At 65.2% G+C, this 40,502-nt stretch carries 40 protein-coding genes (1 of these 40 only partly in view); 27 read left to right on the top strand and 13 right to left on the bottom strand.

Translation table 11 applies throughout. The features are described 5' to 3' along the window. Nucleotides 1–147: 147 nt before the first annotated feature. Complete coding sequence (locus ACH49N_RS07490) at nucleotides 148–1,029, bottom strand: aldo/keto reductase (RefSeq protein ID WP_250772960.1); 882 nt, start codon at nucleotides 1,027–1,029, stop codon at nucleotides 148–150. A 66-nt stretch (nucleotides 1,030–1,095) separates the two neighbouring features. On the opposite strand from ACH49N_RS07490, the gene ACH49N_RS07485 reads away from it, so the two are divergent. After that, on the top strand, nucleotides 1,096–1,920 hold the full coding sequence (locus tag ACH49N_RS07485; protein WP_358271392.1) for an HAD-IIB family hydrolase: 825 nt from the start codon (nucleotides 1,096–1,098) through the stop codon (nucleotides 1,918–1,920). Between the two features lie 342 nt (nucleotides 1,921–2,262). Here the strand turns inward: ACH49N_RS07485 and ACH49N_RS07480 are convergent, their stop codons facing one another. Next, nucleotides 2,263–3,600: a DUF222 domain-containing protein gene (locus ACH49N_RS07480; RefSeq protein ID WP_358271390.1), complete on the bottom strand. Its 1,338-nt coding sequence runs from the start codon at nucleotides 3,598–3,600 to the stop codon at nucleotides 2,263–2,265. 87 nt (nucleotides 3,601–3,687) lie between these two features. Here ACH49N_RS07480 and ACH49N_RS07475 point away from each other — a divergent pair, with 87 nt between their 5' ends. Beyond that, nucleotides 3,688–4,266: a cold shock domain-containing protein gene (locus tag ACH49N_RS07475; RefSeq protein WP_358271388.1), complete on the top strand. Its 579-nt coding sequence runs from the start codon at nucleotides 3,688–3,690 to the stop codon at nucleotides 4,264–4,266. Between the two features lie 9 nt (nucleotides 4,267–4,275). Here the strand turns inward: ACH49N_RS07475 and ACH49N_RS07470 are convergent, their stop codons facing one another. From ACH49N_RS07470 to fadD3, 5 genes are read right to left on the bottom strand one after another with little or no spacing between them, the layout of a single operon-like run. After that, nucleotides 4,276–5,334 carry an acyl-CoA dehydrogenase family protein gene (locus ACH49N_RS07470; protein ID WP_358271386.1) on the bottom strand — a complete coding sequence of 353 codons (1,059 nt, stop codon included), beginning with the start codon at nucleotides 5,332–5,334 and terminating at the stop codon, nucleotides 4,276–4,278. After that, nucleotides 5,331–6,299, bottom strand: a complete 969-nt coding sequence (locus ACH49N_RS07465; protein ID WP_358271385.1) for an acyl-CoA dehydrogenase — start codon at nucleotides 6,297–6,299, stop codon at nucleotides 5,331–5,333. The genes ACH49N_RS07470 and ACH49N_RS07465 overlap by 4 nt, the downstream gene beginning before the upstream one ends. Next, complete coding sequence (locus ACH49N_RS07460) at nucleotides 6,296–7,456, bottom strand: acyl-CoA dehydrogenase family protein (protein ID WP_358271383.1); 1,161 nt, start codon at nucleotides 7,454–7,456, stop codon at nucleotides 6,296–6,298. Before ACH49N_RS07460 ends, ACH49N_RS07465 begins: the two co-directional genes overlap by 4 nt. Beyond that, on the bottom strand, nucleotides 7,456–8,328 hold the full coding sequence (locus ACH49N_RS07455) for an enoyl-CoA hydratase (RefSeq protein WP_159919123.1): 873 nt from the start codon (nucleotides 8,326–8,328) through the stop codon (nucleotides 7,456–7,458). Before ACH49N_RS07455 ends, ACH49N_RS07460 begins: the two co-directional genes overlap by 1 nt. Beyond that, the gene (gene fadD3, locus ACH49N_RS07450; protein WP_159919124.1) at nucleotides 8,325–9,875 is read right to left on the bottom strand and encodes a 3-[(3aS,4S,7aS)-7a-methyl-1,5-dioxo-octahydro-1H-inden-4-yl]propanoyl:CoA ligase; all 1,551 of its coding nucleotides are present in this window, start codon (nucleotides 9,873–9,875) and stop codon (nucleotides 8,325–8,327) included. The genes ACH49N_RS07455 and fadD3 overlap by 4 nt, the downstream gene beginning before the upstream one ends. Before the next feature lie 48 nt (nucleotides 9,876–9,923). Here fadD3 and ACH49N_RS07445 point away from each other — a divergent pair, with 48 nt between their 5' ends. From ACH49N_RS07445 to ACH49N_RS07375, 15 genes are all read left to right on the top strand, one after another. After that, nucleotides 9,924–11,144, top strand: coding sequence for an acyl-CoA dehydrogenase family protein (locus ACH49N_RS07445; protein ID WP_358271381.1), 1,221 nt, complete (start codon nucleotides 9,924–9,926; stop codon nucleotides 11,142–11,144). After that, nucleotides 11,141–11,941 (top strand): SDR family oxidoreductase, encoded by an 801-nt coding sequence (locus ACH49N_RS07440; RefSeq protein WP_358271379.1) that lies wholly within the window; start codon nucleotides 11,141–11,143, stop codon nucleotides 11,939–11,941. Before ACH49N_RS07445 ends, ACH49N_RS07440 begins: the two co-directional genes overlap by 4 nt. Before the next feature lie 99 nt (nucleotides 11,942–12,040). Next, nucleotides 12,041–12,655: a TetR/AcrR family transcriptional regulator gene (locus ACH49N_RS07435; protein ID WP_109326700.1), complete on the top strand. Its 615-nt coding sequence runs from the start codon at nucleotides 12,041–12,043 to the stop codon at nucleotides 12,653–12,655. A 13-nt stretch (nucleotides 12,656–12,668) separates the two neighbouring features. Then, on the top strand, nucleotides 12,669–13,817 hold the full coding sequence (locus ACH49N_RS07430) for an acetyl-CoA C-acetyltransferase (protein ID WP_358271377.1): 1,149 nt from the start codon (nucleotides 12,669–12,671) through the stop codon (nucleotides 13,815–13,817). A gap of 91 nt (nucleotides 13,818–13,908) precedes the next feature. Beyond that, entirely contained in the window at nucleotides 13,909–14,238 is a 330-nt protein-coding gene (hypA, locus tag ACH49N_RS07425; RefSeq protein WP_109326702.1) for a hydrogenase maturation nickel metallochaperone HypA, read from the top strand. A gap of 5 nt (nucleotides 14,239–14,243) precedes the next feature. After that, a complete protein-coding gene (gene hypB, locus ACH49N_RS07420) occupies nucleotides 14,244–15,017 on the top strand; it encodes a hydrogenase nickel incorporation protein HypB (RefSeq protein WP_358271374.1) in 774 nt (257 codons plus the stop codon). Nucleotides 15,018–15,167: 150 nt separating this feature from the next. Next, on the top strand, nucleotides 15,168–16,223 hold the full coding sequence (locus ACH49N_RS07415) for a hydrogenase expression protein HypE (protein WP_159919128.1): 1,056 nt from the start codon (nucleotides 15,168–15,170) through the stop codon (nucleotides 16,221–16,223). Nucleotides 16,224–16,252: 29 nt separating this feature from the next. Beyond that, nucleotides 16,253–18,046: a nickel-dependent hydrogenase large subunit gene (locus tag ACH49N_RS07410; protein WP_159919129.1), complete on the top strand. Its 1,794-nt coding sequence runs from the start codon at nucleotides 16,253–16,255 to the stop codon at nucleotides 18,044–18,046. A gap of 10 nt (nucleotides 18,047–18,056) precedes the next feature. Then, nucleotides 18,057–18,974, top strand: coding sequence for a NifU family protein (locus tag ACH49N_RS07405; RefSeq protein ID WP_250772983.1), 918 nt, complete (start codon nucleotides 18,057–18,059; stop codon nucleotides 18,972–18,974). Beyond that, a complete protein-coding gene (locus ACH49N_RS07400) occupies nucleotides 18,974–19,615 on the top strand; it encodes a DUF5947 family protein (protein ID WP_358271371.1) in 642 nt (213 codons plus the stop codon). Before ACH49N_RS07405 ends, ACH49N_RS07400 begins: the two co-directional genes overlap by 1 nt. Beyond that, nucleotides 19,612–20,259: a DUF6084 family protein gene (locus ACH49N_RS07395; RefSeq protein ID WP_358271369.1), complete on the top strand. Its 648-nt coding sequence runs from the start codon at nucleotides 19,612–19,614 to the stop codon at nucleotides 20,257–20,259. Before ACH49N_RS07400 ends, ACH49N_RS07395 begins: the two co-directional genes overlap by 4 nt. Continuing rightward, nucleotides 20,256–21,635, top strand: a complete 1,380-nt coding sequence (locus ACH49N_RS07390) for a hypothetical protein (protein WP_358271368.1) — start codon at nucleotides 20,256–20,258, stop codon at nucleotides 21,633–21,635. The genes ACH49N_RS07395 and ACH49N_RS07390 overlap by 4 nt, the downstream gene beginning before the upstream one ends. After that, nucleotides 21,632–21,751, top strand: coding sequence for a DUF6893 family small protein (locus tag ACH49N_RS07385; protein ID WP_374434400.1), 120 nt, complete (start codon nucleotides 21,632–21,634; stop codon nucleotides 21,749–21,751). Before ACH49N_RS07390 ends, ACH49N_RS07385 begins: the two co-directional genes overlap by 4 nt. 7 nt (nucleotides 21,752–21,758) lie before the next feature. Next, the gene (locus ACH49N_RS07380) at nucleotides 21,759–22,265 is read left to right on the top strand and encodes a hydrogenase maturation protease (protein WP_358271366.1); all 507 of its coding nucleotides are present in this window, start codon (nucleotides 21,759–21,761) and stop codon (nucleotides 22,263–22,265) included. Nucleotides 22,266–22,268: 3 nt separating this feature from the next. Beyond that, nucleotides 22,269–22,529 carry a HypC/HybG/HupF family hydrogenase formation chaperone gene (locus ACH49N_RS07375; protein WP_358271365.1) on the top strand — a complete coding sequence of 87 codons (261 nt, stop codon included), beginning with the start codon at nucleotides 22,269–22,271 and terminating at the stop codon, nucleotides 22,527–22,529. A gap of 19 nt (nucleotides 22,530–22,548) precedes the next feature. Here ACH49N_RS07375 and treS read toward each other — a convergent pair whose 3' ends face one another. The 5 genes from treS to ACH49N_RS07350 form a co-directional block, all read right to left on the bottom strand. Continuing rightward, complete coding sequence (gene treS / locus ACH49N_RS07370) at nucleotides 22,549–24,753, bottom strand: maltose alpha-D-glucosyltransferase (protein ID WP_358271363.1); 2,205 nt, start codon at nucleotides 24,751–24,753, stop codon at nucleotides 22,549–22,551. Nucleotides 24,754–24,867: 114 nt separating this feature from the next. Next, complete coding sequence (locus tag ACH49N_RS07365) at nucleotides 24,868–25,179, bottom strand: hypothetical protein (protein WP_159919137.1); 312 nt, start codon at nucleotides 25,177–25,179, stop codon at nucleotides 24,868–24,870. 182 nt (nucleotides 25,180–25,361) lie between these two features. Then, nucleotides 25,362–25,991 carry a uracil phosphoribosyltransferase gene (gene upp / locus ACH49N_RS07360; RefSeq protein ID WP_250772998.1) on the bottom strand — a complete coding sequence of 210 codons (630 nt, stop codon included), beginning with the start codon at nucleotides 25,989–25,991 and terminating at the stop codon, nucleotides 25,362–25,364. 20 nt (nucleotides 25,992–26,011) lie between these two features. Further along, entirely contained in the window at nucleotides 26,012–27,277 is a 1,266-nt protein-coding gene (locus ACH49N_RS07355; protein ID WP_358271361.1) for a URC4/urg3 family protein, read from the bottom strand. After that, entirely contained in the window at nucleotides 27,274–28,560 is a 1,287-nt protein-coding gene (locus ACH49N_RS07350) for a GTP cyclohydrolase II (RefSeq protein WP_358271359.1), read from the bottom strand. The genes ACH49N_RS07355 and ACH49N_RS07350 overlap by 4 nt, the downstream gene beginning before the upstream one ends. Before the next feature lie 202 nt (nucleotides 28,561–28,762). Here ACH49N_RS07350 and ACH49N_RS07345 point away from each other — a divergent pair, with 202 nt between their 5' ends. From ACH49N_RS07345 to ACH49N_RS07330, 4 genes are all read left to right on the top strand, one after another. Further along, nucleotides 28,763–29,212 carry a helix-turn-helix transcriptional regulator gene (locus tag ACH49N_RS07345; RefSeq protein ID WP_358271441.1) on the top strand — a complete coding sequence of 150 codons (450 nt, stop codon included), beginning with the start codon at nucleotides 28,763–28,765 and terminating at the stop codon, nucleotides 29,210–29,212. Between the two features lie 79 nt (nucleotides 29,213–29,291). Continuing rightward, the gene (locus tag ACH49N_RS07340; RefSeq protein ID WP_358271357.1) at nucleotides 29,292–31,712 is read left to right on the top strand and encodes an excinuclease ABC subunit UvrA; all 2,421 of its coding nucleotides are present in this window, start codon (nucleotides 29,292–29,294) and stop codon (nucleotides 31,710–31,712) included. A 363-nt stretch (nucleotides 31,713–32,075) separates the two neighbouring features. Next, entirely contained in the window at nucleotides 32,076–32,774 is a 699-nt protein-coding gene (locus ACH49N_RS07335) for a M23 family metallopeptidase (RefSeq protein ID WP_317768561.1), read from the top strand. A gap of 43 nt (nucleotides 32,775–32,817) precedes the next feature. Next, the gene (locus ACH49N_RS07330) at nucleotides 32,818–33,420 is read left to right on the top strand and encodes a DUF2867 domain-containing protein (protein WP_358271355.1); all 603 of its coding nucleotides are present in this window, start codon (nucleotides 32,818–32,820) and stop codon (nucleotides 33,418–33,420) included. 190 nt (nucleotides 33,421–33,610) lie between these two features. Here ACH49N_RS07330 and ACH49N_RS07325 read toward each other — a convergent pair whose 3' ends face one another. Then, on the bottom strand, nucleotides 33,611–34,123 hold the full coding sequence (locus ACH49N_RS07325; RefSeq protein WP_358271354.1) for a hypothetical protein: 513 nt from the start codon (nucleotides 34,121–34,123) through the stop codon (nucleotides 33,611–33,613). Nucleotides 34,124–35,103: 980 nt separating this feature from the next. Here ACH49N_RS07325 and ACH49N_RS07320 point away from each other — a divergent pair. The 6 genes from ACH49N_RS07320 to ACH49N_RS07295 form a co-directional block, all read left to right on the top strand. Then, entirely contained in the window at nucleotides 35,104–36,738 is a 1,635-nt protein-coding gene (locus tag ACH49N_RS07320; protein ID WP_358271352.1) for a methane monooxygenase, read from the top strand. Nucleotides 36,739–36,822: 84 nt separating this feature from the next. Next, nucleotides 36,823–37,866 (top strand): FAD-binding oxidoreductase, encoded by a 1,044-nt coding sequence (locus tag ACH49N_RS07315; protein WP_159919146.1) that lies wholly within the window; start codon nucleotides 36,823–36,825, stop codon nucleotides 37,864–37,866. A 50-nt stretch (nucleotides 37,867–37,916) separates the two neighbouring features. Beyond that, nucleotides 37,917–39,023 carry an aromatic/alkene monooxygenase hydroxylase subunit beta gene (locus ACH49N_RS07310; protein WP_358271349.1) on the top strand — a complete coding sequence of 369 codons (1,107 nt, stop codon included), beginning with the start codon at nucleotides 37,917–37,919 and terminating at the stop codon, nucleotides 39,021–39,023. Then, nucleotides 39,020–39,361: a propane 2-monooxygenase effector subunit MimD gene (mimD, locus tag ACH49N_RS07305; protein WP_201453501.1), complete on the top strand. Its 342-nt coding sequence runs from the start codon at nucleotides 39,020–39,022 to the stop codon at nucleotides 39,359–39,361. The genes ACH49N_RS07310 and mimD overlap by 4 nt, the downstream gene beginning before the upstream one ends. A 78-nt stretch (nucleotides 39,362–39,439) precedes the next feature. Beyond that, complete coding sequence (locus ACH49N_RS07300; protein ID WP_358271347.1) at nucleotides 39,440–40,486, top strand: amidohydrolase family protein; 1,047 nt, start codon at nucleotides 39,440–39,442, stop codon at nucleotides 40,484–40,486. Continuing rightward, on the top strand, nucleotides 40,483–40,502 hold the beginning of the coding sequence (locus ACH49N_RS07295; protein WP_358271345.1) for an iron-sulfur cluster assembly protein. Its footprint extends 727 nt past the window's final position; only the first 20 of its 747 coding nucleotides appear in the window; it begins with the start codon at nucleotides 40,483–40,485; its stop codon lies beyond the right edge, outside the window. Before ACH49N_RS07300 ends, ACH49N_RS07295 begins: the two co-directional genes overlap by 4 nt.

Genomic DNA, 40,502 nt, shown 5'->3' with positions numbered 1-40,502 from the left:
TTCGCGCACGCCGTTCCCCACATATGTAGCCGACTGACCCTAGACAAGCCAGAACGCTACTGGGACAACGGCGTGCGCCCTCACCCGCACCGAACCCACCCACGATCACAGCAGTAGAGCCCAAAAAGGCGCACGAGCCCGGAGGGCCTACTCCGGGGCGCCGATGTTCAGCTCGTCCGGGTGGGCGCCGACGCGTGTGCCGTCGTCCATCGTCTCGATCTCGCTGAGGTCCTGCTCGGTGAGCTCGAAGTCGAAGACGTCGATGTTCTCGGCGATGCGTGCGTCGTGCACCGACTTCGGGATGACGATCAGCCCGTTCTGCAGATGCCAACGGATCAGGACCTGCGCCGCAGTCTTGCTGTGTCGGTCGCCGATGCGGGTGATGATCGGGTCGGTGAGGAGCGTGTTGGGCTTCGAGTCGCTGCCCCAACCGGAATTGCTGGTGCCGCCCAGCGGGCTCCACGACTCCACCGCGATGCCGTGTTCGGCGCCGTACTTGCGGATGTCCAGCTGCGCGAGATGGGGGTGCAGCTCCACCTGGTCGACGGCGGGTACGACACCACCCCGATCGACCAGCAGCTGCAGATGTCGTGGCTCGAAGTTGCACACCCCGATTGCCTTGGCCTTCCCCGATTCGGCGATCTTCTCCATCGCATCCCAGGTGCGCAGGATGCGGTCGTCGTCCTGGAGCGGCCAGTGGATGAGGTAGAGGTCGACGTAGTCGAGGCCGAGCCGGCCGAGGCTGGCGTCGAAAGCCTTCAGCGCCGGCTCGTAGCCCTGGTCGGAGTTCCACAGCTTGGTGGTGAGGAAAATATCTTCCCGGTCGACGCCCGAGCCGGAGATGCCGCGCCCGACCCCCTCCTCGTTGCCGTATGCGGCGGCAGTGTCGATGTGTCGGTAGCCCGCCTCGTCGATGGCGAACCGGACAGCGTGTTCGGTCTCGTCGTTGGTGGCCTGCCATACTCCCAGGCCGAGCTGCGGGATGGTGGTTCCGGAATTCAGCACGATGTGCGGTACTCGAGGACTCATGGTGTCCAGGCTATCGACTGTGATGGTGTCCGGCGCGCAACAAGCTCGGCCTGGCATCATGCGGGGGTGACGCAAATCCGGCTCCTCGCGACCGACCTCGACGGCACCCTGTTGCGCTCGGACCGGGTGATCTCGTCCCGCACCGCGCACGCGATGGCGAAGGCGCAGCAGTCCGGAATCGAGATCGTCTGGGCAACCGCCCGGGCCCGCCACTCGGTGCACGAATTGGCGCAGTCGTGCGGGTTTCGTGGCCGGGCGATCTGTGCCAACGGCGCCGTGGTCCTCGACCTCGCCGACGGCACCCCAGTCGTGACGGCCACGACGTCGATCGCGATGGCTTCCGCGTCGGCCGCAATGAGCAGGGTGCGGACGCTGCTCCCGGGTGTCGTGTTCGCGAACGTGGGACCCACCCGCTTCGTCGCCGAGCCGGCGTACGCCGCGCTGTGCGACTTCGCCGACCACCACCGGCACCCCCACGACATGTCGCTGTCCGAGCTGCTGCCCGACCTGGACGAGCCGATGGTGAAGATCGTCGCCCGACACCCGGAGGTGTCGAGTTCAGACCTGTACCGGACGGCGTTGTCCGCCGGCGTCGACGGTGTCGAGCTGACACATTCCGGCGCGCCGTACGTCGAAATGGCCGCATCGGGTGTGTCGAAGGCCAGTGCACTCGCCGAACTGTGCGCCGTCGACGGAATCGGAGCGTCCGAGGTGGCCGTCGTGGGTGATGCGATCAACGACCTGCCCATGCTGGCCTGGGCGGGGACGGCAATGTGCCCGTCGAACGCCATAGCCGAGGTCCAGGCGCTGGCTGACCGTGTGCTGCCGAGCAACGACGAGGACGCCGTCGCCACGTACCTGGAGGAGCTGGTAGGCGCTTCGCGCCCGTGAGTGGTTAACGAGTCCACCGTCTTCGATGGACGGACTGGCTATTTTTTCCTGGGGCTCTACGACGTCAACACCTTCTAGTTCGAAGCCGAGAAGAAGGACGATCTGCGCAAGGTCGGCTACTCGAGAGAGCTCGAGTCGACCCGTAGATCGTGGTTGGACTCCTGGTCGAAACCACACCGGATTCCACTTGGAGAATCGGCTGTATCGAAGGGGACCACAACGCGGTTCGCTGCCGTCTGGCCTGGGCGCTGGGTCGTTGGGCGCTTGGCATGACGGCATGCCGGCTCCACAACAGGCGTGGTCCTGTTGCGGAGTCGGCAGATGTGTGTCGCGCCTCGGGTGTCAGGCAGCTCGGGGTCGGGCCTGGTTGTGCGCGGGTATGGGTGTGCGTGCCCAGTCGACTTGCCGGGGCGGGATGAAGACGGGGTGCCGGTCTGCCCCCATTTCGATTTCCCAGTCGCTGTGGTGGAGCAGTCGGTGATGGAACCCGCAGAGCAGCACCAGGTTGTCCATGTCGGAGGGTCCACCTTTGGACCACGGAATGATGTGGTGGCCCTCGCACCATGAGGGTGGCGCACCGCATCCGGGAAATGCGCATCCCCGATCTCTCGCGACCAGCGCTTTTCGTTGTCGTTTGGTCACTGTCCGGGTGGTGGTGCCGAGGTCGAGTGGCGCACCGTGGTCGTCGAGCACGATCGGCGTGTAGATCGAGTCGCAGCTGAGGAGCCGAGCCGCTCGCAGGCTCAGCGGTCCCATCCATTCGGTCCACGCGACCCCCTCGACCGCGAACAGCGACGCGTCCCTCGCGCAGGCGCCGCGCCGATCTTCTGCACTGGCGTGGTTGGCGTGGTTGGCGGGGTCGGCGTGGTCAGCGAGGTCTTTGATGTTGATGTGGAGGGAGACGTGGGGTCGTTCTCCGCCTTCTTCGCCGGCGATTGCGGAGTTGAGGTACCGGCGCAGCAGTTCGGTGAACCCGTCGGCCCGTCGCTGTCCGGGGGTGCGGGTGTCTGTGGTTCCGTCCTGCGCGGGTCGCGGCTGGGAGAGGCCGGAGAGCCCGGAGAGCAGCATTTCACCGGTGACGGCATCGAGGTCGCCTTTGACGGCGACGCGTCCGTTGAGCGTTCTGGAGGCGTGGAATTCGTTGAGTTCGGTGTCTTCGGCGGGCGGCGGGTCGTCGGATTCGAAGGCGCGTTCGAGTCGGGCGATGACGGCCCGCACGGCGTCGGTGTTGGCGGTAGGACCGCTCGCCGCGTACAGCAACGCGTTTCGGCAGTCGTCCATCGCTTCGAGTGGCATGCCTTTGGGCGGCCGCTCGCAGAATTTCATGATCAGTGCGGTGTGCTCCGCCGAGATAGTGGTGTCGAAGTAGGCGTCCGCGATTTCCGGTTGGGAACGTAAACCTCGTCCCAGCATCACGATGCGTCCCGCCGCACCCACCTCGAGCAACGTCTTGGAGGCCAGCCACATCTTGGTGTTCGGAAATCCCAGCACATCGACCTTGCAGCGGTGGTCGACGGCACCGACGAGCCTGACCCGCAACGCTTCGAGTCGCTGAATCTCCTCCGACACAGCAACCACCGATGCGAGCAACTCGGCCTCGGCCAGACGCCACGCATCACCGACCGCGGTCGCCAGAATCTCGTCCGGCAACGCCCCCTGGATATCCTCCCCCATCCCCATGAATCGAATCCTACTTCGAACGCGTGTTCGAGTCAACGGCCTGTCAATCCCGCCCAACCGCATCATCGTGAAGCGGACAATGACGGCATGGCAACTACCGGGGTGGTCCGTAGCTGGGACATCGGGAGGATGCAGGGCATCATCGATTCCGACGAGACGCCGGGTGGATGCTGGACGTTGTTCCACAGCGTGGCGGTCGAGGGCTTCCCCGCCCTTCGCGAGGGCCAGCAGGTGGAGTTCGAGTGGGACGTCCTCGACAGCCCCATGCTGGGGTGCGATTTCTGCACGATTCGCGCGTGGCCCGTGGGCAGCGAACCGTACGTCGCGCCGCGATCGGACAGCCCGTTCTCGACCAGGGTGTGGATCACCTTTTCCGACGGCACGGGGAGGGAGATGACCGAAGCAGATTTCCCTCCCGTGCCACCACGCGTACATGCCGAGAGAACCACCGGTATTGTGCGCACCTGGAACGACGAAGAGGGCTGGGGTGTGATCGATTCCGACGCCACCCCCGGCGGCGCGTGGACGCATTTCAGCAACGTCGCCGGCCCAGGTTTCCGTTCGCTGACGCCAGGACAGCACGTCACCTTCGAGCCCGAGAGAGTGGTCAGCGGAACGCAGGACGGCTACCACCACCGCGCTCTGGACGTTCGGGAAGCAGAGTAGATCTGCTCGCTACTTCCCTCGTCGCCAAGCCTCCGAATTCAAAAGCGGCAGATAGTCCCGCGGCTGCCCGAAGAGCTGGGCGCTGCCGTGAGCGCGTTTGAAGTAGAGCTGGGTGTCGTGCTCCCAGGTGATCGCGATGCCCCCGTGGAGTTGGATGGCCTCGGCTGCCACCGACTGCAGCGCCTCGGAGCAGTACACCTTGGCGATGACGGCGTCCTCGTGCGTGCCCGACAGCGCCGCGGCGTACGACATCGAGCGCGCCGTCTCGACCAACGCGTACATGTCGGCCATGCGGTGCTTGAGCGCCTGGAACGACCCGATGGCCCGCCCGAACTGCTTGCGCGACTTCGCGTATTCGACCGTCTGTTCCAACACTGCGGACGCCGCGCCGACCTGTTCCGCGGACAGGGCGATCAGCGCGACGGTACGGATGCTGTCGACGAGGTCGGGTGACGACACCAGCCGGCGTGCGGCCACGTCGTCGAAGGTCACCTCAGCCAGCGTCCGCGTCGGATCCATCGTGGGTACCCGTCGTCTGGTCACGCCGTCCGCTGTCGCCGAAACTTCGAACAGGCCGTCGTCCGTGAGGACGAGTAGCACGTCGGCGACGTCGCCGCCGAGGACGTACTGCGCCGTACCCGAGAGGGTCTCGCCCGCCGCGGTGACCCCGAAACGGAACCAGCCTTCGGAACCGGCCCAGCACAATGCAGCCACCGAACCCGCGGCAATAGCCGGGAGTAGCCGGCCGCAGGCGTCGTCGTCGCCCGACAGCAGTAGGGTCTGCGCGGCGAGGACGGCACTGCCCAGCATCGGTGACGGTGTGAGCGTCCGCCCCAGTTCTTCCTGCACCACATGTACTTCGAGCAGGGAGGCGCCGACACCGTCGTACTTCTCCGGGATGGCCAGTGCCGCGACGCCGATCTGCTCGCACAGCCGTGTCCAGAGGGCCTCGTCGTAGCCGTGTTCGGTAGTGATAGCGCGGCGGACGGCACCGGAGTCGGAATGCTTGGACAGCAGGTTGCGTACGGACGCGCGGAGGTCGGCCTGCTCGTCGTTGTCGAAGCTCATGACGCACCCACGAGGGAATCGACCACGCGACCGCGGTGGAAAGATGTTGTGCCCCAAGCGGTGACGAGTGCCCGGACTTTGGTAAGCCACAGCGACAGATCGTGTTCCTGGGTATAGCCGATGGCGCCGTGCACCTGCAGCGCCACGCGCGCCGCCCGGTAGGCGGCGTCACCGCAGGCCACCTTGGCGGCGGAGACGTCGCGAGGGGCGTCCGGGGAGCCGTCCCGAACCGACAGCGCCGCGCCGTGCAGCAGCGGTCGGGACATCTCCAGCCCGACGGCCACTTCCGCGAGGTGATGTTTGATGGCCTGGAACTGCCCGATCACCTTGCCGAACTGCTTGCGCTGCTTGGCGTAATCGGTGGTCATCTCGAGCAGGGTGTGTCCGAGCCCCTGCAGCTGCGCCGCGGTTGCGAGCGCGCCCAGATCGAAGGCGGGCCCAAACTCGACCGCGCCCAGTCGTTGTCCGGCGGTCACGGGAAAGAGGCGGCGGGACTGGTCGACAGAGTCCTGCACTACCCCCGGATCACCGAGGTGAAGTGACGCGTCCTCGACGAGGAGCACGAAATCCGCGGTGTCCGCATCGACGGCGAACGGCACGTGTGGGGGAGCGGCCACGGTAGCCAGAGAGCCTTCGGCGAGGGCGGACAGGCGCCCCGGTGCGGCCTGTGCGAGTAATTGCGGTGCCACAGCGATGGTCTCGGCCACCGGGCCGGGCACGGCGTGGCGCCCCAGCTGCTCCACGGCGACGACGAGGTCGACGGCGTCTGCGCCCAGACCGTCGTGCTCCTCACCGATCAGCAACCCGTTGATCCCGGTCTCGGCCAGACGCTGCCACACCTTCCGGCCGGGTTCTGTGTCACCGCGGTTCCAGGACCGGATCACCGCCGGCATATCGGACTTCGACAGCAGCGCATCGATACTGGATGCGAAATCCTGCTGGGAGGAGTCGAGCGCGAATCTCATTTATCCGCCTTGGGTAGGCCGAGCAACCGCTCGGCGATGACGTTCTTCTGAATCTCGTTGGTGCCGGCGTAGATCGGGCCTGACAGGGAGAACAGGTAGCCGTCCATCCAGTTGTCGGCGAGCTCGGCCGAGGCCCCCTGCAGTTCGAGGGCGGTCTCGTGGGTGGCGATGTCCCACTCCGACCAGAACACCTTGTTGATCGACGACTCGGCGCCCAGCTGCCCGCCTTCGGCGAGACGAGTCACCGTGCCGAAGGTGTTGAGCTGATAGGCGCGGGCCCCGATCCAGGCGTCCGCGACGCGGTTACGCAACGCGGTGTCTTCGGTGCGGCCCGTCGACTCGAACAGCTCGATCAGCCGGTCGACGGTGGCAAGGAACCGGCCGGGGCTGCGCAGGGACAGACCGCGCTCGTTGGACGCGGTGCTCATCGCGACGCGCCAGCCCTCGTTGACACCGCCGATCACGCCCGACTCGCCCGGGTGGGCCGGGTCGTCGGGGACGAAAACGTCCTCGAGGAAGATCTCGGCGAAACCGGGTTCGCCGTCGAGCTGGTCGATCGGGCGCACGGTGACACCCGGGGAGCGGAGGTCGAACATGAAGTAGGTGATGCCCTTGTGCCGCTGCGCGTCGGGGTCGGACCGGAACAGACCGAACCCCCAGTCCGCAAAGGTGGCTCGGGAACTCCACGTCTTCTGTCCGTTCAGCACCCAGCCGCCATCGACGCGGCGAGCGGTGGAACGCAGTGAGGCGAGATCACTGCCCGACTCCGGTTCCGACCAGGCCTGGGCCCAGATGTCGTCGGCCCGGGCCATGCGGGGCATGATGCGTGCCAGCTGCTCCGCGTTGGCATGCTCGAACAGTGTGGGCGCCAACAGAAAGATGCCGTTCTGGCTGACCCGCCCGGGCGCGCCGGAGCGGTAGTACTCCTCCTCGAAGACCACCCACTCCAGCAGTGAGGCGTCGCGGCCGCCGAGCTCTTCCGGCCACGACACCACCGACAGGCGGGCGTCGGCGAGCGTGCGCTCCCACTGCCGGTGAGCCTCGAAACCCTCGGCCGTGTCCATCGACGGCAGGGGGCGCGTCGGCACGTTGTCCTTCAGGAACGCTCGTACCTCGTCGCGGAACGCGAGAGTGGTGTCGTCGTACTCCAGATCCACTACTTGGCCCCGTTCTCCGAGTTACGTGCGCTTTCCGCCATCGACTTGGCGTTCATGCCGCCGAGCGGATCCGTGTCGATCTCGGCATTGTGCGCGTGCGCGAAATGGTGCAATCCGAAGACGGAGTCCATACCGTTCCGCATGCCCATCTGGTCCTCGCACTGGTTGACGGCCTTCTTCGTGAGCGCGAGCCCGAAGCGCGGCATGGCAGCGATCCGTCCGGCGATCGCGAGGGTTTCCTTCTCGAGGTCCTCTCGCGGAACCACGCGGTTGATCATGCCGACCTCGTAGGCGCGTTGTGCGGGGAATCGATCACCGGTGTAGAGGATTTCCTTCGCGAACCGCGGATTCATCATCCACGGATGCGCGAAGTACTCGACACCGGGAATACCCATACGTACGACCGGATCGGAGAAGAACGCGTCTTCGGACGCCACGATCAAGTCACACACCCACGCCAGCATCAGACCGCCCGCGATGCAGGCTCCCTGCACCATCGCGATGGTGGGTTTCGGGATCTCGCGCCACCGGCGGCACATCCCGAGATACACCTCCATCTCCCGGGCGAACCGCTGGTCGCCACCAGGCTTGTCGACGTGGTCCCACCACATCACGGCCTTGTTGTCGTAGTGGACGTGATGGTCGCGACCCGGTGTGCCGATGTCGTGTCCGGCGCTGAAATGTTTTCCGTTGCCGGCGAGGACGATCACCTTCACCTCGTCGTCCTCGACTGCCCGCTCGAACGCGGCATCGAGCGCGTACGTCATCACCGAGTTCTGGGCGTTCCGGTAATCGGGACGGTTGAGCGTCACGAATGCCACACCGCCGCGCACGTCGTAGGTGACGACGTCACCCTCGTCGGGGACCGTCATGATGATTTCTCCTCACGCAAGATGTTCTTCATTACTTTCCCGGACGGGTTCCGGGGCAGAGAGTCGACGAATCGCACGGTGCGGGGGACCTTGAATCCCGCGAGGTGCTTCTTGCCGAAGGCGATCACGTCGTCCTCGGTCAGGGAGGTGCCCGGTTTCGCCACGACGTACGCCCGGCCGACCTCGCCCATGCGCTCGTCCGGTACACCGATGACGGCGGATTCGGCAACGCCGTCCAGGCGCGCAAGAACGTTCTCCACCTCGGCCGGGTACACGTTGAAGCCACCCGAGATGTACATGTCCTTCAGGCGGTCGGTGATGTCCAGGTACCCGCGGTCGTCGAGAACCCCGACGTCACCGGTGTGCAACCAGCCGTCCGGCTCGATGGTGCGGGCCGTTGCCTCCGGGTCGTCGAGATAGCCGAGCATGACGTTCTCCCCGCGCACCAGAATCTCGCCCCGCTCGCCGATCCGCACCTCCATACCGGGGATGGCCCGACCGGACGTGGTCGAGACGGTCACGGGATCGTCGTCGGTGCGGCACATGGTGATCACCACCGCCTCGGTCTGGCCGTACGCAGTGAGGACTGCTTCGAAGCTCAACTCGGACTGCATTCGTTCGACGAGCGCCACCGGGACCGCTGCCGCGCCCGTCACCGCGATGCGCAGACTCGACAGGTCGTAGCGGGAGCGGTCGGGGTGGTCGAGGATCGACTGGAAGATCGTGGGGGCACCGGGCAACACGGTGATGTGTTCGTCGTGCACGGTGGCCATCACCTTGGGCACGTCGAACACGGCCATCGGCACGACGGTCGCCCCGGTGAGGAGGCAGACGAGAATGCCCGCCTTGTATCCGAACGTGTGGAAGAACGGGTTGATGACGAGGTAGTTGTCGTCGGCAGTCACCTCGGCACAGTCGGCCCAGGCCCGCGCGATCCCCACCACCTGCCGGTGTGCGCTCAGCACACCTTTGCTCCGTCCCGTGGTCCCGGACGTGAACATCACATCCGCGATGTCCTCGGCGTCGACGGCCCGGGCCCGCCTGTCTGCCGCCGCCCGGGTGTCGTCCGTGGCGAGGGCGAGGAAGTCGTCGAAGTCGAGGACTCCGGGTCTTTCGACGTCGCCCCCGTCGACGGGGACGCGGACCACGGTCGGCAGGTCGAGGGTGCTCGACTCGTCTCGCAGGGTCGCATACCGGTCGGTGCCGAGGAACATGCCTGCGACCACCAGCGCGGCGGACTTCGTGCGCTCCACGATGTCGAGGGCCTCGGTCGCGGTGTAGCGGGTGTTGATCGGGACCAGCGTCGCCCCCGCGTAGTGCACCCCCAGTGCCGCGATCACCCAGTGAAACGTATTGGGAGACCAGATCGCGACGTGCTCACCTGGCTGTACGCCGCGGGCGCAGAGCGCTGCGGCGAAATCGCGGACACGGTCGTGGAGCTGTGTGAAGGTCAGACGGACGTCGCCGTCCGCCACGGCTTCGCGTTCGCCGAAGTCGTGTGCGGCCGCGATCACGGCGGCCGGAGTGGTTGTCGGTTGTGCGGTCACTTCGCTCCCTACCTACCTAGCAAGTGCTTGGTAGGTTATCTTACAGACGTGGACCAGAGCGAGAGCCCGGACGGGCTGATCACCGACGACGACTTTGCCCAGACCGTGAGAACCTGGCTGGCGGAGAACCTGACCGGCGACTTCGCACGCCTTGAAGGCAAGGGTGGACCCGGCAGTGAGCACGAGTTCTTCGAAGAACGACTCGCCTGGGACCGCCACCTCGCGGCCGCGGGGTGGACCTGCCTCGGCTGGCCTGCGGAGTACGGGGGCCGCGGCGCCACCCTGGCCCAGCAGGTGACGTTCCACCAGGAGTACGCGAAGTCGGGGGCACCGGCGAGGGTCAGTCATGTGGGCGAGGAACTGCTCGGGCCGACTCTGATCGCGTTCGGCACCGAGGAGCAGAAGCGTCGTTTCCTCCCCGGGATCAAGACGGTCACCGAACTGTGGGCGCAGGGATACTCCGAGCCGGGCGCCGGATCCGACCTCGCCAACGTCGCGACGACGGCCCGGCTCGAGGGCGGCAGGTGGGTGATCAACGGGCAGAAGGTGTGGACCTCGCTCGCTCACGTGGCGCAGTGGGCGTTCGTGCTGTGCCGCACCGAGCCGGGGTCGAAGCGCCACCACGGACTCAGCTTCCTCCTCGTCCCCCTCGATCAGCCAGGCGTCACCGTGCGCCCGATTCAGCAACTCACCGGCACGTCCGAGTTCAACGAGGTGTTCTTCGACGACGCCGTGACCGACGCGGATCTCGTGGTGGGCGAACCTGGTGACGGCTGGCGGGTCGCGATGGGCCTGCTCACCTTCGAACGCGGGGTCTCCACCCTCGGCCAGCAGATCGGCTTTGCCCGCGAACTGCAGGGAATCGTCGACCTCGCCCATGCCAACGGCGCGGCCTCCGATCCGAGTATCCGGGAGAAGATTGCGCGGGCGTGGGTCGGGCTCCGGGTCATGCGGGCGCACGCGATGCGTACCCTCGACGCGGTGGACGCCGGCACGTCCGGTCCCGAAGCCTCGGTCGCAAAGTTGTTGTGGGCCAATTGGCATCGCGACCTCGGCCAATTGGCAATGGACGTGCAGGGTGCGGCATCACTGCTGGCACCCGCGGGACCGTCGTCGGACATCACCGACCCCGAACATCTCGAACTGGACGAATGGCAGCGGCTGTTCCTGTTCACCCGCGCCGACACGATCTACGGCGGATCCAACGAGATCCAGCGCAACATCATCTCCGAGCGCGTGCTCGGACTTCCCCGAGAGGCACGACCGTGACTACTGCTCCACTTGCCACCGCGCCCGTCGAGACGCCGGGACACGACCTGCTGAAGGGCAAGAAGGTCGTCGTGACCGCCGCGGCCGGCACCGGCATCGGGTTCGCATCCGCCCGTCGCGCCCTCCTCGAAGGTGCCGACGTGCTGGTGTCCGACTGGCACGAACGCCGCCTGGGCGAGACGCAGGAGAAGCTTGCCGCCGAATTTCCCGAACGCACGGTGAAGGCGCTCGCCTGTGACGTGTCGAGCACGGAACAGGTGGACGCGCTGATCTCCGGGGCCGCCGACGCTCTGGGTCGGATCGATGTCCTCGTCAACAACGCCGGGCTCGGCGGTGAGACGCCTCTCGTCGACATGACGGACGGGGAGTGGGACCGCGTCCTCGACATCACCCTGAAGGGAACATTTCGGGCCACCCGCGCGGCGCTGCGCTACTTCAAGGGAGTCGAGCACAACGGAGTGCTCGTCAACAACGCCTCCGTCCTCGGTTGGCGGGCGCAGCACTCGCAGGCGCACTATGCGGCTGCGAAGGCAGGGGTCATGGCCCTGACCCGGTGCAGCGCCATCGAGGCCGCCGAGTACGGGGTGCGGATCAACGCTGTCGCGCCGTCCATCGCCCGTCATGCCTTCCTCGCCAAGGTCACCAGCGAGGAACTTCTCGACAGGCTGGCGTCGGGGGAGGCGTTCGGACGCGCCGCCGAGGTGTGGGAGATCGCCGCGACCATCGCGATGCTCGCCAGCGACTACACCACATATCTCACCGGTGAGGTCGTGTCGGTGTCGTCGCAGCGGGCGTAGGCGGCTCCGCCGCCCGTGCGCCTTTTTGGTAGCTGGAGCAACCAGAAGGGCGCACAGGGCCGGAGGCCCTAGCAAGCGCTTGGTTGATAGGATGGAATGATGACTGCACCCCGAATCGACGAGACGTCCAAGACCGGACGCCGGGCCGAGCTGCTCGAGATCGCGGCCCAGCTGTTCGCGGAGCGTGGTCTGCGGGCCACCACCGTCCGTGACATCGCCGACGCAGCCGGCATCTTGTCGGGCAGCCTCTACCACCACTTCGACTCCAAGGAGTCGATGGTCGACGAAATACTACGAGACTTCCTGGACGACCTGTTCGGCAAGTACCGCGAGATCGTGGCGTCCGGGCGCAATAGCCGCGCGACCCTCGAAGCCTTGGTCACCACCTCGTACGAGGCGATCGACACGTCGCATTCCGCGGTGGCAATCTACCAGGACGAGGTCAAGCACCTCGTCGCCAACGAACGCTTCGCCTACCTGGCGGAACTGAACACCGAATTCCGCGAGCTGTGGGTCGGTGTGCTCGAGGCCGGTGTGCGGGACGGCAGCTTCCGCCCCGACATCGACGTCGAACTCGCCTTCCGCTTCATGCGCGACACCGCCTGGGTTGCCGTGCGCTGGTACCGGCCCGGCGGCTCCCTGACCGTCGACACGGTCGCCAAGCAGTACCTCTCGATAGTCCTCGACGGACTCGCGAGCCCCAGAACCATCTGACTAGGAGTTCTCCATGACCGAGGCATACATCGTCGACGCCGTCCGGACCCCGATCGGCAAGAAGAAGGGTGGCCTGTCCGGCGTGCACCCCGCAGACCTGGGTGCGCACGTCATCAAGGCGATCGTCAACCGCACCGGCATCGACCCTGCCGGCGTCGACGACGTCGTCTTCGGGTGCGTCGACGCGATCGGCGGCCAGGCGGGCAACATCGCACGGACGGCGTGGCTGTCGGCCGGATATCCGGAGGAGGTTCCGGGTGTGACCGTCGACCGTCAGTGCGGGTCGAGTCAGCAGGCCGTGCACTTCGGCGCGCAGGCGATCCTCAGCGGCACCGCCGACCTCATTCTCGCCGGCGGCGTGCAGAACATGAGCCAGATCCCGATCGCGTCGGCGATGATGGTGGGGCAGCAGTACGGATTCGACACCCCGTTCGGGGGGTCGACGGGGTGGGTGGAGCGCTACGGCGACCAGGAGGTGTCGCAGTTCCGCGGCGCGGAGTTGATCGCGGACAAGTGGGACATCAGCCGGGAGGAACTCGAGCGCTGGGCGTTGCAGAGCCACGAGCGCGCGCGGACGGCGATCGCGGAGGGCCGCTTCGACCGCGAGATCGTCCCGTTCGGGGATGTGACGACGGACGAGGGTCCGCGTGAGACGAGCCTCGAGAAGATGGCGTCGTTGAAGACGCTCACGGAGGGTGGCCGGTTGACGGCCGCAGTCGCGAGCCAGATCTCCGACGGCGCGAGCGCGGTGCTTCTCGCGTCCGCTGAGGCTGTCGAGCGATACGGACTGACTCCGCGTGCCCGCATCCATCACCTCAGTGCCCGCGGCGCGGACCCGATCTTCATGTTGAGTGCACCGATTCCGGCTACGCGCTACGCGTTGGAGAAGACCGGCCTGAGCATCGACGACATCGACCTCGTCGAAATCAACGAGGCCTTCGCCCCGGTGGTGCTCGCATGGATCAAGGAGATCGCGGCCGATCCGGCGAAGGTCAACGTGAACGGCGGCGCGATCGCCCTGGGACATCCGCTGGGCGCGACCGGCACCAAACTGATGGCCACGCTGCTCAACGAACTCGAGCGCACCGGCGGCCGTTACGGTCTGCAGACCATCTGCGAGGGAGGCGGCACCGCCAACGCCACTATCATCGAACGACTGTGAGTACTTATTAACCTTCCATTGTTAAGAAGTACTCACGGGCGCGAAGCGCTACGCTCGAGGGAGAGGTGACGAGTCCGTAAGCGGGGTCGTGATGCACGAACTGGCAATCACCCAGAGCGTCGTCGATGCCGTCTGCGAGAAAGCCGCCGGACGGACCGTTCACAGTGTGCGGGTTCAGGTGGGCGCCCTGACCGCGGTGGTCGCTGATTCGATGCAGTTCTGTTTCGAGTTGGTCACGGAAGGGACTGTGGCGCATGGTGCCCGACTCGACATCGACCACTCCCCGGGCAGCGCGCAGTGCCGCGAGTGCGGCACCACGTTCTCGCTCACCGACCTGGTGTTGCTGTGTCCGTGTGGAAGCGCCGATGTCGAGGTCACCTCGGGCCGGGAATTGCGAATCCTCTCGATGGAAGTGAGCTGAGGCGTATGTGTGCCACCTGCGGATGCGGCGACGACACAGGTACCAGGGTCAGCCGCCCCCACACCCATCAGCACCCGCACGACCACGAGCACCCGCACGACCACGAGCACCCGCACGACCACGAGCACGAGCACGAGCACCAGACGGTCACCCTCGAGCAGAAGGTGCTGGCCAAGAACGACCTGACGGCCGAGCGCAACCGGGCCTGGCTGGCCGAACGGAGCGTCCTCGCGCTGAATATGATGAGTTCCCCCGGGTCCGGGAAGACCACCTTGCTCGAGCGGACCATCGCCGACATCGGCGGACACCGTCCGGTCTCGGTGATCGAGGGAGATCAGGAGACGATGCTCGACGCGAACCGGATCGAGGCGACGGGTTGCGCTGTCGTGCAGGTGAACACGGGGGCGGGGTGTCACCTGGACGCGGAGATGATGCGCGATGCGCTGACGGCGCTCGATCCCGGCCCGAACTCGTTGTTGTTCATCGAGAACGTGGGAAACCTGGTGTGCCCGGCGCTGTTCGACCTCGGGGAGCGGTCCCGGGTGGTGGTGATCTCCGTGACCGAGGGCACCGACAAGCCGCTGAAATATCCGCATATGTTCGCTGCGGCGAATCTGGTGGTGGTCAACAAGTCGGACCTGTTGCCGTACGTCGACTTCGACGTGGATCTCTGCACGAAGTACGCCCGGTCGGTGAACCCCCATCTCGAGGCGATCACCTTGTCCGCGACCACGGGACAGGGCATGCAGCAGTGGTACGACTGGATCGCGGCGCAGTAACGGTCACGGCTGAACTGGCCCGATGTACCTGAGGGCCGTTGACACGCGAACGCCGTGAGGAGCTAAATAGGGAATAGCGTCACACAGGTGGGCCGACGGTCGACCCCGGTGGCGACAGGAGCCGTGTTCGGTTCCGGAAAGCGACCTGCTATGCCGACACAGGAAGCAATCAAAGCCGAGGAAACCCTGATCCACGTCCTGTGGATCAACGCGGGGCTCAGCTGCGACGGGGATTCGGTGGCCTTGACCGCTGCCACTCAGCCCAGTGTCGAGGAAATCGCTCTCGGTGCTCTGCCGGGCCTGCCGAAGGTGGCCGTGCACTGGCCGCTGATCGACTTCGAATGTGGGCCCGAGGGTGGCGCCGACGACTTCATCGAGTGGTTCTGGAAGGCCGACCGCGGCGAACTGGAACCTTTCGTACTGGTCGTCGAGGGGTCGATCCCCAATGAGCAACTTCACGACGAGGGGTACTGGTGCGGTTTCGGCAACAACCCGGAGACCGGTCAGCCCGTCACGACGAGTGAGTGGCTCGACAAGCTGGCTCCCAAAGCGACGGCAATCGTGGCTGCCGGTACGTGCGCGACGTACGGCGGTATCCACGCGATGGCCGGCAACCCGACGGGAGCGATGGGCGTCCCCGATTACCTCGGCTGGGATTGGAAATCGAAGGCGGGCATTCCGATCGTGTGTGTACCGGGTTGCCCGATCCAGCCGGACAATCTGTCCGAGACGTTGACCTATCTGCTGTACATGGCCACCGATCAGGCGCCGATGATTCCGCTCGACGACGCGCTGCGTCCGCAGTGGCTGTTCGGAAGCACGGTTCACGAGGGCTGTGACCGGGCCGGGTACTACGAGCAGGGTGACTTCGCCACCGAGTACGGCTCACCCAAGTGCATCGTCAAGCTCGGCTGCTGGGGCCCCGTCGTCAAATGCAACGTCCCCAAGCGTGGGTGGATCAACGGTGTGGGCGGTTGCCCGAACGTGGGCGGGATCTGCATCGGTTGCACGATGCCGGGATTCCCGGACAAGTTCATGCCTTTCATGGACGAGCCGCCCGGCGGAAGACTGTCCACGACCGCATCCGGTCTGTACGGCTCCGCGATCCGCAGTCTGCGCAGAATCACCAAGAACACCTTGGACAAAGAGCCGCAGTGGCGTAGCCGCGGCACGAAACTGACCACAGGCGCCACTCGCACCTGGTAGCCCAGCTCGGGCCTCTGAGAGGTACGTCGATGACAACGATCATTCCGGATCCTTCGCACAAGACGGAAACCGATGGCTTGGTGGAGATGGCGTGGGATCCGATCACACGCATCGTCGGCAGCCTGGGTATCTATACGAAGATCGACTTCAAGCAGAAGGAAGTCGTGGAGTGCCACAGCACGTCCTCGATTTTCCGTGGCTATTCGATCTTCATGAAAGGAAAGGATCCGCGCGACGCCCATTTCATCACCAGCCGCATCTGCGGTATCTGCGGTGACAACCACGCCACCTGTTCGTGTTATTGCCAGAACATGGCGTACGGCGTGCAGCCGCCGCACATCGGCGAATGGATCGTCAATCTCGGTGAAGCCGCGGAATACATGTTCGACCACAACATCTTCCAGGAAAATCTGGTCGGTGTGGACTTCTGCGAGAAGATGGTCTCGGAGACGAACCCCGGGGTGCTCGCGCAGGCGGAGAACACTCCGGCGCCGCACGCCGGCGACCACGGCTACCGGACCATCGCCGACATAATGCGATCGCTCAACCCGTTCACCGGCGAGTTCTACCGCGAGGCGCTGCAAGTCAGCCGCTGGACGCGGGAAATGTTCTGCCTCATGGAAGGACGGCACGTCCACCCGTCGACGCTGTATCCGGGAGGTGTGGGCACGTCGGCGACCGTCCAGTTGATGACCGACTACATGTCCCGCCTGATGCGCTACGTCGAATTCATGAAGAAGGTCGTCCCCATGCACGACGACCTGTTCGATTTCTTCTACGAGGCCATCCCGGGATACGAGAACGTCGGACTCCGTCGCACTCTGCTCGGCTGCTGGGGCTCGTTCCAGGATCCGGCGGTGTGCAACTTCGAGTACAAGGACATGGAGAACTGGGGCCGGTCCATGTTCGTCACTCCGGGTATCGTGGTGGACGGCAAACTGGTGACGACCTCCCTCGTGGACATCAACCTCGGTATCCGCATCCTTCTGGGCAGCTCGTACTACGACGACTGGACCGACCAGGAAATGTTCGTCGAGAAGGACCCACTGGGTAACACGGTCGATCGCCGGCATCCCTGGAACCAGCACACCAACCCGCATCCGCAGAAGCGGGACATGGACGAGAAGTACAGCTGGGTGATGTCGCCGCGGTGGTACGACGGCAAGGACTATCTCGCCCTCGACACCGGTGGTGGTCCGCTCGCCCGACTCTGGAGTACGGCTCTCGCGCAGTTGGTGGATATCGGATACGTGCAGTCGACGGGCCACAGCGTGAAGATCAACCTGCCGAAGACGGCGCTGAAGGGCCCGGTCGAACTGGAGTGGAACATTCCGCGGCACGGCAGTAACACCCTCGAACGCAATCGTGCGAGGACCTACTTCCAGGCATACGCTGCGGCATGTGCCCTGCATTTCGCCGAGAAGGCGCTGGCCGAGATTCGGGCCGGGCACACCAAGACGTGGGAGAAGTTCGACGTCCCCGACGAGGGAATCGGATGCGGCTTCACGGAGGCTGTGCGCGGAGTTCTATCGCACCACATGGTAATTCGGGACGGTAAGATCGCGAACTACCATCCGTACCCCCCGACACCGTGGAACGCGAATCCCCGGGACAGTTACGGAACACCGGGCCCCTACGAAGATGCGGTGCAGAAGTCGCCCATCTTCGAGGAGAACGACCGGGACCACTTCAAAGGCATCGACATCATGCGGACCGTCCGCAGTTTCGATCCGTGCCTGCCCTGTGGTGTCCACATGTATCTGGGAGAGGGAAAGACACTGGAGAAGCTGCATTCGCCCACCCAGTCCGTGACCGGCGAGTGACGAGGCAGGCATGGAGGAGGCTGGAGTAGACGGCCCCGATCGCTGGCGGACCGCCGGCGAAAGGATCGACGCCCTCCTGGACGCCAGTTCGGCGGGCGGCGCGGTTGCCCGCGAACGCGCCGAGCAGCTTGTCCGGGAGGTCGTCGAACTGTACGGCGCGGGCCTGGAGCGGATGCTCGAGATCGTCGGTGAGCAGGACGGCGCATTGGTCGACCGGCTCGCCGCCGACGAACTCGTCGCCAGTTTGCTGTTGGTCAACGGTCTGCATCCCCACGACGTCGAGACGAGGGTGGCCACCGCGCTGGACAGTGTGCGTCCGTATCTGGGTTCACATGGCGGTGACGTCGAATTGCTCGGTGTCACAGACGGAGTGGTGCAACTGCGCCTCACGGGCAGTTGTCAGAGCTGCCCGTCTTCGGCGGTGACCTTGGAACTCGCTGTCAAGGACGCCGTGTATTCCGCCGCACCCGAGACGGTCGACATCGAAGTGGTCGGCGCGAAACCTGAGGCTGGGTCCGGGTTGATCGCCACGGAGTCGTTGTTCTCGCACGTTCATGCTCATGAGTCGGGAACCGGAACGTGGGTATCGGCGCCCGACATCGCGGACCTCGCGTCGGGGGAGGTCGGCGGTTTCTCGCTCGCGGGGTTGCCGGTGCTGGTGTGCCGGATCGGGGAGCAGCTGTTCGCGTTCCGTGACCGCTGCGCGGCGTGCACCAATTCACTGGCCGGGGCCACCCTGCAGCGGCGAGCAGGCGGCAAGGTCGGCGACGCCGTGCTCCGGTGTCCCACGTGCCGCGCGCATTTCGATCCCCGGGGCGCAGGAAAGCGGCTCGACGGTGACCCCGAGGCCGAACCACTGGCTCCACTGCCGGTTCTGGTCCGTGACGGCGTGATCTCCGTGGCGGTACCGGCCGCGGAGGTGGCGTGATGGGCGCGTCCGGAAAAGGATTGAGGATTCTGCAGCGAATCGCCTCCCAACGTCCGCAAACCGTGGAAGGCGAACGGTGCGACATGTGTGCCGTCCCGATCGCCGACGCCCACCAGCACGTAGTGAACGTGTCGGAGAGACACCTGATGTGCGTGTGCCGCGGATGTTATCTGCTGTTCACCGACGACACGGCGGAGCTGCGTTTCCGCGCGGTACCCGACCGCTACCTGTCGTTCCCGAACTTTGCGCTGGCACCGGGGCGCTGGGACGAACTCGAGATTCCCGTAGGGCTCGCGTTCGTGTTCCGGAACTCCGCCCTGGGCAGGACGATCGCGTTCTATCCCGGGCCGGCCGGCGCCACCGAGTCGGAACTTCCACTCGCCGCCTGGGACGACGTGCTCGCCGCCAACCCGGCGTTCACCCAGCTGTCGGCCGATACCGAAGCGCTGCTGTTGCGAGTGCCCGAGCACGGCGGCGAGGCCGAGTGTTTTCTCGTCCCGATCGACGCCTGCTACCAATTGGTGGGTGAACTTCGCCGGTTGTGGCGAGGATTCGACGGTGGCCAGGATGCCCGCCGCGCCATCGATACTTTCTTCGACACTGTACGGTCCCGGAGCCGCGTCGCGAAGGAGCCGTCGTGACGGAGCTGTCGTTCGACGTCGTGGAGGTGTTTCCCGAACCGTATGCCGTCGTCCCCAATCTCACTGCCCGCCTTCGGGTGGCGGAGACGACGGGTGCCGTGGTGCATGCCATGGCCCTCCGGTGTCAAGTGCGGCTCGACCCACAGCGCCGTCGGTACACCGACCGGGAGGCCGAAGGGCTGCTCGACCTGTTCGGCCCGCGTGCGCGGTGGACAGCAACGTTGAAGCCTTTCCAGTGGATGGAAACCAGCACTGTCGCCCAGGGGTTCACCGGGTCGACCGTGGTGGACCTTCCGCTTCCGTGTACCTACGACTTCGAGGTGACGGCGTCGAAGTACCTGCACGCACTCGAAGCCGCAGATTCACCGATCCCGTTGATGTTCCTGTTCAGCGGCACCGTCTTCACCCGGGGCGTTGCCGGGTTCGGTGTCGAGCGAATTCCCTGGGACCGGGAGGCCACCTACGAACTTCCGGTGACCGTCTGGCGGGACCTCGTCCAGGCGCATTATCCGAACACGGGCTGGCTGCGCCTCGACCAGGACACGCTGGCGGCGCTCGCGCGGTACAAATCGGCGCACGGCCTGATCGGGTTGGATGTTGCCGTCTCGGATCTGCTGCAGGGAGCCGGGGAGGTGATCGCATGATCTCCCCGGCGTCCCTGCAGCGCGTGCGCGCCGTTGCCGACGCGGTGCTCTACGAGGGTTACCTGCTCTATCCGTATCGTGCGAGTTCGTCGAAGAACCAGTCACGATGGCAGTTCGGTGTCGTGGGGCCACCGGGCGCAGCGGATGCAGGTGTCGGCGAGGAATCGACGATGTCCTTTTCGACGTTGTTGCGGGCGGACGACAACGCGGCGGTCGGCATCACCCTCCGATTCCTGCAGCTGCAGGTGCGGTGCGTCGAACGGGCAACCGATGAGGCGGGCACCGAATTCGCCCGCGTCGACGAATTGGCCGTCGACGGGACCAGCTGGCTCAGCTGGGACGAGGCGGTGGAACGTGAGTTCGACTTAGGGGCAGTGAGTCTCGCCGAATGCGGTGGTGGCCGACGTCTCGACGTCCACATCGACGGGGGTTCCGAGGTGGAGGAGCTGCGGAGAGCGGATGGGTCTCTCGCCGGTCGAGTGGTGCGTACCCGGTGGCCTGCAGACGCCGTCGTGACGGTGGACTGCGAGAACAGTGACGGGTTCACCCGGCTTCGGCTCGAGGTGGAGAACGTCACTACCGGCGACATCGGCCTGGACCGGGACGGCGCCATCCGCCACTCGTTGATCGGCGCGCATATGATCCTCGCGGCAGAGGGCACGGACTTCGTGTCGCTACTCGAACCCCCGGCCGAGGCCGAACACCTGGCGTCCGCGTGTACACAGCACCGGTGCTATCCCGTCCTCGCCGGGTTGCCGGGGGAAACCGACCTCGTGCTGGCGTCACCGATCATCTTGTACGACCACCCGGAGATTGCGGAGCAGAGCGACGGCGCCCTGTTCGATGCCACCGAGATCGACGAAATCCTTACTCTCCGCGTCATGACTCTCACCGAGGACGAGAAGCGTCAGGCCCGGGCCACCGACCCGCTCGCGGCGCGGATCATCGACCGCTGCGACGAGATGTCGCCGTCGACGCTCGCGCAGATGCACGGCATCCTGCGGGATCCGCACCTTCCGGACATGGGACTCGTCCCGGAACTGACCGACGACGTGCCGTGGTGGGACCCGGAGGCGGATACCGCGGTCCGGCCCGACGTCGACGGGGTGCTCGTCGACGGCGTGCGGGTAGCCAACGGAAGCGTGGTGCGGCTCCACCCGTCGCGCCGCGCCGACGCCCAGGATTTGTTCTTCGCCGGGCAACTCGCCCGGGTCGTCACCGTCCACGCCGACGTGGACGGTGACACGCACATCGGCGTCGTGTTGCAGGACGACCCGGCGTCGGACATGCACGAGTGGTACGGACGGTATCTGTACTTCGCCCCCGATGAGGTGGAGCCCATATCGACGGACACCGGAAAGGATGAACAGTCATGAAGATTCTCGGAGAGGTCACCACGGCGGCGTTGGCGATCCTGGCGGTCGCCGGAGTGGTGGCAGCGGTCGTCTCGCTACCCGACATCAAGCGGTATATGCGTATCCGGCAGATGTGAGTGCCCCATGACGGTGGACAGGCGAGTTCTTGTTGCCGGGGTGGGCAATATCTTCTTCGGAGACGACGGGTTCGGCCCCGAAGTGCTGCGCGCAGTCGCGTCCAGGCCGTTGCCGCCAGGTGTCCGCGCTGTCGATTTCGGCATCCGGGGAACCCATCTGGCGTACGAACTGCTCGACGGGTGGGGCGCGCTCCTCCTTGTCGACGCGGTTCCGAACCGAGGTGCCCCCGGCGCGCTCAGTGCCGTCGAAGTGCAGCCCGACTCCATTCCGGACGCCCCTCTCGACGCACACAGCATGGACCCCGCTGCCGTCTTCGCCAGCCTGCAGGCGTTGGGCGGCACCCTGCCGCGGACCGTGGTGCTCGGGTGTCAGGTCGAGAACACGGAGGAGGGCATCGGACTGTCGATACCTGTCCAGGCCGCCGTGGAGCCGGCCGTCGAGGCGGTGCTGGACGTGGTGAAGCAGCTGCTCGACGCCGGTGCCGCTCTGCAAGCGGAGGGAAAGGAGAGCTGAATCATGTGTCTCGGTATCCCCGGTCGCGTTGTGGGCATGCTCGAGGGTTACGGCAACCAGTTGGCCCTCGTCGATGTGGTCGGCGAGGAGCGGCGCGTCAACATCGGCATGCTCGACGACGACGTGCACCTGGAGCCCGGTGACTGGATCGTGATCCACATGGGGTTCGCCATGGAGAAGGTCGACGAAGCCGGTGCCGAGAGGGCGATGGCCGGACTGGAGATGATGGGGCGATCGCGGACGGCAGACGACGACCAGGCATGAACAGGGTCCTCTGGTCCGGTCACGGGATCAGTGTCTCGTCGCTGCGCGGACCCTTCAGAATGACAGGGACTCCCTCGTACGCGTGCAGCGTCACCGGGAAGCTGTGGAGTTCGTCGACGGTCCCGACGAGTTCGTCGGTGAAGAGGTTGTACGCGGACGCACCGGCGGGTAGATGCTGCGATTGGACCGTTGCGGTGATCTCCTCGGAGGTGAAGTTCAAGACCGTCACCTGGGTGCTCATGTCAGCGAGTTGGTGCACCATGACCAGCAATCCCTTGTGAGAGACCGTCGGGACATCGATCTGCACGGCTGTCGCAATTCCGAAGCGATTTCGAACCTCGATGATGCGGGACAGCTTGCAGGCGAACGACTCCGGATTCCGTAGCTGCTCGGGCAGGGTGCCGTAGAGGCTGGTGGCCCGCGGAATCCCGGACTCCGATCGGGTGGCCTCCGGGTTGACGCCCATGAGGTCGTGGGCGCCGCGGTTGATCCACCTCGTGTCGCCCTCGCGGACGAGGTCGGCTACGTCGTCGACGGGTACCGGGAGCAGCCCGCACAGATCCCAGCCGGACAAGGCGAACACCCCGGGTTGAAGGGCGTTGTACATCGCGAGGAGGAGATGCGCGCGTTCGACCATGGCGACGTCGTCGGCCGTCATCCGGTCGAGGTCCCGGATTCCGAGCGTCGCCGTGATGACACTGGCTGTGGTGCAGGCAATTCCGTTGGTGGTGAAGGTGCGGTTGTACGGCGCCCAACGCCCAGTGAGACGTTCGCACAAGTCTTTACGGATGCGGTCACCGAGGTGGGAACCCTTGATCGGCTCACCGCCGTAGACGAATTCGTCGTCCTTATGGAGGGTGGCGAAGTGCACCAGCTCGAACGTCAACTCGTCGTGGTTTTGCAGAGCATGGACGAGGGATGCGGTATCCACGCCGTGATCGCGCGCCAGATTCATGGTCAAGCGAAGAAATTCGGTGTTGCCCATGACTAGGGCATGGTGATAAGCGGGCCGGTTGATGAAGTCGTACGACAGGTCCGCGCCGCTGGTGCCCATCTCCTTGATGTCGTCGATGGTGAGGTTCAACTCCTGGAAGGTGAAGCCGCCCATCTTGCGGACGATGCTCGCGATCAGATGGTTGGCCGCTTCCGACAGTGGATGTCCTTCCGACCACCCCGGTCCTTCCGTTCGCCGTTCGACACCGAGGAAGCCGTTGGCGTCGAGTCGCAGGGCCCCCGCCCCGAGGTCGGCCAGTGAATGGCACGCATCTCCGATGACCAGGCGCATACCCGCGAAGGATGGATCGAGCCAGTTGATGGACGGCTGACCCGCCTTGAAATAGTGCAGATAGACCCAGCGCCGGTCGACGCCGTCTACTCCCGTGACGACGGGGGTGACGCTCCAGTTGGTCTCCTTGACACCGAGTTCGTAGAAGATCACGCGCTGGAGTTGGCCGATGATGTAGCCAGCACGCGCTAACTGGGCCTCGGTCTCGGCGTCGATGTTGATCGAGTCCCGGCCCTCCGGCACACGGGGGAGTAGGTGCCAGTCCGGGGGTTCGATCTCGACCATGTGGTAGATACCCGGATAGTCCGCATACGCCATCTCCGCCAAACGGAAATCCGCGCCCTTGCCGGTGTGGCCCGGGACGATGTCGTCGATGACGGTGCCGTCATACGCTGCGGCGACGACGCAGAGGCGACGGAACTCTTCCTCGGTGCCGAAGGCGGCATCGATCTGCATACTGATTCTGTCGAAGTGACCGTCCACCGACGGGGTGGACTGCCAGCCGTTGATGCCGCCGGCCTGCTTGACGGGCCCGGTATGGACTGCGGTCACGCCGATCTGCGAAAAGGCCTGCCACAGGGCCTCGTCGCCGAGTGAGGCCAGGAAACTGGCACCGGGAGCTGTGATGATCGATATGGGGTACGCGGTGAACCAGACGGGTGCACGCTCGACAGCCGCGCGCGGATTCGGGTCCGCGTACGGGTTCTGCCACATGCTGCCCTTACCGGACAGCTGCTCGGCGATCTGAGTTGCGTCATGGAGGATGGACTGCTTGATGAGCCAATCCACGTAGGCGGGATTCGACGGGTGCGCGTCACCGGACTGGGTGTCCACCCGCGGGCTACGCCGGACGGACGGACGTAGAGGTCGTGGTCGTGCTGGGTAGAACTGCTCGTCGTAACTGACTTCACTGGGCTCGTGATGGACCTCAGGGTTCATGTTCCTCCGTCTGTTTCTCGGTAACCGGGTACCCGTCGATAGTGACGCACAATCGACGTTCTCGGTCCGAGTCACGTTCGAGGACGGAAGCCCTGACCCGGTATTGCCTCGATATCAGTGGGCGTGTCCGGAGGGGAAGTGGACCGACCCGTCACTGCCTACGCAACCTCCCTGGACCGGTCCGCTGCCGAAGAAGACACTGTTGGACTGGCCGATGCTGTTCGGGGGAGCCGTTCCCACTCCACCGCCGGTGACCCCGATGGTCCCGCAGGAATAACTGTGCTGATCGTGCGAGCGGACATTCAGTTGCGTGCCGGGAGTGGCGGGGTCTCCGTGAAGGGTAGGTCCCGCCGATGCGACGCCGGTGCCGAGCGCGACCGTGATCGCAGCCGCCGCAATAACCGTGCGCAGTACAAAACCGTTCATCTCTAGCTTCACCTCTGGTCCGATTGTGGCCGGCTTCCCCTGACCGGTTCGACGATGCCGGGCTCCCCCGCTCTGTGTTCCGTTTCGATAGAACAATCATCATCCGAAACGCGTCCGGAATCATCCGCCCATCAGCACGAAAGCTGAGGCTGGATTCGAACTCGGCTGTGCAAGCGGCACGGTTACTTGGTGCCGAAGATCCGGTCGCCCGCGTCCCCGATGCCGGGCAGGATGTAGCCGTGCTCGTCGAGCTGCCGGTCGACGGCGGCGGTGTAGATCGGGACGTCGGGATGAGCATTCTGCAGGACGGCAATACCTTCGGGACAGGTGACCAGGCAGACGAACTTGATGGTTTTGGGGCTGCATTCCTTCAGCCGCTCCACCGCCGCCACGGCGGAGTTGCCGGTGGCCAGCAACGGGTCGACGATCACCACGTCGCGCTCGTGCAGATCGCCGGGCATCTTGAAGTAGTACTCCACTGCGACGAGTGTCTTGGGATCGCGGTACAGACCGATATGGCCGACGCGCGCGCCCGGCACAATCGTCAGCATCCCGTCGAGAATTCCGGTGCCTGCGCGGAGGATGGAGACGAACACCAGCTTCTTGCCGTCGATGACCTTGCCGGTGGTGACTTCCATCGGTGTCTCGATGTCGATGTCCTGCATCGGGATGTCGCGCAGGACCTCGTAGGTCATCAACGCGGAGATCTCGTTGGCCAGTCGTCGAAAGCTGTTGGTGGAGGCATCCTTACGGCGCATCATCGTGAGCTTGTGCTGTACCAGAGGGTGATCGATCACGTGCACTGTTCCCATGTATCCGTCCCCGTTTCGCTCTAGAAGACCGTGCCGTCGCTGACGATGGACAGCGGTGGCAGCCCACCTCTCGCCCGCTGAGAGAGAGCGCGGCCTGCGGCCCAGGTGCCGCCCTCCAGGACGCAGGCCAGCGGAAGCCGTGCGGCGTCCACGCCGAGCCGTCCGCGCACCAGCGGCGCCAGTTCGTCGAGGAGCGCGACCGTCAGCGCACGCCACTCGACCACCATTTCGTCGCCCGCCTTCCAGGGGCGTGCGGCCCAGTTCGGGTCGTCCAGGCGTATAACGCCGGTGTCCAGGAGTAGACCGCCGTTGCGGTATTCGGGCAGGCCGGTCAGGGCATCCAGCCCGATGACCCGCACGCCTGCCCACTCGAAGGGCTCCAGCAGCGAGTAGGTCAGCCACTGCGACAGCTTGTGGAACGGAATCCAGCCTCGGGTCAGGCCCGGCCCGACCACCGCCTCGTGGCGCCAGCAGTCGCCCAGGGGCTGACCGCCGATAACGTTGTCTGCAGGCCAGATGCCCGACAGCGACGTCAGAACGTGGGAAAGAATGTCGTGGGCCGCCACTGACGACGTGGCCGAGCCGTGCGGCTCTGTCAGCAGGTCGAACAGGCCACCCGGCCGCCCGTGCGGGCCGAACACCGCGGGTTGTGCGGCGAGTGCGTCGCCCAGCCGGCGCAGCAGGAGCACCCGGCCTTCGAGGCCTACCAGCGGCTTGGACGGGCCGACCTGAAAGAACTCGGCCAGCCGGTTGGTGTCCAGGCTCCGTAGTGCGGCCGCATCGACCTGCAGCGGGTGTTCCGCGTCGCTCGAGAACAGGCCACCGACGAACGCGTGCCAGCTGGCGACACCCAGTCCCTCGGAACGGGCGAACCGCTGCCCGCCGGGCTCCTCGTCGTAATGCCAGTCGGGACCCGCCCCGGCATCGAGCAGCACGCTGACCACGGCCAGATCGATCATCGCGCGGGCGCGGGCCTGCACGTCCAGCCTAGCCAGCCGGGCATCGAGGTCAGCCTTGCGGTCGACGCCGCCGGCCTCGAAATGCCGCCAGCGACTGTGGTAGGGAATCGCGAGGTCCGGATAGCGCGCACGGGTCACGTCGACCACCTCGGCCGCGGCAGTCTGCAAGGCGTCGTCGTGAACGCTGAACCAGTGCGAGCCGCCCTCGCGCGCGCGGCGCAGCAGCTGCCCTGAGCGTTCCCGCACAGCGGTCGTGGTGCGCAGCGCCGCGGCCGCGCCCTCGGCCCGCCCGGTGTCGACGTCGGGACCGACGCCGAGCATGCTCATTCGTCCAGCTCCCGGCCCTTGACCTTCGTCAGTTCGTCGGCGCTCGGCACCACGCCCGGCGTGAAGTAACCGGCCGCCATCTTGGCGTCGATTTCTACCCGCGCGTCGGCCGGGATCAGCTCGTCGGGCAGGTCCACCCGTTCCCCGACCTCGATGCCCGAGCCCGTGATGGCGTCGTACTTCATGTTGCTCATCGAAACCAGGCGGTGAATTTTGCGCACCCCCAGCCAGTGCAGCACGTCGGGCATCATCTCCTGGAAGCGCATGTCCTGCACGCCGGCGACACATTCGGTGCGGGCGAAGTACTGGTCCGCGGTGTCGCCGCCCACCTGACGTTTGCGGGCGTTGTAGACCAGGAACTTGGTCACTTCACCCAGCGCGCGACCCTCCTTGCGGGAGTAGGACACCAAGCCGACCCCGCCGTGTTGCGCACCCTGGATGCATTCCTCGATCGCATGCGTCAGGTACGGGCGGCAGGTACAGATGTCGGAGCCGAAGACGTCGGAGCCGTTGCATTCGTCGTGCACGCGCGCCGTCAGCTCCACCGCAGGATCGGCCAGATCGCGTGGGTCGCCGAAGATGTACACGGTCTGCCCACCGATCGGCGGCAGGAACACCTCGAGATCCGAGCGGGTCACGAGTTCGGGGTACATGCCCCCGGTCTCCTCGAACAGCACGCGTCGCAGATCCGACTCGCTGCAGTGGAAGCGCTCCGCCACACCCGGCAGGTGCCAGACAGGTTCGATCGCCACCTTGCTGACCAGCGCAGCACCGTTGGACATCAGGAAACGGCCGTCCGGGCGGAGGCGGCCTTTCTGTATGGCATCCATGATCTCCGGCAGCATGACGTGTGCCTTGGTCACGGCGATGCTGGGGCGGATGTCGTGGCCGGCGGCCAACTCGGCCGCGAATACCTCCGCCACCATGGCGCCCCACGGGTCGAGGCTCACGATTTTGCCGGGCTCGCTCCACTGCGGATACGGGCCGATGATGTTGGTAGGCGCGGTGTTCGTGAGGTCGGCCTTGTGGTGGCGCGACAGCGCGCCCGCCGCGACCGCCAGCGCCCGGTAGATGCTGTAGGAGCCGCTGTGCGTGCCGACCACGTTGCGGTGGGCGCGATTGGTGGTGGTGCCGACCACCGGTCCGCGCTCGGCAGCCGTGGGAGCGCCCCATCGAATCGGCAGGGACCCGACGCCGCCGCTGTGCGACGTCAATCGGATGTGCCCGCTGGCGGTTTCGGGCGTGGCAGGCGACGGTGTGGTGGGGACGACTTCAGCGGACATGGCGTTCCTCCGTAACGACGGCCCGGCGACGAGGCACGCCTCCGGAACGTATCTCCCGCGCCCGGACGCTGCCGGCCACCGGAGACGCAAGCATAGCTATTTGCAGCGACTATCGCGTGGCGTGCATGTCCGCCGGGTCTGTCGTTCAGGCTGGAGTGGTGAGCACTGGGCAACTGCGGTGCGGCGTGGCACGATCGAGCAGGTGACCAGCAGACCCGCCTCAGCGCAGCACCTGCAGGACCTTGCACGTCTGCGCCGTGTTCGCGACCGGATCGACAGGGAGTACGCGCAGCCGCTGGACGTCGAGGCGCTCGCCCGCGGCGTGAACATGTCGGCGGGGCACCTCAGCCGCCAGTTCCGGCTGGCCTATGGCGAGTCGCCGTATTCCTATTTGATGACGCGGCGTATCGAACGCGCGATGGCGCTGCTGCGTCGTGGCGACCTCAGTGTCACCGAGGTGTGTTTCGCGGTCGGCTGTTCCTCGCTGGGTACCTTCAGCACCCGCTTCACCGAGCTGGTCGGTGTTCCGCCGAGCGTCTATCGCCGCGAGGCGGAGCAAGCGACGGCGGGGATGCCGTCGTGCGTGGTGAAACAGGTGACCAGACCGATCAGGAATCGAGAAGCGTCGGCACCCGAGCCACAGCTAACGTGACTGCGGCATCGAGTAGATGCTCGCGCACGACGCTGACGGAGACCGCGAGGGGCGGCCCGCGGAACCGAGGGGAGACACGATGAGCACGGCGACGAGGACGGACAGGGCGGGGCGAGCGCAGCGAGGGGACAACTCAAAGTCGCCGGCGCAGCATCGTGCCGACAGCCACGATCTGATCCGCGTGCAGGGTGCGCGGGTGAACAACCTTCAGAACATCAGCGTCGAAATCCCGAAACGCAGGCTGACGGTGTTCACCGGTGTGTCCGGCTCCGGCAAGAGTTCCCTGGTGTTCAGTACGATCGCCGCGGAGTCGCAGCGGATGATCAACGAGACCTACAGCGCCTTCGTTCAGGGCTTCATGCCGACGCTTGCCCGGCCCGACGTCGATGTACTCGACGGGCTGACGACCGCGATCATCGTGGACCAGCAGCGGATGGGCGTCGACCCCCGCTCCACCGTCGGCACCGCCACCGACGCCAATGCGATGCTCCGAATCCTGTTCAGCCGGCTCGGAAAGCCGCACATCGGCTCGCCCCAGGCGTACTCGTTCAACGTCGCCTCGATCTCGGGTGCGGGCGCGGTCACCATCGAGCGCGGTGGCCAGCAGACGAAGGAACGGCGCAGTTTCAGCATCACCGGCGGCATGTGTCCGCGCTGCGAGGGCAGGGGCTCGGTCACCGACTTCGACCTGTCCGCTCTCTACGACGACAGCAAGTCGCTCAACGAGGGTGCGCTCACGATCCCCGGCTACAGCATGGAGGGCTGGTACGGCCGCATCTACCGCGGCTGCGGGTATTTCGACCCCGACAAGCCGATCCGTAAGTACACCAAGAAGGAACTGCACGACCTGCTCCACCGGGAGCCGACCAAAATCAAGGTCGAGGGCATCAACCTGACGTACACGGGACTGATCCCGCAGATACAGAAGTCGTTCCTGTCCAAGGACGTCGACGCGATGCAGCCGCACATCCGCGCGTTCGTCGAGCGGGCGATCACGTTCACCACCTGCCCCGACTGCGACGGCACCCGCCTCAGTGCGGCCGCGCGATCGTCGAAGATCAAGGGCATCAACATCGCCGACGCGTGCGCGATGCAGATCAGCGACCTCGCGGTGTGGGTGCGCGGTGTGAAGGAACCGTCGATGGCGCCCCTGTTGGAGAAGTTGGGCGCAACCCTCGACTCGTTCGTCGAGATCGGGCTGGGCTACCTGAGCCTCGACCGGCCGTCCGGCACGTTGTCGGGCGGTGAAGCGCAGCGTACCAAAATGATTCGCCACCTCGGGTCCTCGCTGACCGACGTCACCTACGTCTTCGACGAGCCCACCACAGGCCTGCACCCGCACGACATCGACCGAATGAACGACCTGCTGCTGCGTCTGCGGGACAAGGGCAACACGGTGCTCGTCGTGGAGCACAAGCCGGAGACGATCGTGATCGCCGATCACATCGTCGACCTCGGCCCTGGCGCCGGTACCGCCGGTGGGCACGTCTGCTTCGAGGGCACCGTCGAGGGCCTGCGAGCCAGCGACACCATCACCGGCCGTCATTTCGATGACCGGGCCGTGCTGAAGCAAGCGGTGCGCACCTTCACCGACTCGCTCGAAATTCGTGGTGCGAACGCCCACAATCTGAAGAACGTCGACGTCGACGTACCGCTCGGCGTGCTGGTCGTGGTGACCGGTGTCGCCGGGTCGGGGAAGAGCTCACTGATCCACGGCTCGCTGGCCAAGCGGGACGGCGTGGTGTCGGTGGACCAGGGCGCCATCCGCGGCTCGAGGCGCAGCAACCCGGCGACGTACACCGGATTGCTCGATCCGATCCGCAAGGCCTTCGCGAAGGCCAACGGAGTCAAGCCTGCATTGTTCAGCGCCAACTCCGAGGGCGCCTGCCCCACCTGCAACGGCGCCGGTGTCATCTTCACCGACCTGGCGATGATGGCCGGTGTCGCCACCACCTGCGAGGAGTGCGAGGGGAAGCGGTTCCAGGCTGCGGTGCTCGACTACCACCTCGGTGGCCGCGACATCAGTGAAGTGCTCGCAATGTCCGTGGCCGAGGCCGAGGAATTCTTCGGCGACGGGGAGGCGAAGAACCCGGCCGCGCACAAGATCCTCGTCCGGCTCGCCGACGTCGGGCTCGGTTACCTGGCGCTCGGCCAGCCGCTCACGACGCTGTCGGGCGGCGAGCGGCAACGACTCAAGTTGGCTACCCACCTGGCGGAGAAGGGTGGTGTGTACGTCCTCGACGAGCCGACCGCCGGCCTCCACCTCGCGGACGTCGAGCAGTTGCTCGGCCTGCTCGACCGGCTGGTCGACTCCGGCAAGTCGGTCATCGTCATCGAGCACCACCAAGCAGTGATGGCGCACGCCGACTGGATCATCGACCTCGGCCCCGGCGCCGGTCACGATGGCGGCACGATCGTTTTCGAAGGCACGCCGACCGATCTGGTCGCCGCCCGCTCCACACTGACCGGCGAGCACCTCGCGGCCTACGTCGGCTCCTGACCGAGTTATGCGGAACACCGACAGGCGGGGATGTCTCATTCCCGCCTGTCGGAGCCGTATCCGACGTCTATCCTGTGACCTAACTGTGAGGTCGGTCACCGTTTTCGCGTGACAGTTGGTGTCGATTGGTGCATACGGGACTGGTGTTCCGACAAAATTTCGTGAATCGGCGTTGGCCAGGACATGCTTGTCAAATCGACGCGCCGTAACCTGTCGAACGCGTAGTAGCCTGTGACGAAACCGTGATCAATTCGTTACCGGTTACCCCGCTCGACAGAGGAATCTGGTTTGTCTCGACACCGGAAAATCGACCCAGCACCGCGCGCCCTACGGCGCCGCCACCTGAAGACCGTTCGCGGCCGACTGATAGCAGTCCCGCTTGCCGCCAGTGCATTGCTCGTGGCCGGGAGCACGATCGCGTCCGCGACCACCGGCGATGTGGCCGTCGGCATCGCGCCTACCGCTGCGGAGGCGGGCGTGTCGCTCTCGATGGCACCCCAGGTCTTGCAGTTCCCGCGTACGGAACTCACCGACTTCACCGACGAGCTGCAGCAGGCAACCCAGCGTGAGGTCGAGCGGATCGAGCGGGCGAGGGCCGAGGCCGAGCGGCTTGCCCGCGAGGCCGCCGAACGAGCTGCCGCTGAGGAAGCCGCGCGTCGACCGGGTGTCGTCTTCCCGACCGACGGTACTTTCACGTCGGGCTTCGGCCCGCGGTGGGGCACGAACCACAACGGCATCGATATCGCCAACTCCATCGGCACCCCGATCAAGGCCGTCACCAACGGCACGGTGATCGAGTCGGGTCCGGCGTCAGGATTCGGGCAGTGGGTCCGTCTGAAGCAGGACGACGGCACCATCGGCGTGTACGGCCACATCGACAGGTCCCTCGTATCGGTCGGGCAGCAGGTCCGCGCGGGCGATCACATCGCCACCATGGGCAACCGCGGTCAGTCGACCGGACCTCACCTGCACTACGAGGTGTGGACGGCCAACGGCGCCAAGATCGATCCCGTCGGCTGGTTCAGCTCGCGCGGAGTGTCCGTTCCCGGACACGGCGGCTGAGACACGCGTATACAGACGTAGTCGCGCATCCTACGATGCGCAGATGAGACTGCCGAAGAGCGCGCACACATCTCGGCCCTGGCGATTCCACGAATTCACCCGTGACTTCCGGCTCGAGGATGTGTGGGCTCTACCGACACCCGGTGGTCCGGACGACTTTCCCCGGCTGGTGCAGGTGATTACAGCCTTCGACCCGATGCGGCGCGGGCCGTGGCCGATGCGCCTGTTGTTCGCGATTCGGTTCGAGCTCGGCAAGGTGTTCGGGATTGACGATCAGGACGCCGGTTCACGTGTGCCCGCTCCCACACTCGCCGATCGGTTGCCGGACGACCTGCGTGCGAGCTCGGGCGGCCCCGGCCCCACCACTGACACGCTGCCGTTCACCTCGCTGTACCAACTCGACGACGAGTGGGCGCTCGAAGCTGTAAACCGGACCGTGCACGGAATTCTCCATGTCGGCTGGGTGCCCGACGAGGCGGGCGGTTACCGCGGCCAAATGGCCATACTCGTGAAACGGAACGGGAAGCTCGGGGCCGCCTACATGGCAGCGATCAAGCCGTTCCGGCATCTGATCATCTACCCACTCATGATGCGGGAGTTCGGGCGGGCATGGCGGGCAAGCGCTGAGCGCCGAAAAACGCGATGAGACCGGATCCGACGAACAACAGCACTCCGGCGGCGCGCTGAGCCCCGCGTCGAAGCTGTGGAACCCGTAGTCCCACAACAGGTAGTAGATGTTGGTCATCGGTTTCGAGCACTGTGAATTCGCTCGGAATCGCCACGGTGCTGGTCTGGTCCCCACTCTGCGCGAATACCGCGAAAGGCGTGAACGTGGGTCATTTCGTGTCGCGCCCAGTAGCGGATGCCTGCCGTGCGAGCTTGACGACATCGGCTGTGTCGCCGTCGAGGAGGGCCTGCCTAGGAGTGCGGTCGTCGAGTTCTGGTTGTTGGCTCGACATCCACGATGCGATGGTCCAGGCCTGGACGTCGGCGGACGCCCAAGCCTTCAGGACGTCTTTGATCCCTCGGATCGGGACGTGGGGCGCGGTGTCGGTCAATCCGCCTGACCAGTAGCCGATCGTCCCGTCGGCGGCGGTCAGACGTAGTACGCGAGATTCCTTGACTGCTTGGCTGAGGGCCTGCTTCGTCCAGCCGGTGGCGTCGACTGCCTGCTTGTGGGTCAAGATCGCGCCGATGTGGTTCTCCCATGCGCGACGTGCCTTGAGGTTCGAGAGCACGTTCTTCACGCCGGCGGCGACGTAGCTGGCGTCGACCTCGTCGAGCTGCTCCGAGGCCATCCCGCTGGCGTTGAGCTGATCGTCGATGACCTTCTTGAGTGGTGTACTCATGTCACCATGCTCCTCGGTCAAGCAGGTCAAGTCAAGAGGTCAAGCAAAGCGCTTTCCCAGCAATCCTTCGGCCGTGTGTTCGTTGAACGCGCGACCGGAATCGGCGGCGACCGACAGAACTCGTGAGCTCATGGTGAGAAAACGTGCTGCATGTCGCGGCGGTCATGTCCTCGAGGCCGAGCCCATCGGCGGTGATCCGTCGTTCGGTCGAGTACATCTGTGCCAGCGCAGCAAGAACCGATCGTGATCTTCGCAGCCGGTCGTGCGGGGCGACCGACATGACTGCGATGGCAGCATGGGATAGAAGGGATATCTCCGCGGCATGGCGCGACGGCCCCCCGAAACCCTGTACCCAGTTCAGGGATCGTGCAGTGGACACCGTCGGGCATCTGCAACGATGTCCGGTCTGGATGATTCGCAGGCCGCGGCCACCGTTCGAGCTGAATCCCCCCGCGGCGCCGCAGTCGGCATACTCCCGGTGCACCGTCGAGAATGATGAAATCAGTGAGCGATTGGCGGGCAGCGCGCAACATTCGGAACGTAATCCTCTGCGGTCCAGAAGAACTAGCCAATCCGAAACATCGGCGGCACCCAATACCACTGGTGCGGAGTAAGTCTCCACGGAGAACGTGTGAGTGCGTCGAATTCCTCACCTCCGCGTCTTGGAATGTTGTCAGTTGCGAGATCCGCGCGGGAGTGGGGCAGTTCATCCGCCGAGGGGGAGCGATGTGGGATGGCAACTGCTTGCAGTGATACGAACGCTCAACGGGTGGGCCACCCCCGATGACCGCCATCCTTCGCCGAAACGCAAACCCTCACAGGTCCGTCATGTCGAAGAGCTGAGTGCGGACGCCCGACACCGCCTCAATGTGACGCCCGTCTCACACTGAGACGCTCGTGAGCTGGATTACGCGGTTGAATCAATCGCACAACGTCCCCACCGCCGGCACTCGGCCGGCACCCGATACAGGAGGCGCACATTGAGTAGGCAAAGCTTGACAAAGGCCCACGCGAAGATCACCGAACTGTCATGGGATCCGACCTTCGCGACCCCGGCAACCCGGTTCGGCACCGACTACACCTTCGAGAAGGCTCCGAAGAAGGACCCTCTCAAGCAGATCATGCGGTCCTACTTCCCGATGGAGGAAGAGAAGGACAACCGCGTGTACGGTGCCATGGATGGTGCCATCCGCGGCAACATGTTCCGCCAGGTTCAGCAGCGCTGGCTCGAATGGCAGAAGCTGTTCCTGTCGATCATCCCGTTCCCGGAAATCTCGGCCGCCCGTGCGATGCCGATGGCCATCGACGCCGTGCCCAACCCGGAAATTCACAACGGGCTCGCGGTGCAGATGATCGACGAGGTTCGTCACTCGACGATCCAGATGAACCTCAAGAAGCTGTACATGAACAACTACATCGACCCGGCCGGGTTCGACATCACCGAGAAGGCGTTCTCGAACAACTACGCCGGCACCATCGGCCGACAGTTCGGTGAAGGCTTCATCACCGGTGACGCGATCACCGCCGCGAACATCTACCTGACCGTGGTCGCCGAGACCGCGTTCACCAACACCCTATTCGTCGCGATGCCCGACGAGGCCGCCGCCAATGGTGACTACCTGCTGCCGACGGTGTTCCACTCGGTGCAGTCCGACGAGTCCCGGCACATCTCCAACGGCTATTCGATCCTGCTGATGGCCCTCGCCGACGAGCGCAACCGGCCGCTGCTCGAACGCGACCTGCGGTACGCGTGGTGGAACAACCACTGTGTCGTCGACGCCGCGATCGGCACCTTCATCGAGTACGGCACCAAGGACCGCCGCAAGGACCGGGAAAGTTACGCCGAGATGTGGCGGCGGTGGATCTACGACGACTACTACCGCAGCTATCTCATCCCGCTCGAGAAGTACGGGCTGACGATTCCGCACGACCTGGTCGAGGAGTCGTGGAAACGCATCACCGAGAAGGGTTACGTCCACGAGGTAGCCCGGTTCTTCGCGACCGGGTGGCCGGTGAACTACTGGCGGATCGACACGATGACCGACAAGGACTTCGAGTGGTTCGAGCACAAGTACCCGGGCTGGTACTCGAAGTACGGCAAGTGGTGGGAGGAGTACAACCGTCTCGCCTACCCGGGCCGCAACAAGCCGATTGCGTTCGAGGAGGTCGGGTACCAGTACCCGCACCGGTGCTGGACGTGCATGGTTCCGGCCCTGATCCGCGAGGACATGGTGGTCGAGAAGGTGGACAACCAGTGGCGGACCTACTGCTCGGAGACCTGCTACTGGACCGACGCGGTCGCCTTCCGCGGCGAGTACGAGGGCCGGGAAACCCCGAACATGGGACGTCTCACCGGATTCCGCGAGTGGGAGACCTTGCATCACGGCAAGGATCTGGCCGACATCGTGCAGGACCTGGGTTATGTCCGCGACGACGGTAAGACCCTCATCGGTCAGCCGCACCTGCACCTGGACGACCCGAAGAAGTTGTGGACTCTCGACGACGTCCGCGGCAACACGTTCCAGAGCCCGAACGTGCTCTTGAACGAGATGTCCGACGCCGAACGCAACGCGCACATTGCCGCGTACCGCGCCGGCGGCGCAGTTCCGGCCTGATTCAGGCCCGGTGGGTGGCGCCGCGGCCACTTCCGGCGCCACCCGCCGCCTCACCATTCACTTCACAAGCACAGGAGAGACCCCGTGGCCGACAAGCACGTAATCAACTTCGAGCCCGTCGATATCGAGATGGAAGTCGGCGAGGACGAGTACATCCTCGATGCCGCATTCCGGCAGGGCATTCACCTGATGCACGGGTGCCGTGAGGGGCGGTGCTCGGCCTGCAAGTCGTTTGTTCTCGACGGCGATATCCAGATGGAGAATTACTCGACGTTTGCGTGCAACGACGCCGAGGTCGACGACGGACACGTCCTGCTGTGCCGTTCTACCGCATACAGCGACTGCACCATCGAACTGCTCAACTTCGACGAGGACGAACTCCTCGGCGGTGTCCCCATCCAGGATGTGCGCACCCAGGTGACCGCGATCGATTCGATGACCAAGGACATCGTGTCGCTGCGGCTGGCGCCCATCGAACCCGCGGCGTACGAATTCAGACCCGGCCAGTACTCCGACTTGCACATCCCGGGCACCGACGAGCATCGTTCCTTCTCCATGGCGACAACGCAATCGACGCCGGGGCACGTCGAGTTCCTGATCAAGAAGTATCCCGGCGGCAAGTTCGCCGGCCTGCTCGACGACGGGATCTCGGTGGGTGACGAGATCGCCCTGACCGGCCCGTACGGGTCGTTCACCATCAAGGACGGCCATGTCCTGCCGATGGTCTTCATCGGCGGTGGCGCAGGGATGGCTCCGCTGCTGTCGCTGCTGCGGCACATGAGCGAGACGGGCAACACCCGCCCCGTGCATTTCTACTACGGTGCCCGCACCCCGCAGGACCTGTTCTATCTCGACGAAATTATCGAACTCGGACAAGGGTTGACGGACTTCACGTTCGTGGCCTGCCTGTCGGAATCGATGGACCCTGCGCCGGTGGGTGCGATCGCCGTCGAGGACGGCAATGTCACCGATGTCGTCAGCCGCCGCGAACCCGAGCTCGGTCGGGCAGAGGTGTACCTGTGCGGGCCGCCGCCGATGGTCGACGCGGCCCTGGAACTGCTCGAGGCGGAGGGCACCCCGCACGACCAGATCTTCTACGACAAGTTCACCAGCCCCGCATTCGATTAGGCGCCCCGAGGAAACACCATCCTTATTCACCGACAGAACTGAGAAACGAGATGACCGCAACTTCCGAGCCCAAGCAGCGGAGCTTTCCGAAGATCGAGTTCACCGACTCCGAAGCCGGTGCACTGGAATTCCCCAGCTCCCGCAGCCGCACCTTCACCTACTACACGCCCGCCAAGAAGCGGTCGACGATGTACGAGGACGTCACGGTCGACGTCCAGCCCGACCCCGATCGGCACCTCTCCCAGGGCTGGATCTACGGATTCGGTGACGGCCCCGGCGGCTACCCGCAGGAGTGGACGGCCGCGAAGTCGTCGAACTGGCACGCCTTCCTCGACCCGAACGAGGAGTGGGACCAGACCATCTTCCGTAACAACTCCAAGGTCGTCCACCAGGTCGAACTGTGCCTGTCCAACGCCAAACGCGCCCGGGTCTACGACGGCTGGAACACACCGTGGCTGACGTTCATCTCCCGCAACCTGGGGGCGTGGATGCACGCCGAGAACGGGCTGGCGCTGCACGTGTTCACCTCCATCCAGCGGTCCTGCCCGACCAACATGATCAACACCGCCGTCGCGGTGAACGCCGCCCACAAGATGCGTTTCGCCCAGGACCTCGCACTGTTCAACCTGGATCTGTCCGAGGCCACCGAGAACTTCGACGGCGCCGCGCACAAGGAGGTGTGGCAGTCCGCTCCCGAGTGGCAACCCACCCGGGAGGTCGTCGAGCGCCTCACCGCGGTACCCGATTGGTGTGAGCTGCTGTTCGCCTCGAACATCGTCTTCGAGCAGCTGGTGGGATCGCTGTTCCGCACCGAACTGGTCATGCAGATCGCCGCCGGCAACGGCGACTACATCACCCCCACCATCGTCGGCACCGGCGAGCACGACTACGACCGCGACCTCAACTACACCCGCAACCTGTTCCGGTTGCTCACCCGCGACCCCGAACACGGGGAGACGAACAAGGAGCTGTTCGGCACCTGGCTCGCCACCTGGGTGCCCCGGTGCCTCGCCGCCGCCCGGGCACTGCAGCCGATCTGGTCGCAGCCGGCCGACAAGGCGGTCACCTTCGCCACCAGTCTGGACGCCGCAACCGCGAAGTTCCGTTCCCTGCTCGAAGACCTCGGGCTCGACATCCCCAAGGAGTTGGACCAGTGACCATGCAATTCGGATCGACCACCGAGTTCTCCAACATGTGTGGCGTCACCTTGATGAACACCCCCATCGGCCGCGTCGTCGCGGAGGTGATGGGCGCCAAGGACGGTGTCGAGCTGACCGAGTACCCGTCGATGATCCGCGTCGACGGCCAGAAGCTGCTGAATTTCGACTACGAGGAACTCACCGACGCTCTCGGTGAGGAGTTCGACGGCTCCATCTTCGAGGAGATCAGCTCCACCCATTACGGGCGCATGGTTCACCTCGACGACAAGACCCTGCTGTTCGCCAGTCCCGAAGACGCCGCCGAGTACATCGGATTCGACCTCACCGAGCACTGACCGCAGCTGTCCGGGGCCACGCAGGGTGGCCCCGGACACCCCCAGCCCACCCGAAAACCAGGACCAAGCGAGGACGCGATGTATCAGAAGGACGGTCAGAAGTACTTCATCGTCGATGGGCATGTGCACATTTGGGACGCCCGCGAGTCGAACCAGAAGAACGTGCACGGCAAGCAGTTCATCGACTGCTTCTACGACTATCACAAGAACCTCAGCCCCGAAGAGGTCGTGTGGGACTACGACACCTACACGTACTACGGCAGCGAACGCTTCGAACGTGACATCTTCGTGGACGGATACGTCGACCACGCGATCTTTCAGGCCACCCTGCTCAGCGACTTCTACCACAACGGATTCGGGCAAACCGACGAAGCGCTCGCCCTGGTCGCCAAACACCCCGGCAGGCTCACCTACAACCACGCCTACGACCCACGGCACGAGGAGGCCGGGCTCGAACAACTCCGCAAGGACGCCGACCGGATGAACCTGCAGGGCGTCAAGCTCTACACCGCCGAATGGCACGGCGACTCCCGCGGCTACAAACTCGACGACCCGTGGTCGCGGCGCTACCTCGAAGAGTGCATCAAGCTGGGGATCAAGAACATTCATGTCCACAAGGGACCGACGATCCGTCCCCTCGACCGCGACGCCTTCGACGTCTCCGACGTCGACAAGGTCGCCACCGACTACCTGGACCTGCGCTTCGTCGTCGAACATGTGGGTCTGCCACGGCTCGAGGACTTCTGCTGGATCGCCACCCAGGAGTCGAACGTCTACGGCGGATTGGCAGTGGCACTGCCGTTCATCCACACCCGGCCCCGCTACTTCGCCCAGATAATCGGCGAGTTGCTCTACTGGATCGGCGAGGACAAGATCCTGTTCGGCAGCGACTACGCACTGTGGACCCCGAGATGGCTGATCGAGAAGTTCGTCGACTTCCAGATCCCCGAGGACATGCAGGGCGAGTACGCCCCGATTACGGTCGAGCAGAAGCAGAAGATCCTCGGCCTCAACGCCGCAGCGCTGTACGACATCGACGTTCCCGCGGACCTGCAACTGGCCGAGCCGGCCGGGCAGGAAGGTGTGGAGGTCGCTGCCGGGGCGCGGGAAACCGTGCCGTCATGACCACCGCCGCCGTCGT

Source organism: Rhodococcus sp. NPDC019647 (assembly GCF_044389235.1).
GTDB lineage: Bacteria > Actinomycetota > Actinomycetes > Mycobacteriales > Mycobacteriaceae > Rhodococcus_F > Rhodococcus_F oxybenzonivorans.
This window is presented reverse-complemented; position numbering and strand designations above follow the sequence as displayed.

What these genes read in the sequence shown, in the direction of transcription:
- ACH49N_RS07340 (WP_358271357.1), top strand. Translation starts at nt 29,292, where the DNA reads ATGAGCACGGCGACGAGGACGGACAGGGCGGGGCGAGCGCAGCGAGGG.
- ACH49N_RS07475 (WP_358271388.1), top strand. Translation starts at nt 3,688, where the DNA reads ATGGCAACTACCGGGGTGGTCCGTAGCTGGGACATCGGGAGGATGCAG.
- ACH49N_RS07325 (WP_358271354.1), bottom strand. Translation starts at nt 34,123, where the DNA reads ATGAGTACACCACTCAAGAAGGTCATCGACGATCAGCTCAACGCCAGC.
- ACH49N_RS07405 (WP_250772983.1), top strand. Translation starts at nt 18,057, where the DNA reads ATGGAGGAGGCTGGAGTAGACGGCCCCGATCGCTGGCGGACCGCCGGC.
- ACH49N_RS07455 (WP_159919123.1), bottom strand. Translation starts at nt 8,328, where the DNA reads ATGACGGTCCCCGACGAGGGTGACGTCGTCACCTACGACGTGCGCGGC.
- ACH49N_RS07365 (WP_159919137.1), bottom strand. Translation starts at nt 25,179, where the DNA reads ATGAACGGTTTTGTACTGCGCACGGTTATTGCGGCGGCTGCGATCACG.
- ACH49N_RS07350 (WP_358271359.1), bottom strand. Translation starts at nt 28,560, where the DNA reads ATGTCCGCTGAAGTCGTCCCCACCACACCGTCGCCTGCCACGCCCGAA.
- ACH49N_RS07380 (WP_358271366.1), top strand. Translation starts at nt 21,759, where the DNA reads ATGACGGTGGACAGGCGAGTTCTTGTTGCCGGGGTGGGCAATATCTTC.
- ACH49N_RS07385 (WP_374434400.1), top strand. Translation starts at nt 21,632, where the DNA reads ATGAAGATTCTCGGAGAGGTCACCACGGCGGCGTTGGCGATCCTGGCG.
- hypA (WP_109326702.1), top strand. Translation starts at nt 13,909, where the DNA reads ATGCACGAACTGGCAATCACCCAGAGCGTCGTCGATGCCGTCTGCGAG.
- ACH49N_RS07490 (WP_250772960.1), bottom strand. Translation starts at nt 1,029, where the DNA reads ATGAGTCCTCGAGTACCGCACATCGTGCTGAATTCCGGAACCACCATC.
- ACH49N_RS07330 (WP_358271355.1), top strand. Translation starts at nt 32,818, where the DNA reads ATGAGACTGCCGAAGAGCGCGCACACATCTCGGCCCTGGCGATTCCAC.
- ACH49N_RS07400 (WP_358271371.1), top strand. Translation starts at nt 18,974, where the DNA reads ATGGGCGCGTCCGGAAAAGGATTGAGGATTCTGCAGCGAATCGCCTCC.
- ACH49N_RS07435 (WP_109326700.1), top strand. Translation starts at nt 12,041, where the DNA reads ATGACTGCACCCCGAATCGACGAGACGTCCAAGACCGGACGCCGGGCC.
- ACH49N_RS07430 (WP_358271377.1), top strand. Translation starts at nt 12,669, where the DNA reads ATGACCGAGGCATACATCGTCGACGCCGTCCGGACCCCGATCGGCAAG.
- ACH49N_RS07465 (WP_358271385.1), bottom strand. Translation starts at nt 6,299, where the DNA reads ATGAGATTCGCGCTCGACTCCTCCCAGCAGGATTTCGCATCCAGTATC.
- ACH49N_RS07355 (WP_358271361.1), bottom strand. Translation starts at nt 27,277, where the DNA reads ATGAGCATGCTCGGCGTCGGTCCCGACGTCGACACCGGGCGGGCCGAG.
- ACH49N_RS07300 (WP_358271347.1), top strand. Translation starts at nt 39,440, where the DNA reads ATGTATCAGAAGGACGGTCAGAAGTACTTCATCGTCGATGGGCATGTG.
- ACH49N_RS07410 (WP_159919129.1), top strand. Translation starts at nt 16,253, where the DNA reads ATGACAACGATCATTCCGGATCCTTCGCACAAGACGGAAACCGATGGC.
- ACH49N_RS07390 (WP_358271368.1), top strand. Translation starts at nt 20,256, where the DNA reads ATGATCTCCCCGGCGTCCCTGCAGCGCGTGCGCGCCGTTGCCGACGCG.
- ACH49N_RS07470 (WP_358271386.1), bottom strand. Translation starts at nt 5,334, where the DNA reads ATGAGCTTCGACAACGACGAGCAGGCCGACCTCCGCGCGTCCGTACGC.
- ACH49N_RS07375 (WP_358271365.1), top strand. Translation starts at nt 22,269, where the DNA reads ATGTGTCTCGGTATCCCCGGTCGCGTTGTGGGCATGCTCGAGGGTTAC.
- treS (WP_358271363.1), bottom strand. Translation starts at nt 24,753, where the DNA reads ATGAACCCTGAGGTCCATCACGAGCCCAGTGAAGTCAGTTACGACGAG.
- upp (WP_250772998.1), bottom strand. Translation starts at nt 25,991, where the DNA reads ATGGGAACAGTGCACGTGATCGATCACCCTCTGGTACAGCACAAGCTC.
- hypB (WP_358271374.1), top strand. Translation starts at nt 14,244, where the DNA reads ATGTGTGCCACCTGCGGATGCGGCGACGACACAGGTACCAGGGTCAGC.
- ACH49N_RS07415 (WP_159919128.1), top strand. Translation starts at nt 15,168, where the DNA reads ATGCCGACACAGGAAGCAATCAAAGCCGAGGAAACCCTGATCCACGTC.
- ACH49N_RS07310 (WP_358271349.1), top strand. Translation starts at nt 37,917, where the DNA reads ATGACCGCAACTTCCGAGCCCAAGCAGCGGAGCTTTCCGAAGATCGAG.
- ACH49N_RS07480 (WP_358271390.1), bottom strand. Translation starts at nt 3,600, where the DNA reads ATGGGGATGGGGGAGGATATCCAGGGGGCGTTGCCGGACGAGATTCTG.